Here is a 57,671-nt window from a genome sequence, read left to right on the forward strand (position 1 = left end):
TTTCTCGCTGATGCAGAATAACCAGATTGAGACGCTGGCACGACAAATCCACACCTTACGCCGCCAGCGCGGAAGTGCGTTGAAAATCATCGTGCGCGAAAATAATACCAGCCTGCGCGCCACCGATGAGCGCCTGCTTCTGGGCTGCGGCGCCAATATGGTTATTCCCTGGAATGCGCCGTTGTCCCGTTGCCTGACGCTTATCGAAAGCGTTCAGGGCCAGCAGTTTAGCCGCCACGTACCGGAAGATATTTCCACGCTGCTCTCCATGACGCAGCCGATGAAGCTGCGTGGGTACCAAAAATGGGATACCTTCTGCGACGCCGTGGGCAACATGATGAACAACACGCTTCTTCCTGCAGACGGAAAAGGGGTCATGGTTGCCCTGCGTCCTGTACCGGGTATTCGCGTTGAACAGGCTCTCACCCTATGTCGCCCGAACCGTACAGGGGACATCATGACCATTGGCGACAATCGCCTGGTGTTGTTTTTGTCCTTCTGCCGGGTAAACGATCTCGATACGGCGCTTAACCACATCTTCCCTCTACCTACCGGGGATATTTTCTCGAACCGTATGATTTGGTTCGAAGATAATACGATTAGCGCGGAGCTGGTGCAGATGCGTGCGCTCCAGCCTGAACAATGGGCCAAACCGCTCGCTATCACGAGCGATGCCAAACCGATCCTCAATGCCAGACATGATGGACACGTCTGGCGTCGAATTCCGGAACCCCTTCGCTTATTAACAGACAACGCGGAGAACGCATCATCATGAATATCAGCGATATCATTCAACTGGTTATATTCTGTGCGCTGATCTTTTTCCCGCTTGGCTACTACGCGCGCCATTCCATACGCCGTATCCGTGATACGGCCAGAGTGCTGTTTATAAAACCTCGCTATGTAAAACCAGCCGGAACACTGACACGGGCATCACACGTCAAGGCAGACCGAAAACATGACTAATTCTACCTATACCGCTTCGTCACCCTCGCCGCTCTGGCAGTACTGGCGCGGCCTTTCCGGCTGGAACTTCTACTTTCTGGTGAAGTTTGGTCTGCTGTGGGCAGGCTATCTGAATTTCCATCCCCTTCTCAACCTCGTGTTTATGGCCTTCCTGCTGATGCCGCTGCCGAATATCAGGCTGCATCGCTTACGCCACTGGGTCGCTGTACCTGCCGGCTTTGCGCTGTTCTGGCATGATACCTGGCTACCGGGGCCGGACAGCATTATGAGCCAGGGGTCGCAGGTGGCGGGCTTCAGTGCAGACTATATCCTTGACCTGACCGAGCGCTTTATTAACTGGCAGATGATTGGCGCGGTATTTGTGCTGCTGGTTGCCTGGCTGTTCCTGTCACAGTGGATCCGCGTTACGGTGTTTGTCGTCGCGATTATGATCTGGCTTAACGTGCTGACGCTGGCTGGGCCCAACTTTTCGCTGTGGCCTGCAGGTCAACCGACCACCACGGTAACCACCACCGGGGGAAGCGCGGCGGCAACCGTCACAACGGCAGGCGATACACCTGTGGTGGGCGATATCCCAACCCAGACCGCGCCGCCGACCTCTACCAACCTGAACGCCTGGCTCTCCAGTTTCTATACCGCGGAAGACAAGCGACAAACTAAATTCCCGGATGCGCTGCCGGCAGATGCTCAGCCGTTTGAACTGCTGGTGATCAACATCTGCTCTCTCTCCTGGGCCGACGTGGACGCCGCCGGTTTGATGTCTCATCCGCTGTGGTCACACTTCGACATTCAGTTTAAAGATTTCAACTCTGCCACCTTGTACAGCGGCCCGGCGGCGATCCGCCTGCTGCGTGCAAGCTGCGGCCAGACATCGCATAAAAACCTGTATCAACCCGCCGGCAACCAGTGTTATCTGTTCGATAACCTCGCAAAACTGGGCTTTACGCAGCATCTGATGCTGGGGCATAACGGCCAGTTCGGTAACTTCCTGAAAGAGGTGCGCGAACAGGGCGGCATGCAGGCACCGCTGATGGATCAAACCGGTCTTCCCGTCTCTCTGCTGGGCTTCGACGGTTCGCCCGTTTATGACGATACCGCCGTCCTGCAGCGCTGGCTGCAGACCATCGAAAAAGACAGCAATCCGCGCAGCGCGACGTTCTTTAACACCCTGCCGCTCCACGACGGTAACCATTTCCCGGGCGTGAGCAAAACGGCTGATTATAAAGTGCGTGCGCAGAAGTTCTTCGACGAGCTGGACGCGTTCTTCACGGAGCTGGAAAAATCAGGCCGTAAAGTGATGGTGGTTGTGGTACCTGAGCACGGCGGCGCGCTGAAAGGCGACAGAATGCAGGTTTCGGGTCTGCGTGATATCCCAAGCCCGTCCATCACTAACGTGCCTGCAGGCATTAAATTCTTTGGGATGAAGGCACCGCATCAGGGCGCACCGATTGAGATTACACAGCCAACCAGCTACCTGGTGATTTCAGAACTGGTTGCCCGCGCCGTTGACGGGAAGCTGTTTGTGGAAGATAGCGTGAACTGGGATCAGCTCACCAGCAAACTGCCGCAAACGGCAGAAGTCTCAGAGAACGCTAACGCGGTCGTCATTCAGTATCAAAACAAACCTTACGTTCGCCTGAACGGCGGGGATTGGGTGCCGTATCCGCAGTAACACGGTATGACGTCCCTCTCCCCATCGGGGAGAGGGACAATCTCGACATTATTGCTGGGCGATCCACACCAGCATTTTCAGACTTGCCGAATAGTAGTCGTCTTTAGAGGTAATTTCGGGTTCACCGGAAGACTGCCCCATCGTAAAATCGCGTACAGCCAGCAAGCCGCCTTCCATCATGTAGGGCACATATTCGTTGGTCGTGACGTTAACCCAGGCGGGAGTTTGTTCCCGGGGAAACTGTCCGAACCAGGCCTTCCACGGCGTCAGCAGCGGGCTTTGCTTATCAGACCAGGCAACGTACAGCGGAACACGAATCGCGTCATAGCTCATTCGCGGCGGCCAGCCTTTAGCAGGAGCCAGCTTGCCACCTGATGCCAGTGAAACCCAGTCAGTGGGCAGATTCGCTTTACCCGAGCCCATTTTCCCCAGCAGGCGTTTCCCGTCCTTAATCAAATCACGCCAGATCGGCAAATGACTGCGTCTGGAGAAGGCCTGCCAGGCCGGAAACACGAAATAGGAAGGATTGAGGACCACGTCACCCTCAAGCTTAAACCCCTGGACGCCGGGCAGCATCACGCGGTAACCGGCATAGCGGATCACGCTGTGGTCAATCAGTGCTTTTGTAATTGCATCCGATGCGGCGCTGTAGCGTTTGTCATGCCAGCGTGCGTCGGCTTTCAGCAACGCCCAGGCAATCAGCACGTCGCCATCTGCAGCGTTGTTTTTGTCGGCGACCGGGTTGGACTCTGCGGGATTATAGCGCCAGTAAAACAGACCATTTTCTTTGTTCTTCAGCTGACTGTCTGTCCATTGCCAGAGCTTATCGAACGTGGCTTTATCGTCGTTGGCCACCGCCATCAGCATGGCAAAACCCTGACCTTCCGTATGCGATACGCCGCCATTGCCGGTATCAACAATACGGCCTTCCGGTTTGAAAAAGCGGGCCTTGTAACTCTCCCAGGCCCGATCCGCATGAGAGAGAGGCGAGAACAGCAGACTCATCATGACGGCCAGCGTCGCGCACACGGGTTTTCGCATAATTAACTCGATCCGGTTATTCGGCACTTCTCAGTGAAATCTCACCGCCCATCCAGGGTTTGATCACGCCATCCTGCTCCAGGAGCAGCGCGCCCTGTGCGTCAATACCGCGGGAAATTCCGTAGATCTCTTTATCACCAATCAGCAGTTTCACCGGGCGGTTGATAAAGTTATCCAGCTTTTCCCAACGAGACAGGAACGATGCCAGTCCTTCCTGCTCAAAAAGCGTGAGTGAACTGCGCAACTCTTTAATCATACGCACGGCAAGGGTGTTACGATCGATGACGATCCCCGCCTCCTGGAGGTTAGTCCAGGCCTGATTCACCACATCATTTTGTACATTGCGCATCACCATGTTGAGGCCTGCGCCGATGACGATTTGCGCCGCATCGCCCGTTTTTCCCGTCAGTTCGACCAGAATACCGGCAAGTTTACGATCGTTGAGGTAAAGGTCATTAGGCCACTTAACACGTACTTTATCCGCCCCCAAATCGTGCAGCACTTCCGCCATGACGATGCCGATGACCAGACTCAGGCCAATAGCAGCGGCCGGGCCCTGATCGAGTCGCCAGTACATGGACAAATAGAGGTTAGCGCCAAATGGCGAAAACCATTTGCGACCGCGACGGCCGCGACCGGCCTGTTGATATTCAGCAACGCAGGCATCGCCGGATGTCAGCTCAGGCAGACGATCCAGAAGATACTGGTTCGTCGAATCAATCACCGGCAGCACCGCAACATTGCCGTGTCCGATCTGGCTGCGGATCGCTTCTTCATTCAGCAATTGAATCGGCTCCGGCAGGCTGTAGCCTTTTCCGGGAACCGTGAACACATCAACACCCCAGTCGCGAAGCGTCTGGATATGTTTATTGATAGCAGCACGGCTCATGCCAAGCTGTTCACCCAGCTGCTCGCCAGAATGAAACTCGCCGTCAGCAAGGATGCTAATCAGGGTTAAGGGAATGGTATTGTCCTTCACGCGATAGCCTCCACGGCATTAACTTCACCTGTGCAGCCAATGAAGCGAACTTCTGGCTCCAGCCAGACGTTAAATTTTTCGCCCACACGCTGACGAACATAATGAGCCAGCTGTACAACATCATCGCTGGTCGCATCGCATTGATTAATCAGCACCAGAGCCTGCTGCTGGTGAACGGCAGCACCGCCTACTGAAATGCCTTTTAGCTGGCATTGATCGATAAGCCATCCCGCGGCAAGCTTCACGCTGCCATCCGCCTGAGGGTAATGTGGCGCGGCTGGCCATCCTTCAAGAAAGACTTTTGCATTTTCGCTGCTGATAACCGGGTTTTTGAAGAAACTGCCTGCGTTTCCATTTACTTTTGGATCGGGAAGTTTGGTCATCCGCATATGGCAAACGGAATCAAAAACGTCACGGGCGGTTACGGTAGCCGGATCGAGACGCGTTAAATCCCCGTAGGTCAACACCGGCTGCCAGTTCTTCGACAGGCGCAGACCCACGGCGACAATCACGTAGCGATCCTGATATTCATGCTTGAAGATACTGTCACGATAGCCAAACCGGCACTGTTCCGCCGTTAAACGCTTTGCCGTTCCGGTCGCCAGTTCGATGCAGTCGACATATTCGCAGACATGTTTCAGTTCGAGGCCGTAGGCACCGATGTTTTGAATAGGTGACGATCCGGCGCAGCCTGGAATAAGCGCAAGGTTTTCCAGGCCCGGCATCCCTTTTTCGAGGGTAAATTGCACCAGCTGATGCCAGTTTTCTCCGGCACCCACGTGCAGGTGCCAGCTATCGGCACGCTCTTCCACATCAATTCCCATGATGCGGTTAACGATCACCGTTCCCGCAAAATCATCGAGAAACAGGACATTACTTCCTTCGCCCAGAATCAGTACGGGTTCGTTATTTTCAGTTGCGCTTTGCCATGCATCCAGCAGTTGCTGTGCAGTATCGGCACGTACAATTTGATTGGCATTGCGTTGAATGCCAAAGGTATTCCAGGGCTTAAGGGAGTGGTTCATAGACGCTATCCTGATGCAAAAACGCAGGTAGTTTACCGTATAAGCAGGGCGTTGGGGGATTAGTTTGTGCAGCGTATAAACGCAAAAAGGCCATCCTTTCGGATGGCCTCTTCACTTAATTGATGCCTGGCAGTTCCCTACTCTCACATGGGGAGACCCCACACTACCATCGGCGCTACGGCGTTTCACTTCTGAGTTCGGCATGGGGTCAGGTGGGACCACCGCGCTAAAGCCGCCAGGCAAATTCTGTTAATCTGTATCAGGCTGAAAATCGTGTCTCTCTTCGCCAAAACACCTTCGGCGTTGTAAGGTTAAGCCTCACGGTTCATTAGTATCGGTTAGCTCAACGCATCGCTGCGCTTACACACCCGACCTATCAACGTCGTAGTCTTCAACGTTCCTTCAGGACCCTTAAAGGGTCAGGGAGAACTCATCTCGGGGCAAGTTTCGTGCTTAGATGCTTTCAGCACTTATCTTTTCCGCATTTAGCTACCGGGCAGTGCCATTGGCATGACAACCCGAACACCAGTGATGCGTCCACTCCGGTCCTCTCGTACTAGGAGCAGCCCCCCTCAATTCTCCAGCGCCCACGGCAGATAGGGACCGAACTGTCTCACGACGTTCTAAACCCAGCTCGCGTACCACTTTAAATGGCGAACAGCCATACCCTTGGGACCTACTTCAGCCCCAGGATGTGATGAGCCGACATCGAGGTGCCAAACACCGCCGTCGATATGAACTCTTGGGCGGTATCAGCCTGTTATCCCCGGAGTACCTTTTATCCGTTGAGCGATGGCCCTTCCATTCAGAACCACCGGATCACTATGACCTGCTTTCGCACCTGCTCGAGCCGTCACTCTCGCAGTCAAGCTAGCTTATGCCATTGCACTAACCTCCTGATGTCCGACCAGGATTAGCTAACCTTCGTGCTCCTCCGTTACTCTTTGGGAGGAGACCGCCCCAGTCAAACTACCCACCAGACACTGTCCGCAACCCGGATTACGGGTCTACGTTAGAACACCAGCCATTAAAGGGTGGTATTTCAAGGGCGGCTCCACGCAGACTGGCGTCCACGCTTCAAAGCCTCCCACCTATCCTACACATCAAGGACCAGTGTTCAGTGTCAAGCTATAGTAAAGGTTCACGGGGTCTTTCCGTCTTGCCGCGGGTACACTGCATCTTCACAGCGAGTTCAATTTCACTGAGTCTCGGGTGGAGACAGCCTGGCCATCATTACGCCATTCGTGCAGGTCGGAACTTACCCGACAAGGAATTTCGCTACCTTAGGACCGTTATAGTTACGGCCGCCGTTTACCGGGGCTTCGATCAAGAGCTTCGCGTTACCGCTAACCCCATCAATTAACCTTCCGGCACCGGGCAGGCGTCACACCGTATACGTCCACTTTCGTGTTTGCACAGTGCTGTGTTTTTAATAAACAGTTGCAGCCAGCTGGTATCTTCGACTGATTTCAGCTCCACCCGCAGGGGCTTCACCTACATATCAGCGTGCCTTCTCCCGAAGTTACGGCACCATTTTGCCTAGTTCCTTCACCCGAGTTCTCTCAAGCGCCTTGGTATTCTCTACCTGACCACCTGTGTCGGTTTGGGGTACGATTTCGTGTTACCTGATGCTTAGAGGCTTTTCCTGGAAGCAGGGCATTTGTTACTTCAGCACCGTAGTGCCTCGTCATCACACCTCAGCGTTAAAAAGGTACCGGATTTACCTGGAACCTCCGCCTACATGCTTAAACCGGGACAACCGTCGCCCGGCTAACATAGCCTTCTCCGTCCCCCCTTCGCAGTAACACCAAGTACAGGAATATTAACCTGTTTCCCATCGACTACGCCTTTCGGCCTCGCCTTAGGGGTCGACTCACCCTGCCCCGATTAACGTTGGACAGGAACCCTTGGTCTTCCGGCGAGCGGGCTTTTCACCCGCTTTATCGTTACTTATGTCAGCATTCGCACTTCTGATACCTCCAGCAACCCTCACAGGCCACCTTCAACGGCTTACAGAACGCTCCCCTACCCAACAACGCATAAGCGTCGCTGCCGCAGCTTCGGTGCATGGTTTAGCCCCGTTACATCTTCCGCGCAGGCCGACTCGACCAGTGAGCTATTACGCTTTCTTTAAATGATGGCTGCTTCTAAGCCAACATCCTGGCTGTCTGTGCCTTCCCACATCGTTTCCCACTTAACCATGACTTTGGGACCTTAGCTGGCGGTCTGGGTTGTTTCCCTCTTCACGACGGACGTTAGCACCCGCCGTGTGTCTCCCGTGATAACATTCTTCGGTATTCGTAGTTTGCATCGGGTTGGTAAGCCGGGATGGCCCCCTAGCCGAAACAGTGCTCTACCCCCGAAGATGAGTTCACGAGGCGCTACCTAAATAGCTTTCGGGGAGAACCAGCTATCTCCCGGTTTGATTGGCCTTTCACCCCCAGCCACAAGTCATCCGCTAATTTTTCAACATTAGTCGGTTCGGTCCTCCAGTTAGTGTTACCCAACCTTCAACCTGCCCATGGCTAGATCACCGGGTTTCGGGTCTATACCCTGCAACTTAACGCCCAGTTAAGACTCGGTTTCCCTTCGGCTCCCCTATACGGTTAACCTTGCTACAGAATATAAGTCGCTGACCCATTATACAAAAGGTACGCAGTCACACCACGAAGGTGCTCCCACTGCTTGTACGTACACGGTTTCAGGTTCTTTTTCACTCCCCTCGCCGGGGTTCTTTTCGCCTTTCCCTCACGGTACTGGTTCACTATCGGTCAGTCAGGAGTATTTAGCCTTGGAGGATGGTCCCCCCATATTCAGACAGGATACCACGTGTCCCGCCCTACTCTTCGAGTTCACAGCCTGTGTGCTTTCGTGTACGGGACTGTCACCCTGTACCGTGCGACTTTCCAGACGCTTCCACTAACACACAAGCTGATTCAGACTCTGGGCTGCTCCCCGTTCGCTCGCCGCTACTGGGGGAATCTCGGTTGATTTCTTTTCCTCGGGGTACTTAGATGTTTCAGTTCCCCCGGTTCGCCTCGTTAACCTATGTATTCAGTTAACGATAGTGCAACGAATTGCACTGGGTTTCCCCATTCGGACATCGCCGGGTCAAAGGTTCATATCACCTCGCCGGCGCTTTTCGCAGATTAGCACGTCCTTCATCGCCTCTGACTGCCAGGGCATCCACCGTGTACGCTTAGTCGCTTAACCTCACAACCCGAAGATGTTTCACTTCTGATTGCGAAAATTTGAGAGACTCGAACACACATAACATGTGTGTCGTTTCAATTTTCAGCTTGATCCAGATTTTTAAAGAGCAAAACTTCGCAGTGCACCTTTTCAGGTTCACTCTGAAGTTTTCTTGGGTTCGCAGTAAAAGATGGTGGAGCTATGCGGGATCGAACCGCAGACCTCCTGCGTGCAAAGCAGGCGCTCTCCCAGCTGAGCTATAGCCCCATCGTTTGCAATCTCTGTACCGCTCATCCTTTAAAAGGAGTCTGGTAGGCCTGAGTGGACTTGAACCACCGACCTCACCCTTATCAGGGGTGCGCTCTAACCACCTGAGCTACAAGCCTGCAGAGATTTTTACTGCTGTTTTTCATCAGACAATCTGTGTGAGCACTACAAAGGCAGGTTCTTTAAGGTAAGGAGGTGATCCAACCGCAGGTTCCCCTACGGTTACCTTGTTACGACTTCACCCCAGTCATGAATCACAAAGTGGTAAGCGCCCTCCCGAAGGTTAAGCTACCTACTTCTTTTGCAACCCACTCCCATGGTGTGACGGGCGGTGTGTACAAGGCCCGGGAACGTATTCACCGTAGCATTCTGATCTACGATTACTAGCGATTCCGACTTCATGGAGTCGAGTTGCAGACTCCAATCCGGACTACGACGCACTTTATGAGGTCCGCTTGCTCTCGCGAGGTCGCTTCTCTTTGTATGCGCCATTGTAGCACGTGTGTAGCCCTACTCGTAAGGGCCATGATGACTTGACGTCATCCCCACCTTCCTCCAGTTTATCACTGGCAGTCTCCTTTGAGTTCCCGGCCGGACCGCTGGCAACAAAGGATAAGGGTTGCGCTCGTTGCGGGACTTAACCCAACATTTCACAACACGAGCTGACGACAGCCATGCAGCACCTGTCTCAGAGTTCCCGAAGGCACCAAAGCATCTCTGCTAAGTTCTCTGGATGTCAAGAGTAGGTAAGGTTCTTCGCGTTGCATCGAATTAAACCACATGCTCCACCGCTTGTGCGGGCCCCCGTCAATTCATTTGAGTTTTAACCTTGCGGCCGTACTCCCCAGGCGGTCGACTTAACGCGTTAGCTCCGGAAGCCACGCCTCAAGGGCACAACCTCCAAGTCGACATCGTTTACGGCGTGGACTACCAGGGTATCTAATCCTGTTTGCTCCCCACGCTTTCGCACCTGAGCGTCAGTCTTTGTCCAGGGGGCCGCCTTCGCCACCGGTATTCCTCCAGATCTCTACGCATTTCACCGCTACACCTGGAATTCTACCCCCCTCTACAAGACTCTAGCCTGCCAGTTTCGAATGCAGTTCCCAGGTTGAGCCCGGGGATTTCACATCCGACTTGACAGACCGCCTGCGTGCGCTTTACGCCCAGTAATTCCGATTAACGCTTGCACCCTCCGTATTACCGCGGCTGCTGGCACGGAGTTAGCCGGTGCTTCTTCTGCGGGTAACGTCAATCGACAAGGTTATTAACCTTATCGCCTTCCTCCCCGCTGAAAGTACTTTACAACCCGAAGGCCTTCTTCATACACGCGGCATGGCTGCATCAGGCTTGCGCCCATTGTGCAATATTCCCCACTGCTGCCTCCCGTAGGAGTCTGGACCGTGTCTCAGTTCCAGTGTGGCTGGTCATCCTCTCAGACCAGCTAGGGATCGTCGCCTAGGTGAGCCGTTACCCCACCTACTAGCTAATCCCATCTGGGCACATCTGATGGCAAGAGGCCCGAAGGTCCCCCTCTTTGGTCTTGCGACGTTATGCGGTATTAGCTACCGTTTCCAGTAGTTATCCCCCTCCATCAGGCAGTTTCCCAGACATTACTCACCCGTCCGCCGCTCGTCACCCGGGAGCAAGCTCCCTGTGTTACCGCTCGACTTGCATGTGTTAGGCCTGCCGCCAGCGTTCAATCTGAGCCATGATCAAACTCTTCAATTTAAGTTTGATGCTCGTGAATTAAACTTCGTAATGAATTACGCATGTTCACTCAGAGACTTGGTATTCATTTTTCGTCCGAGGACGTTAAGAATCCATGTCACTTTGAGTGCCCACACAGATTGTCTGATAAATTGTTAAAGAGCAGTGCCGCTTCGCTTTTCGCTGCGGCGCGGGGTGTGCATATTACGCTTTCCCGCTTCAGAGTCAAGCGTTTATTTTCGCTTTTCTCTCCTGACCCGGCGGCGTGTGTGCCGTTGTTCCGTGTCAGTGGAGGCGCATTATAGGGAGTTATTCCGACGTGACAAGCATAAAATACAAAAAACTTTTCGTTCGCTCACTTTTCAAACTTAACGCTTATTTATGTCGCGAATCGCCCGTTAAATGTGCGATTTCCCGCGCAAAACTGGCCACCTGCGACCAGTCGGTATAAACCACTTCTTTACGCGTATCGGTTTCACCCCCGGTCATCTTCATAATCAGGCGGATCATAAAGCGGTCATACCAGCGGTAGCGAGGATAGCGCAGCGCGCCGGCAAAGACGGCGCACAGGTCTGGCTGCCACGGCGAGCCGAGTAAAAACTTGCGCGTGTAGCTGTTCGTTTGTGGCGTACGCTTCTCGGCTTTACGTGCGACCAGGTTGACCGAGTAAAACGCACCGGGCAATTTGTTGAGTACCGCCGTGTGCTTTTTCACAAAGCGATCCAGCGCCGGATGGAAATGCCCGTAACGAATTGACGCGCCAATTACCACGCGATCGTACTCCTGCCAGGCTATCTGCTCCGCACGGTTCAGGTTCACCACATCAGAGTAAATACCCAGCTCTTTTAATTCCGACGCCAGATAAGCGGCAATCTCACGCGTTTGCCCGTCTCGCGTAGAGAAAAGAATCAATGTTTTCATCAACGGCTCCTTACTCGCGCCAGAATGTAGGGGTGAACAGCACCAGCAGCGTAAAGACCTCAAGACGACCAAACAGCATATTGGCGATGAGGATCCATTTCGCGACCGGGTTCATGCTGGCAAAGTTATCCGCCACAACGCCCAGGCCGGGCCCGAGGTTATTCAATGTTGCTACGACGGACGCAAAGGCGGAGAAATCATCCACCCCCGTCGCGATAATCGCCAGCATGCTGACGATAAAGACCAGCGCATACGCCGAGAAGAATCCCCACACCGCTTCGAGGATACGTTCCGGCAGCGCGCGGTTCCCCAGCTTAATGCTGTAAACCGCGTTAGGGTGGACCAGGCGCTTCAGCTCACGGTTCCCCTGCTTAAACAGCAGCAGAATACGAATCACCTTCAGACCGCCGCCCGTAGACCCCGCACAGCCCCCGATAAATGCCGAGCATAACAGCAGCACCGGCAGGAACAGCGGCCAGCGCGCGATGCTATCCGTGGTAAACCCGGCGGTCGTCGCCATCGATACCACCTGGAAGAACGCCTGATTTAGCGTAGTCAGCGCGGAGTTGTAAACATTATGGAACCACAGCACCAGGGTACAGATGATCACCAGCGTCAGCTGGACGCCAATGAACATGCGGAACTCTGGGTCACGCCAGTACACCTTCAGGCTGCGCCCGCTCAGTAAAGAGAAGTGCAGACCGTAGTTACAGCCTGAAATCAGCAGGAAAATGGCAATGATGGTGTTAATCGTTGGGCTGTCGAAGTATCCGACGCTGGCATCGTGGGTGGAAAACCCGCCGATAGCAATCGTCGCAAAGCTGTGTCCGATGGCGTCGAAAGCCGGCATCCCGGCAAACCATAGCGCCAGCGCACAGGCCACCGTCAGTAATACATAGATAAGCCAGAGGGTTTTCGCCGTCTCGGCAATACGCGGACGCATCTTGTTATCTTTCAGCGGCCCGGGCATTTCGGCGCGATAAAGCTGCATGCCGCCAACGCCCAGAATAGGAAGAATAGCCACTGCCAGGACGATGATCCCCATCCCCCCGAACCACTGCAGCATCTGACGATAAAAGAGAATGGCGTGCGGGAGTGAATCCAGCCCCACCAGCGTCGTCGCCCCGGTGGTTGTTAAACCGGAGAACGATTCAAAAAAGGCATCCGTGATGCTCAGGTTAGGCTGTTCAGAGAAGATGAAGGGCAGCGAACCAACGCTTCCCAGCACCGTCCAGAACAGGACCACAATCAGAAATCCTTCGCGAGATTTCAGCTCACCTTTCTGACGACGGTTTGGCCACCACAGCAGCGAGCCGATCGCCAGCGCGACAAAGAAGGTCTGGGTAAATGCCCGTCCCGCGCCGTCCCGATAGATAAGCGCCACCAGTCCTGGGAGAATCATCGTCCCGGAAAAGAGTATGACCAGCAGTCCAACGATTCGGGTTATGGCACGAAAATGCATCTCTGCCGCTTCCTTTGGTATTCATAAAAGTGAGGTGGGGATTATTCTTCAATCGGCAGCAATTGCAACGAACCACGACTAAAATCAGCCAGTTTTGCTGAAAAAGCAGCCAGCTCCGCCTGCGGAAGCGCCACGCGTAATTGCACCATTGCCTGATATTCACTGTGCGCGATGACGCCGTTAAACTGTTTGAGCAGCGTTTCAATGCCCGATAGCTGAGCGTAATCGCACAACAAAGTATATTCGGTGAGCGGCGTTTTGCGGATAGTTGTGAGCATATTCAGTGCCTGCTGAACTCCGCCGCCATAGGCTTTTACCAGCCCACCCGTGCCCAACAGGATGCCGCCGTAGTAGCGCACCACCACGGCGGTAATTTCACCCACGCCGCTGCCCATCAGCTGCGAAAGCATGGGTTTACCGGCCGTGCCCGCCGGTTCACCGTCGTCGGAAAACCCCAGCTGTTGTGAATCGTCCGGCGGCCCTGCCACCCACGCCACACAGTGGTGACGCGCGTCAGGATGCTCAGCCCGAACGGATTCGACAAACGCCTTTGCCGCCTCTACGCCGTCGGTATGCGCCAGCAGCGTAATAAAGCGGCTTTTCTTGATTTCCTCAACAAAGGTGACCGGTTCAGCCGGTATCAGCCAGCTTTCCATCAGGCCAGCTTCAGGTCTCGCGTCATATTCTCAATACCGTTTTCGTGAACCACCACGTTATCTTCGATGCGAATACCGCCAAACGGCTTCAGCGCGTCAATTTTTTCCCAGTTGAAGTGCTTGCTGAACTGCCCTTCACGCCACGGCGCCAGCAGGGATTCGATAAAGTAGATCCCCGGTTCAATCGTCAGCACCATACGCGGCTCCAGAATACGGGTGCAGCGCAGGTAAGGATATTTAGACGGTGCCGCCAGGTGCGTGCCGGTGTCATCCTGCATAAAGCCCGCAACGTCGTGAACCTGCAGGCCCAGCGGGTGGCCGATACCGTGCGGCATAAATGGCCCGGTCAGATCGTTTTCGACCATCGCCTCTTCGCTCATGTCTTTCACAATCTGATGCTTACGCAGCAGTTTAGCGATGCGCTGATGGAACTGGATGTGATAATCCACATAGCTGGTTCCCGCCTTCATGGTGGCAATCAGCGCCAGCTGTTCATCGTTCACGTCTTTAATCAGCTGCGCGAAATCGGTATCCGCATTCGCCGCCCAGGTACGGGTCAGGTCGGCCGCGTAACCGTTGTACTCGGCGCCTGCGTCAAGCAGGAAGCTGCGCATCTCCGACGGAACGTGGTGATCCAGTTTGGTGTAGTGAAGCACGGACGCGTGCTCGTTCAGCGCGACGATATTGCTGTACGGCACGTCGGTATCACGGTGGCCCGTCGCGGTCAGATAGGCCTGATTGATGTCGAACTCGCTCATCCCCGACTGGAACGCTTCATGCGCGGCACGGTGACCGTTCACCGCCGTTTTTTGCGCTTCACGCATGCAGTAAAGTTCGTAGTCGGTTTTATACGCGCGATAATAGTGCAGGTAATCCAGCACGCCTTTCGGATTGAGTTTGTCTGCCGGAATATCCAGACCCAGCGCGCGCTCCGGAACAGGGCCAATATAGGCGATGTTGCCCCGCGCGGCAGGCAGCTGGCTGCCAATGCCGTCCGCTTTCGGCAGTGCAATCACATCAATCTCTTCCGTCCAGAAAGAGGTCGGCAGCGGCTCTACGTTGTGCCAGTAATCGACCGGCAGGTAGAACCACAGCTTCGGCTTGTTCACGCCATCCACCAGCAGCCAGCAATTTGGAACCTGAGTCACCGGCACCCAGGCTTTAAACTGCGGGTTCACCTTAAACGGATAAGCGTGGTCATCCAGAAAGGTATTCATCAGCTCGCCGGAGTGGATCAGCAGCGCATCCAGCTTAAAGCGGGCCAGTACATCGCGGGTACGTTCCTGTAGGGTAACGATATGATTTTTATAAAGCGAAGCCAGTGAGTCCATCATTCTTCCTTTCGTTTTTTTGACCTCAAGTCATCGCATCTTAGCACACCTCACTCCGGCTGCGTGATTTCCACCGACCGTGATCAATGCAGCAATTTCTTAATGAGTAATTTGCATTTTATTAACATAAATCCCACACTCCGATTCATCTGGTATGACCAGATCCAATTGCTGGATTCAGGAGACTGACATGCTCTACAAAGGCGACACCCTGTACCTCAACTGGCTGGAAGATGGCATTGCCGAACTGGTGTTCGATGCCCCCGGCTCAGTGAACAAGCTTGATACCGCGACGGTGGCCAGTCTTGGCCAGGCGCTGGATGTTCTTGAAAAACAACCTGAATTAAAAGGGCTGCTGCTGCGTTCGAACAAAGCGGCCTTTATCGTCGGTGCCGATATCACCGAGTTTCTTTCGCTGTTCCTGGTCCCGGAAGAACAGCTGAGCCAGTGGCTGCACTTTGCCAACAGCGTCTTTAATCGTCTGGAAGATCTGCCTGTCCCGACCATTTCCGCCGTTAACGGCTACGCGCTGGGCGGCGGCTGCGAATGCGTACTCGCGACCGACTACCGTCTGGCGACACCGGACCTGCGCATCGGCCTGCCGGAAACCAGGCTGGGCATCATGCCGGGCTTTGGCGGCTCCGTCCGTATGCCGCGCATGCTCGGTGCCGACAGCGCGCTGGAAATCATTGCGGCAGGTAAAGATGTTGGTGCAGAACAGGCTCAGAAAATCGGCCTGGTCGACGGCGTCGTGAAGCCTGAGAAACTGGTTGAAGGCGCACTCGCCATTCTGCGTCAGGCCATTAACGGCGATCTCGACTGGAAAGCCAAACGCCAGCCGAAGCTGGAGCCGTTAAAACTCAGCAAGATTGAAGCCACCATGAGCTTCACCATCGCCAAAGGCATGGTGATGCAGACGGCGGGTAAACACTACCCGGCGCCGATCACGGCGGTGAAAACCATTGAAGCGGCTGCTCGTCTCGGACGCGATGAAGCGCTGAAGCTCGAAAATCAAAGCTTTGTCCCGCTGGCGCACACCAATGAAGCTCGCGCGCTGGTCGGTATCTTCCTCAACGATCAGTTTGTGAAGGGTAAAGCCAAGCAGCTGACCAAAAACGTTGAGACGCCAAAACATGCGGCGGTACTCGGCGCGGGCATTATGGGTGGCGGCATCGCTTACCAGTCGGCCTGGAAAGGCGTGCCGGTAGTGATGAAAGACATCAGCGAGAAATCCCTGACGCTGGGCATGACCGAAGCGGCCAAGCTGCTGAATAAACAGCTGGAGCGCGGAAAAATTGACGGGCTGAAGCTTGCAGGTGTGATCTCCACCATTCAGCCCGTGCTGGAATACAGCGGTTTCGACCGTGTGGACGTAGTAGTCGAAGCCGTCGTCGAGAACCCGAAAGTCAAAAAAGCGGTGCTGGCAGAAACGGAAGATAAAGTTCGTCCTGAGACCGTGCTGGCCTCTAACACCTCCACCATTCCAATCAGCGAACTGGCGAGCGTGCTGAAGCGTCCGGAAAACTTCTGCGGGATGCACTTCTTCAACCCGGTACACCGTATGCCGCTGGTCGAAGTGATCCGCGGGGAAAAAACCTCTGACGAAACCATCGCTAAAGTGGTGGCATGGGCGAGCAAGATGGGCAAAACGCCGATCGTTGTTAACGACTGCCCGGGCTTCTTCGTCAACCGCGTGCTGTTCCCTTACTTCGCCGGCTTCAGCCAGCTGCTGCGCGACGGTGCGGACTTCCGCAAAATCGACAAAGTAATGGAGAAACAGTTCGGCTGGCCGATGGGCCCGGCGTATCTGCTGGATGTGGTCGGCATTGATACCGCCCACCATGCTCAGGCGGTGATGGCGGCAGGCTTCCCGCAGCGTATGCAGAAAGATTATCGCGACGCCATTGACGCTTTGTTCGATGCTAACCGCTTCGGCCAGAAAAACGGCCTGGGCTTCTGGCGCTATAAAGAAGACAGCAAAGGCAAACCGAAGAAAGAAGAAGATGCCGCGGTGGATGGCCTGCTGGCCGACGTCAGCCAGCCAAAACGTGACTTCACCGACGATGAAATCATCGCCCGCATGATGATCCCGATGATCAACGAAGTGGTGCGTTGCCTTGAAGAAGGCATCATCGCCAGCCCGGCAGAGGCCGACATGGCGCTGGTGTACGGCCTGGGCTTCCCTCCGTTCCACGGCGGCGCGTTCCGCTGGCTGGACACGCTCGGCAGCGCCCGCTATCTCGATATGGCTCAGCAGTATCAGCACCTCGGCCCGCTTTATGAGGTGCCGGAAGGGCTGCGTAACAAAGCGCGCCATAACGAACCCTACTATCCAGCAGTTGAGCCAGCCCGTCCGGTTGGCGAGCTGAAAACGGCTTAAGGAGTCACAATGGAAAAGGTTGTCATTGTTGATGCGATTCGCACCCCGATGGGCCGTTCAAAAGGCGGTGCATTCCGTAACGTGCGTGCGGAAGACCTCTCCGCGCATCTGATGCGTAGCCTGCTGGCGCGTAACCCGGCGCTGGATCCTGCTGCGCTGGACGATATCTACTGGGGCTGCGTGCAGCAGACCCTGGAGCAAGGTTTCAACATCGCCCGTAACGCGTCGCTGCTGGCGGAGATCCCGCATTCGGTTCCGGCCGTCACCGTCAACCGCCTGTGCGGTTCGTCAATGCAGGCTCTGCACGACGCGGCGCGGATGATCATGACCGGTGATGCGCAGGCCTGCCTGGTGGGCGGCGTTGAGCACATGGGTCACGTGCCGATGAGCCACGGGGTCGATTTTCATCCTGGCATGAGCCGTAACGTGGCGAAAGCCGCGGGGATGATGGGCCTGACCGCCGAGATGCTCTCTCGTCTGCACGGCATCAGCCGTGAAATGCAGGATGCCTTTGCCGCACGCTCTCACGCTCGCGCATGGGCGGCGACGCAGTCCGGTGCCTTTAAGAATGAGATCATCCCGACCGGCGGCCACGACGCTGACGGCGTACTGAAGCAGTTCAGCTACGACGAAGTCATCCGCCCGGAAACCACCGTAGAAGCACTTTCTACCCTGCGCCCTGCGTTTGATCCGGTCACCGGTACGGTAACGGCAGGTACTTCGTCGGCGCTGTCCGACGGTGCCGCCGCGATGCTGGTGATGAGCGAAAGTCGTGCCCGCGATCTGGGCTTAACGCCTCGCGCTCGGGTACGTTCGATGGCGGTCGTGGGCTGCGATCCTTCAATCATGGGTTACGGCCCGGTTCCGGCCTCGAAGCTGGCGCTGAAAAAAGCGGGATTAGCCGCCAGCGACATCGACCTGTTTGAAATGAACGAAGCGTTCGCCGCGCAGATCCTGCCGTGTATTAAGGATCTGGGGCTAATGGAGCAGATCGACGAGAAGATTAACCTCAACGGCGGCGCGATCGCCCTCGGTCACCCGCTGGGCTGCTCCGGGGCGCGTATCAGCACGACGCTTATCAACCTGATGGAACGCAAAGATGCCCAGTTTGGCCTGGCAACGATGTGCATCGGGCTGGGTCAGGGTATCGCGACGGTGTTTGAGAGAGTGTAAATCAGGAAAAGTATCTCAAAGCCAATGACGTCAGAACGAACGCAGCCAACGCAGTTATGGCGTCATTGGCGAAGAGAAAGAGTTTAGTTGCCGTTCTTCCCGCCTGTCAGGGGCGGGTTTTTTATTTAGATAAACGCAAAAGCATCGCCGAACAGGCGGTCTTCACGCGCGTCACGTTCGTTACAGAACAGGTCGCGGGCAATTTTCGCCATCTCGAAACGGCCAGCGATATAGATATCGTGCCCTGCCAGCGTGCCATGATCCTGCAGCACCGCCGTCAGCACCGTCCCGCTACGACCACGCCAGCCCTCTTCCGGCTGCTCAACCACCGGCTCAATGCGCAGGTTAGGATGGGTTACGCTCAGCGCTTCCAGTTCAGACAGGTCGTACAGATGTTTCTCTTCGCGGCCACCCCAGTAGATCGTGATATCACGGTCCGGGTTACGCGCCAGGGCGGTCAACAGAATAGAGCGCACATAAGAGAAGCCCGTACCGCCAGCGATCAGGATCAGCGGACGGTCTTCGTCATCGCGCAGCCACGCATCGCCGTGCGGAATATCCACCACGATTTCACGTTCCTTCAGGATCCGATCCATCACCGCCATCGCATACAGGTTAAGCTCTGACGCACCAATATGAAGCTCAATAAATTCCTGCTCCGCTGGCGTGGAGGCCATGGAGAAAGGACGCTTATCACGCTCATCCATCACGACCATCAGGTACTGACCCGCGCGGAAAGAGAATGGCGCTTCTGGCACTAAACGGACGCGATATACGGTGTCGGTGATGGCATCTACCGAGGTCACTTTACAGCTTAAGGTTGTCATTCGCTCTCTCTGTCGGGAAGTCTATAGGGCTTAACGGTCAGCTCAGGGTTTACCGTTATTCATTATGGCCAGCTCGTCCCAGATCGCGTCAATGCGCGCGGTCACAGCAGGATCTTTTTTGATCGGGCGACCCCATTCACGGTCGGTTTCGCCAGGCCATTTATTTGTGGCATCCAGTCCCATCTTTGAGCCAAGACCGGAAACCGGCGAGGCAAAATCCAGGTAATCTATCGGCGTGTTTTCGACTAACACCGTATCGCGCGCCGGATCCATTCGCGTGGTGATGGCCCAGATTACGTCATTCCAGTCGCGGGCGTTAACGTCATCATCGCAGACAATAACAAATTTGGTATACATAAACTGGCGCAGGAAAGACCATACGCCCATCATCACGCGTTTAGCATGACCAGGATACTGCTTCTTCATCGTGACCACCGCCATGCGATACGAGCATCCTTCAGGCGGCAGATAAAAATCAACAATTTCCGGGAACTGCTTTTGCAGGATCGGCACAAACACTTCATTCAGCGCCACGCCCAGCACCGCCGGTTCATCCGGTGGACGTCCGGTATACGTGGAGTGATAAATCGCATCTTCACGCTGCGTAATATGCGTCACGGTAAACACCGGGAAGTTATCCACTTCGTTGTAATAGCCGGTGTGGTCGCCGTAGGGGCCTTCTGGCGCCATTTCACCCTGCTCGAGGTAACCTTCCAGCACAATTTCCGCACTGGCCGGAACTTCGAGATCGTTAGAGATACACTTCACGACTTCGGTTTTCGTTCCGCGCAGCAGGCCTGCAAATGCATATTCAGAGAGTGTATCCGGCACGGGTGTGACGGCTCCCAGAATGGTGGCCGGATCGGCGCCTAAGGCGACAGACACCGGGAAGCGTTCCCCCGGATGCGCAGCGCACCACTCCTGGAAATCCAGCGCGCCGCCGCGATGCGACAGCCAGCGCATGATGAGTTTATTCTTGCCAATCAACTGCTGGCGGTAAATACCGAGGTTTTGCCGCTCTTTGTGCGGGCCGCGCGTAACGGTCAGCCCCCAGGTAATCAGCGGCGCGGCATCTTCAGGCCAGCACTGCATAATAGGGATTTTAGTCAGATCTACCGCATCGCCTTCCAGCACTTTCTGCTGACACGCCGCGCCGCGCAGGCGTTTGGTGGGCATATTCAGCACCTGCTTAAACTGCGGCAGTTTGTCGAACAGATCGCGAAAGCCCTTCGGTGGCTCCGGCTCTTTCAGAAACGCCAGCAGTTTACCGACTTCACGCAGCGCAGAGACGTCTTCCTGCCCCATTCCCAGTGCAACACGACGCGGGGTGCCAAACAGGTTGCACAGCACCGGCATGGAGTAACCTTTCGGATTTTCAAACAGTAATGCGGGGCCACCGGCACGCAGGGTGCGGTCAGCAATTTCTGTCATTTCCAGATAAGGATCGACAGGAAATGTAATACGTTTGAGTTCACCCTGCTTTTCCAGCAGCGTCAGGAAGTCGCGGAGATCGTGGTATTTCATGCAGTTAATCATGGCCTCTCTGTAAGCGCTTCATTATACGGCGTAAGCCTGCTTGATGCTGTAATTTTGTTAAATAAGCGTGAACTTATGCGTTCTGTTCCATTTTCCCCCATTATAATCAACTTAGCGATCCCGCCAGGGTTTTGATATGCTTGCGCCCCGAACTAAGGGAAAGAGTGATTATGCAGGCCTGGTATTTACTGTATTGCAAACGCGGGCAACTTCAGCGCGCGCAGGAACATCTTGAACGTCAGTCTGTAAATTGCCTGACACCCGTGATCACGCTTGAAAAAATGCAGCGCGGGAAGCGCACAACCGTCAGTGAGCCGTTGTTCCCGAACTACCTCTTCGTGGAGTTCGACCCGGAAGTCATCCACACCACCACCATCAGCGCAACGCGCGGCGTCAGCCACTTCGTTCGTTTTGGTGCCCACCCGGCAACGGTTCCGTCAACGGTCATTCATCAGCTGTCGATTTATCAACAGCCTGAAGGGATCACCGACCCCGAAACTCCTTACTCGGGCGATAGCGTCGTCATTACCGAAGGCGCTTTCGAAGGCCTGCAGGCGATTTTTGCCGAGCCGGACGGGGAAGCGCGCTCTATGCTGTTGCTCAATCTGCTGAACAAGCAGGTGCTGCAGAGCGTTAAAAACACCGACTTCCGCAAGCTTTAAACGTTTATCCCGAACAGATTACGCACGTTGTCATCCGTCTGCGCCGAAAGCCAGTGCGGATCCTCTCCGCGCCACTTCGCAACGCTCTCCACAATGTGCCCCAGATACGCGGGCTCATTGCGCCGCGATGCCGGTTTGGGTTTCATATCGCGCGGTAGCAGATAAGGCGCATCGGTTTCAAGAAGCAGCCGGTCAGCCGGGATTACCGGCAACAGCTCACGAAGTTCAAGCCCGCGGCGCCCATCGCACACCCAGCCGGTAATACCCAGATAAAGCCCTCGCGCCAGGCAATCCAGCGCTTCCTGCCGTGAACCGGTGAAGCAGTGCAGTACCGCGCCGGGCAGTTTCTCCAGCCACGGATCCAGAAGCGCCAGGAAACGCTCATGCGCGTCGCGGCAGTGCATAAACACGGGCATTCCAAGCTCTGCCGCCAGCGCAAGCTGGGCAGTAAACGCCTTTTCCTGCTCTTCAGGCGTGGAAAAGTTACGGTTGAAATCGAGACCGCATTCGCCGATCGCTACAACGTCTGGCGTCTTCGCCAGCCTGTACAGGGTGTCGCCACTTTCCGCGGTCCACTGGCTGCTGTCGTGAGGATGCACGCCAGCGGTAGACCAACAGCGATCGTAACGTTGCGCCAGCTGCTGCGCCTGCTCGCTCTCATGCAGGTTGGTGCCCGTCAGCAGCAGTCCTTTCACCCCGGCGGCAAACGCACGCGCAACCACCTCATCACGATCTTTCGCAAACTGCGAGCTGGTCAGGTTGAGTCCGATATCAAACATGCAAATCCCCATATAACAACCGCCCTGACGGGCGGCTGGTTTTACTCTTCAGTGGTCTTGTCGGACGTATCGTCTTCGTCATCCGCTCGACGTCCTTTACCCACGTAGAAACGCGAGAAGAAAACGCCGACCTCAAACAGACAGTACATCGGTATGGCCAGCAGCGTCTGCGAGAACACATCCGGCGGTGTCAGCAGCATGCCGACAACAAATGCGCCCACAAGGATATACGGACGCTTCTTACGCAGGTCATCCGGGGTCGTTACTCCTACCCAGCAGAGCAGCACAATGGCCACCGGCACTTCGAATGCCACGCCAAACGCCATAAACAGCGCCATCACAAAGCTGAGGTAGCTGGCGATATCCGTCGACACCTGCACCCCTTCCGGCGCGGTATGCGTCAGGAAGCCGAAGGCCAGCGGGAAGACAACGAAATAGGCAAACGCCATGCCGATATAGAACAGCAGCGAGCTGGACACCAGAAGCGGGATCACCAGCTTGCGTTCATGCTTATATAGCGCGGGCGCCACAAACGCCCACACCTGGTAAAGAATGACCGGCGCAGAGGCAATCAACGACACCCAGAAGGTCAGCTTGATGGGGGTAAAGAACGGAGAAGCAACGTCTGTTGCAATCATCGTTGCGCCCAGCGGCATCTGCTTGATCAGCGGCGCAGAGACCACCTGATAGATATCGTTGGCAAAATAGACCAGGCACAGGAATATGAGTAAAACCGCAATAATGCAGTTTAACAGGCGCTTACGCAGCTCAATGAGGTGCGTAATCAGCGGTTGAGTATCATCTACTGCCATGTTTACGCTTTATCACTCGACGAGGGGGATGATTCGGAAACGGACGCAACGGGCTTCACTTCCGCCGCTTTTGCCACCGGCTCTTCCGGCTGCGCCTGTTTTTTCAGTTCGGTTTCCTGCGGCGTCTGTTCCGGCGCGGCAGCCTGATGTTCAGCACTGGCAGGCGTAACGCCCTCGCGCTGCTCCTCGCTGCCCTTCACCACCGGGTTATGAATGGTGTTCGCTTCATCGCTCGCTTTTTCAGGATCGTTAACGCTGTAAGAGCGCTTCATGGATTCCGCCGCTTCGCGCAGCTCATCCATTGACGCTTTCAGTTCCGGCGTCAGGTTATCCATGCTCGCCTTCTCGACCTTTTTCAGGCTTTCCTGAAATTCCTGCAGCTTAAGCTCCTGCGCCAGTTCATTCTGAACGGTAGATGCCAGCGATCTCAGCGCACGAACCCAGCCCGCAACGGTTTTCACTGCCACCGGCAGACGCTGCGGCCCCAGCACAATCAGGCCAATCACAAAGACCAGCAGGAGCTCACTAAAACCAATGTCGAACACGACTTACACCTGCTCTTTATCGTGGCGTTTAGCGTCTTCCTTTTTGGCTTCTTCTTGCTTGTCGGCGATGGATTTAGCAGTAAAGTCAGCGTCCTGGCTGGTTTTATCCTGCTTGCTCTCATCATCGCTCATCGCTTTCTTGAAGCCTTTGATAGACGCGCCCAGATCGGAACCAATAGAACCGAGCTTTTTGGTGCCAAACAGCAGCACGACGATGACGGCAATGATCAACAATTGCCAGATACTGATACCACCCATACATGTTCCTCAGGGATAGATGATTAATGAGTCAGGTCGCATTATACGTGTGCGACCCGTCGATAGCGACGCACGCTCAGCGCGTTTTTCGCCAGCCGGCTAGCCAGACTACCACCCCGCCAGCCATCAGCCAGGCGGGCATCATCTGCCAGTCCGGACGGTTGATCAGCAGCAGCGTACCGCTCAGCAGCAGCGTTGCGCCAATCCCAAAGAGATAGCGTGACTGCCCCTGGCGAACACGGCTGGACTGAAGTTCGCGGGCGATTTTATCCATGCTGTGCTGAAGGTTCTTGCTCTGACGCAAACTGTCATAAACCAGTTCAGGAATTTCAGGCATTTTTTCTATCCAGAACGGGCCTTTCTCTTTCAGCGAGCGCACCAGCGCCGGAATGCCAACCTGATCCTTAATCCAGGATTCAAGGAAAGGTTTCGCGGTCTTCCACAAGTCTAACTGAGGATAGAGCTGTCGGCCTACACCCTCAACGTAAAGTAATGTTTTCTGAAGTAAAACTAGCTGCGGCTGAACTTCCATATTAAAGCGGCGAGCCGTGTTGAACAGGTTCAACAGCACGTGCCCAAAGGAAATTTCCGCCAGCGGTTTTTCAAAAATCGGTTCACAAACGGTCCGGATCGCGAACTCGAACTCTTCGACGTTGGTATCCGGCGGCACCCAGCCGGAATCGACGTGCAGCTCGGCCACCTTACGGTAGTCGCGGTTGAAGAACGCGATGAAGTTCTCAGCCAGATACCGTTTATCTTCCTTGTTCAGTGAACCCACAATTCCGCAGTCGATACCGATATACTTCGGATCCTCAGGATGCTCGTAGCTTACGAAGATATTGCCCGGATGCATGTCCGCATGGAAAAAGCTGTCGCGGAACACCTGTGTAAAGAAGACCTGTACGCCACGCTCGGCCAGGAGCTTCATGTTCGTTCCCTGTTTCTCCAGAGCGACCACATCCGAAACCGGAATACCGTAGATACGCTCCATCACCATCATGCTCTGGCTGCAGTAGTCAGAATAGACTTCAGGCACATAGAGCATCGGGCTGTTTTCAAAGTTGCGACGCAGCTGAATGGCATTCGCCGATTCGCGCAGCAGGTTTAGCTCATCAATCAGCGTTTTTTCATATTCCCGCACCACTTCAAGTGGACGAAGACGACGCCCGTCCGGCAGCAGGCGTGGCACCCAGCGCGCCAGACGATAAATCAGCTTCATGTCCGCTTTGATGACTGGCAGGATGTCCGGACGAATGACTTTAATAACGACTTCTTTGCCGTTTTCTTTCAAACGTGCGGTGTGCACCTGCGCAATAGAGGCCGATGCCAGTGGCTTAATGTCGAAATCGTCAAACCAGGTCTCGACGGGGACATTTCCCATCGCCTCTTCAATTTGCTTTTTCGCGCGCGCGCCGTCAAACGGTGCGACGCGATCCTGCAGCATCGCAAGCTCATCGGCAATCAGAGGCGGGAAGAGATCGCGGCGGGTAGACAGCATCTGCCCGAATTTAATCCATACCGGGCCGAGCTCCTGCAGCGCGAGGCGCAGACGCTCACCCAGCGGTTGACCTTTATGGCGATTGGGCATCCAGAAGAGCATCCGCCGCCAGATACGAAGCGGCAGCGTGATACGCATTTTGGGGATAAGCTCGTCGAGCCCGTAGCTCAAAAAGGTGCGAATAATAAAATAGAGGCGCCGAATTTCACCAGGCGTCATTTGCCCTCCAGTTTTTCCAGCCGTTTGGTTAACGCATCAACCGCACGTTCAATAGCAGCGGTTTCTTCCGCAAACCATGCAACTTCCAGTGGCCCGGGCGCCATTCGCCACTCCTCAGTCAGCACTTCCGTCGCATAGCGTTGCTGGCGCTGGAGGCTTTTACGCGCAAAGGAGGCGCCACCATGAAGGACTTTCCCGATGCCTTCGGCGGCAATGTCGCCGATAAAAGGCGCGAGCAGCTCTGCCGGATCGAACTCAGCCAGATCGGTGAGCGCAACGAAGTTCTGCACAACCTGAATGTCGCCTTCCACTTCCAGCTCACCGCTGCGGATAAGCGCCGTTAACTGCTGGCGATCGCGCAGTTTTGGCAGCGCGCTCATATGCGTGATGACCGAGCAGTCTGCTTCACCTTCCCACGCCCCCAGAACGTCAAGCTGGCGTTCGCTGAATACCAGCACAAGCGGCGTCGAGAACTCTTTTAAAACAATGCGTAATACCTTTCCGTTAAGCCGCTGACGTGCAGCTTTCAGCGCAGGGGCGCGATACAGAAAAGCGTTCAGTACATTCTCGATGCCTGCGGAGACTAAGGGTTTAAAGGGCACGGGACACCTCCACTCAGAATTTGTAACCGCGATGCAGCGCGACGACACCGGCCGTCAGGTTGAAATATTCAACGTTCTCAAATTCCGCGTCCTGCATCATGGCTTTTAATGTGTCCTGATCCGGGTGCATACGGATAGATTCCGCCAGATAGCGGTAGCTTTCAGCGTCGTTAGCCACCAGCTCACCAATTCGCGGCAGCACGTGGAAGGAATAGGCGTCGTAGGCTTTGCTCAGCGGCTCAATGATCGGTTTAGAGAACTCGAGCACCAGCAGACGTCCCCCCGGCTTCAGCACGCGGTACATGGAGCGCAGCGCTTTTTCTTTATCGGTCACGTTACGCAGACCAAAAGAGATCGTGATGCAGTCAAAGGTGTTATCCGGGAATGGCAGCGCTTCGGCGTTTGCCTGCACATATTCCACATTCCCCACCACGCCGATGTTACGCAGCTTTTCGCGTCCCATTTTCAGCATGGAGTCATTAATATCGGCGAGAACAACGCGACCGGTTTCGCCCACCAGACGGGAGAATTTCGCGGTTAAATCGCCCGTGCCGCCGGCTAAGTCCAGCACCGTTTGTCCACGACGTACGCCGCTACAGTCAATGGTGAAGCGCTTCCACAAGCGATGAATGCCGAACGACATCAGGTCATTCATCACATCGTACTTCGCCGCCACGGAATGAAATACGTGGGCCACCATGTCAGCTTTCTGCGCTTTGGCAACAGTCTGAAAGCCAAAGTGCGTTGTGTCTTGTGAATCGTCAGCCATCTCAGAGCCTGCTTATCAGTAAAATGTTCGTGAAGTGTAACAGATTGGGCGCGTTTGCCCTACGTTTCAACCACCGCGAAAGAAACGCGCTGGGGTCTCATCTGGTGATGAATCCATCGCTAACGTGTTGTCTTCACTGTTTGTATTTTGTTCGTCCGCGCCTTCTCGCAGGCGAAACTCGTCGTCCTGGGCGGTGGCCTGTTCGACCAATTCCGGATTAATCTCGCGTTTAACCTCAACCCCCAGGCTACGGAATGATTCGGCCTGTGCCAGCAGATTGCCGCGTCCGGAGGCGAGTTTTTTCATCGCCTGGCGGTAGTTTTCCTGCGCACGATCCAGGCTCTGCCCGACTGAAGACATATCATCCACGAAGAGGCGCATTTTGTCGTACAGCTTGCTGGCACGATCGGCAATCTGCTGCGCGTTGCGGCTCTGATGCTCATAGCGCCACAGGTTCGCAATGGTGCGTAACGCCACCAGCAGCGTGGTGGGGCTGACCAGCATAATGTTATTTTTGAGCGCTTCGGTGATAAGTTCAGGCTGTCTGTCGAGTGCCAGCAGGAACGCGGGTTCTACCGGGATGAACATCAGGACATAGTCCAGCGAGCGCAGACCCGGCAACTGCTGGTAGTCTTTTCTGCCGAGCAGGCGAATATGATTACGCACGGAGGCAATGTGCTCCTGCAGCGCAGACTCGCGGGTGTAGTCATCGTCCGCATTAAAGTAGCGTTCATACGCCACCAGCGTCATTTTGGCGTCAATCACCACATCTTTGCCCTGCGGCAGCCGCACGATCACATCCGGCTGCATGCGTGAGCGGGCGTCGTTTTCGATACTCACCTGCGTTTCGTATTCGTACCCTTCCCGCAGGCCAGAAGCTTCCAGGACGCGGGTCAGCACCACTTCTCCCCAGTTGCCCTGGGTTTTGTTATCCCCTTTAAGCGCGCGGGTCAGGTTGACCGCTTCCTGCGCCATCTGGGCATTGAGCTGCTGGAGATTGCGAATCTCATGCGCCAGGGTGTGACGCTCGCGGGCTTCCTGACCAAAGCTGTCCTGCACCTGACGGCGAAAACCGTCAAGCTGTTCGCGCAGGGGCGTCAGCAGGCTGTTCAGGCTCTGGCGGTTCTGTTCGTCAACGCGGCGGTTGCTGTGCTCAAAAATTCGGTTGGCGAGGTTCTCAAACTGTTCGCTGAGGCGCTGCTCGCTGTTGATCATCTGGCGGATTTTGTCTTCCGCATGCAGCTGGGTGGATTCAAGGCGGGTGGTCACTTCGCGGAGATCGGCTTCCAGTGACGTGTTGATATCACGCAGGTTGCGCAGCTCGTTATTAAGCAATTCACACTCGTCGCGCCAGTGTTCGCTCAGCGCAAGCTGCTGTTTTGTCGCGCTTAAATCGGCGACCATCTCTTCTCGCTCGGCCAGCTGGTCGGCCTTCTGCTGCGCATGCTGGTAGCTGGAAATCAGCCAGCCAATCCCTAAGCCCACCAGCGCAATCACCGCGTAAATCAGGATTGAGATATCCACAATGCCCCCTGCATCAACGTATTACCCGCACAAAATAGAATTGTGCTGTATAAACGTCCAGTTTGAAAGGGTTTTCCTGCGAGGCGCTACGCAAAAAATAAAGGCCGAACGCGTCGGCCTTTGATTTCGGAAGAGAGGATTAGATCAGGCGACGCGCTGCTTCCACCACGATTTTCACTGCATGACTTTCGGTCTGCTTCATGGTTTCGGCGTTCGGGATCTCCTGCTGGGTGCGGTTAACGATCACGCCCGCCACCATACCGGCACGCAGACCCTGGCTTGCACACATGGTCAGCAGCGTTGCGGATTCCATTTCGTAGTTCATCACGCCCATGGACTGCCACTCTTCCATTGAGCCTTTGAAACGGCTTACCACGCGGCCTGAGAAGGTGTCGTAACGCTCCTGGCCCGGGTAGAAGGTGTCGGAAGAGGCGGTGACGCCCACGTGGGTAGTTGCGCCTACGGATTTCGCGGCTTCAACCAGCGCGGTGGTGCATTCGAAATCAGCCACTGCCGGGAATTCCATCGGTGCAAAGTGCAGGCTTGCGCCGTCCAGACGAACGGACGCGGTCGTGACCAGCACGTCACCGACGTTGATGTGCGGCTGGATAGCGCCGGTGGTACCGATACGCAGGAAGGTACGGATGCCCAGCTGTGCCAGCTCTTCAACAGCAATAGACGTAGACGGACCACCGATACCGGTAGAACACACGATCACCGCTTTGCCATCCAGCTCTGCGCGCCAGGTGGTGAACTCACGATGGGCAGCCAGCTTGACCGGCTTATCCATCAGCGCGGCGATCTTTTCCACACGCTCAGGATCGCCAGGGACGATAGCGAGCGTAGCCCCTTGTAAATCGTTTTTGGTGAGGCCGAGATGAAAAACATCAGACTTAGACATAGGTGACTCCTCTGTGGGTCGGTTAGTCAGAAGAAGTAAAACGGTACTTTACAGAAGCAGTAAGCATATTTTCGTGACACACCTCACCATGAATGAAAATGATTACATTGAATTTCCATAAAAAAGTGATTTACATCACATTAACAAGTTATATCGCCAGGTGCTGCACAAAAGATAGACCGTTTAAGGCACTGTGAGTTGTTAACCTGGTGTCTATATTTACCTTTGCGCTAACTCATTGGTACGGAGAATGCCATGACTGAAAAAACCGGTTTTGCACCTGCTGCGGCCCCCCATGCTTCAACCATCGTGTCGACGCCAGAAGCGGCAATTACCGCGGGCGAGACCTCCATTCCCTCGCAGGGGGAGAATATGCCTGCATATCACGCACGGCCAAAATCGGCAGACGGTCCGCTGCCCATCGTGATTGTGATTCAGGAGATATTTGGTGTTCACGAACACATTCGCGACCTCTGCCGTCGGCTGGCGCTGGAAGGGTATCTGGCCGTTGCGCCAGAGCTCTACTTCCGTCAGGGCGATCCGAACGACTACAGCGATATTCCAACACTGCTCAGCAACCTGGTCAGCAAAGTCCCGGACGCGCAGGTGCTGGCCGATCTCGATCACGTCGCCAGCTGGGCGGCGCGCAACGGCGGCGATCCGCATCGTCTTCTGGTCACCGGTTTCTGCTGGGGCGGACGCATTAGCTGGCTGTATGCCGCGCATAACCCGCAGCTCAAAGCCGCTGTCGCCTGGTACGGCAAGCTGGTGGGTGAAAAAACGCTGAATTCACCGAAACATCCGGTCGATATCGCCACGGAGTTGAACGCCCCCGTGTTAGGGCTTTACGGCGGCCAGGACACCGGTATTTCGCTTGATTCGGTAGAGACCATGCGCCATGCGCTCCGCGCGGCAAATGCGAAGGCGGAGATTGTGGTGTATCCGGATGCCGGGCACGCGTTTAACGCCGATTATCGTCCGAGCTATCACGCAGAATCAGCCAAAGATGGCTGGCAGAGAATGCTGGCGTGGTTTAGCCAGTACGGCGGTAAGAAAGCGTAATAAAAAAAGCCCGGTGGCGGCTATGCCTTACCGGGCCAACAATTCATCACGCCTGGCGCAAATTCTGTGCCGCCTTCACCATGTTCGCCAGCGCCGCGCGCGTCTCCGGCCAGCCGCGGGTTTTCAGTCCGCAGTCCGGGTTCACCCACAGGCGCTCCGCCGGGATGCGCTGGGCCGCTTTTTTCAGCAGAGCTTCAATCCACTCCACGCTCGGCACGTTCGGGGAGTGAATGTCGTACACGCCCGGCCCGATTTCATTCGGGTAGTCGAACTCTTCAAACGACTCCAGCAGCTCCATGTCTGAACGCGAGGTCTCGATGGTAATCACGTCGGCGTCCAGCGCGGCAATCGAATCCATGATGTCGTTAAATTCGCAGTAGCACATGTGGGTGTGGATCTGGGTGTCGTCCTTCGCCACCGCGGCGTTGATGCGGAACGCCTCCACGCCCCACTGCAGGTAGGCATCCCAGTCGCTGCGGCGCAGCGGCAACCCTTCGCGCAGGGCGGGCTCGTCAATCTGGATAATACCAATGCCTGCCGCTTCCAGATCCGCCACCTCATCACGCAGCGCCAGGGCGATCTGTTTGGCGATGGTTTCACGGGTCACGTCTTCACGCGGGAACGACCAGCAGAGAATAGTCACCGGACCGGTCAGCATCCCTTTTACCGGCTTGTCGGTCAGGGACTGGGCATACTTCGCCCACTCAACCGTGATCGCTTCCGGACGGCTGACGTCACCGATGACCACCGGCGGCTTGACGCAGCGGGAGCCGTAGCTCTGCACCCAGCCGTTCTGGGTAAAGACAAAGCCGTCCAGGTGCTCACCGAAGTATTCCACCATGTCGTTACGCTCGGCTTCACCGTGCACCAGCACGTCCAGCCCCAGGCGTTCCTGCTCGATAATCGCCTGCTTGATGTGTTCCGCGATGCCGGTGCGGTAGTGATTCGCATCCAGATTGCCCTTTTTAAAGTCCAGGCGCAGGCCGCGGATTTCCGTAGTCTGCGGGAAAGAACCAATTGTGGTGGTCGGCCACGCAGGCAGATTAAAGCGGGCGCGCTGTGCTTCGGCGCGCACCTCGTACGGACTCTGGCGCTGGCTGTCCTGGGCGGTGATGGCCGCCAGGCGTTTCTCCACCGCCGGGTTGTGCACGCGCGCCGAGTGACGACGCGCCTGGATCGGGGCGCTCCATTCGGTAATCGCCGCCGTGTCGCCGCTGTTCAGCGCGTCGCGCAGCAGCGTCAGCTCTTCACATTTTTGCAGGGCGAAGGCAAACCAGCTTTTCACCTCAGCATCCAGACGGGTCTCTACGCTCAGATCGATCGGGCTGTGCAGCAGCGAACAGGACGAGGCCACCCACAGCTCGCGTTTGCCGACGATGTCTTTAATTTGCGCGTATTTCTCGGTGAGATCGGCGCGCCAGACGTTACGGCCGTTGATCAGCCCGGCGGAGAGCAGCCAGTCCGCTGGCAAACGCTTATGCAGTTCCGCGACATCGTCTTTACCGTGTACGAGGTCAACGTGCAGGCCCTGCACCGGCAGCGCGGTAATGGTCTTCAGGTTCGGCGTCACGCCTTCAAAATAGGTTGTCAGAAGGAGTTTTACCTGACCGGTGAGCGCGTCATACGCCGGTTTGAAGGCATCGAGCCAATCCTGCGGCAGCTCAAGCACCAGCGCCGGTTCGTCGATTTGCACCCACTGAATGCCGCGTTTGCCCAGCTCACTCAGCACCTGTTTGTAGACCGGCTGAATATCCTTCAGCAGGCTGAGTCGGTCAAACGGCTCGCCCTTTACTTTGCCCAGCCACAGGTACGTTACCGGCCCGAGCAGCACCGGCTTCACCTGGTGGCCCAGCGCCAGCGCTTCATCCACTTCGTCCAGAAGCTGCGTCCAGGTCAGCCTGAACTGCTGGCCTTTGACGAACTCCGGCACCATATAGTGATAGTTGGTGTTAAACCACTTGGTCATTTCCGCCGCTGCCGCTGGCTCCCCCGTTGGCGCGCGGCCACGGCCGATGCGGAACAGAGTATCGATATCTACCGATCCATCTTTGTTCTGATGACGAGCCGGCACGTTGCCAAGCAGCAGGCTGGTCGTCAGAACATGGTCGTACCAGGCGAAATCGCCCACCGGCAGCAGGTCAATACCCGCCTGTTTTTGCTGATCCCAGTGGCGGGCGCGCAGCTCGCGTCCTGCCGCCAGCAATTCTTCGCGGGTGGCATTACCCGCCCAGTAGCTTTCTTGCGCTTTTTTCAGCTCGCGACGCAGGCCGACGCGAGGGAAACCGAGAGTGTGATTGCGGATTGTCATGGTGTGCCCCTTGTGAAATTCGTTATTTAGACGTCCAGATGTTTACACATCTATAATTGGCAGGTACTGTATATTCCTCAAGCGCAATATGTTCATGGCGAAGTGAAGGACTTTCATGATCGAGATTAAACACCTGAAAACGCTACAAGCGTTGCGGAACTGCGGTTCGCTCGCGGCGGCTGCGGCCACGCTGCACCAGACCCAGTCTGCCCTTTCTCACCAGTTCAGCGATCTGGAACAACGCCTCGGCTTCCGTCTTTTTGTGCGTAAGAGCCAGCCGCTACGCTTTACGCCGCAGGGTGAAATTCTTCTTCAGCTGGCGAATCAGGTACTGCCGCAAATCGCCAGCGCGCTGCAGGCGTGTAACGAACCGCAGCAGACCAAACTGCGCATCGCCATTGAGTGCCACAGCTGTATTCAGTGGCTGACCCCCGCGCTTGAGAACTTCCGCCAGAAGTGGCCGCAGGTGGAGATGGACTTCAAATCCGGCGTGACCTTTGACCCGCAGCCGTCGCTGCAGCAGGGCGAGCTGGATCTGGTCATGACCTCTGACATCCTGCCGCGCAGCGGCCTGCACTATTCGCCGATGTTTGATTATGAAGTGCGCCTGGTGCTGGCGCCGGACCATCCGCTGGCGGCCAAAACGCGCATCACGCCGGAAGACCTGGCGACAGAGACGCTGCTGATTTATCCGGTGCAGCGCAGTCGTCTGGATATCTGGCGCCACTTCCTGCAGCCAGCAGGCATTAGCCCGCAGCTGAAAAGCGTGGATAACACCCTGCTGCTGATTCAGATGGTGGCGGCCAGAATGGGTATCGCGGCGCTGCCGCACTGGGTGGTGGAGAGTTTTGAACGCCAGGGTCTGGTGCAGACCAAAACCCTGGGTGAAGGACTGTGGAGCCGACTGTACGCCGCCGTGCGCGATGGCGAGCAGCGTCAGCCGATTACGGAGGCGTTTATTCGCTCAGCGCGGAACCACGCGTGCGACCATCTTCCGTTTGTGCGGAGCGCGGAGCGACCCATCGGCGATGGACCCACAGCGAAGCCAGGATCACCGCTCCCCCAATAATAAAGCTCGGCCAGTGCGGCTGTTGCTGCCAGATGGCGAGGTTGACCAGCAGCCCTGCCGGGACATGCACGTTGTTCATGATCCCCAGCGTACCGGCGTCTACCTGCGTAGCGCCGTAGTTCCACATGAAGTACCCCAGCCCTGACGCCACCACGCCCAGCCAGACCAGAACACCCCACTGCACGGTGGTGGTCGGCAGTTTTTGCGGGTTACCGAGCATAAACCACGCCGCCACCGCGACAATCGCGGCGCCCATATAGAACCAGGCGAACGCGTTATGCTGCGGCATCGGACGGGTTTCCATCAGGCGTTTGTAGCCCACCATGCCGATGGCAAAACTGATGTTGGCGAGCTGGACGAACATCAGCCCGGTCCAGAAGTGATCGCTGACTTTGTCATAGCGAATAATCGCCGCGCCGATCACCGCCAGCGCGGCGCTCAGCAGGTATCCCCAGCGCAGGCGGCGCCTGCTGAGCAGGTCGTAAATCAGCGTGATATAGAGCGGCGTCAGCACGGTAAAGAGCAGGAATTCGGAGACGGACAGGTAGACGTAAGCCCGGAAGCTGAACAGATACATGATGCCGAGCTGCATCGCCCCCACCAGCATGTACAGCACAATCGTTTTCAGCGATTGCCCGCGCGTGCACAGAAACGGCAGGAACACCAGCGCCGCCAGCCCCACGCGCATCAGCACCGAGAAGTAGCTGTCGACCGAACCGGCAAGGTATTCGCCAATCAGGCTAAAGGAGAAGGCCCACAGGATAGTGGTGATAATGAGTAGCGCCACAATGCTTGTCTCTCAGAAAGAAGGAGAGGCATTGTAGCGAACTCTTTAGTTGACAACTGAGCAATAAATAATCGAATGAAGATTATTCAAGGAACAGTTTGCGCAGATACTTCGGTACCGCGTTGTCAGCGTTAGAGCCAATCACTTCCAGCTCAGGGTGCAGATCCTTCAGACGCTGGTGCGCGTTCTGCATGATGCAGCCCTTGCCCGCCATCGAAAGCATCTCGGCGTCGTTCATGCCGTCACCGAAGGCGATACAGTCTTTCAGCCCGAAGCCCAGACGTTTCGCAACCGCTTCCAGCGCGTGACCTTTGGAGACGCCACCCGCCATTACTTCCAGACAGGTCAGGGTTGAGAAGCTCACGTTAACGCGATCGCCCCAGCGGGCGTTGATCGCCTGTTCCAGCGGGAGCAGCTCTTCGTGACTGTCGCAGGTGAAGAACACCTTGCTGATCCCTTCCGGCTCCAGCAGGCCAGGTTCGTAAAGGGAGTAGTTGAATACCGCTTCCTTGAAGAAACGCATTTCATCCGGGCGGTGGCGGTTCATAAACCAGTCGTCGTCGCGGTAAACATTAGTGACGATAGCCGGGTTGCTATGCACCACGCCGAACAGATCGGCGGCAATATCGCGATCCAGGTTATGGGTAAAGATCAGGTTGCCGTCGGTATCATGCACGCGCGCACCGTTGGAGGTGATCATGTACGATTTGATCTCAAGATTATCGCGGATCTGCCCCACGTCCACGTGGTGGCGGCCGGTGGCGAACACAAAGTTCACGCCACGGGCAGTCAGGAGTTTTAAGGTCTCTTTCGCGTAAGGCGACAGGGTGTGGTCGGGGGAAAGCAGCGTGCCATCTAAATCAGATGCAACAACCTGGTACATAGGGATTTCAACCTCTGGTGGAAAACAAGAATCAATTATGCCTGTTGAAAAATTCAACAATGGCGTTAAGCGCGACTGAGCGCATAGCGTCCTTTTCAAAAAGGATCTCATGGAACGCGCCGTTAATGACCAGCGGTTTACCCCCTTCACAAGGGTGACCGGCGGCAGCGCGCAGTTCACAATAGCGGTCATGCATGCGGTTATCGACCACACGCTCTTCTTCCGCCTGGATCAGAAGCGTCGGCGTGTCATCATCGCCTACGCCCGCCAGCACCTGCTCACCGGCCAGAATACCCTCCCGCACCCAGTGCCAGGTCGGGCCGCCGACGCGCAAGCGCGGTTCATCGGCATAAAAGCGCAGGTTGCGGCGATAACGCTGCCGGCTGTGGGTTAAGACGTTGATGGCGAACGGCAGCGCGCGCCAGCGTCCTGTGCCAATGGCGTAACCTTCACGAATGCGCTGATGGCCCTCAGCCCAGTCAAGAAGATGGCGCACCATCCAGTCAGGAAAACGAATGACGATACCGTACATCGGCGCGGTGAGCGCAATGGCGTCGCACTGGTGCGCATAACGCTGCAAAAACAGCGTCGATATTGCGCCGCCCATGGAGTGCGCAAGAATATACCGCTTGCGCCAGGGGCCGGGCTGAACGTCCTGCTGCCAGAACGCGGCAAAATCGTCGACGTAATCGCTGAAGCGATCGACGTGCCCGCGGTGCGTGTCCGGCAGCATACGTCCGGACAGCCCCTGTCCACGATGGTCGATGATCAGGGCATCGAACCCCATATGGACCAGGTCATAGGCCAGCTCGGCGTATTTAACGTAGCTTTCAATACGCCCGGGGCAGACCACAATCACCCGGTCATTTTTTTCATTTCGGAAACGAACGAAACGCACCGGGACGCCCCCGACGCCCGTAAACTCATCTTCCTCACGCTGCCGCCAGAAATCGGTCAGCGGCCCCATAGAGAAAGCAGCAAAAGCGTTTTCTCGTGTTTCCCAGTCCTTTTTCTGCTGAAACATTGGGTTTCCACTCACGTAATCCAGGGAATATCGTTTTTTTCGTCACCGGTCACAAAATGACTCAATAATAGCGTATTGTGGCATAAAAATAGACGGTTCGGGAGTTTCAAATGACCTTCGAATGGTGGTTCGCCTACCTGCTGACATCCATTATCCTCAGCCTTTCTCCGGGTTCGGGTGCTATTAACACCATGACCACCTCCATCAACCACGGCTACCGCGGCGCGGCGGCGTCGATTGCCGGTTTGCAGACCGGGCTGGGCATTCATATTGTGCTGGTCGGGATCGGTCTGGGAACCCTGTTCTCCCGCTCCGTGCTGGCCTTTGAGGTGCTGAAATGGGCCGGGGCGGCGTATCTCATTTGGCTCGGCATTCAGCAATGGCGCGCGGCAGGCTCCATCAACCTGAATACGCTGGCTCAGACGCAAAACCGCGGCCATCTGTTTAAGCGCGCGGTGTTCGTCAACCTGACCAACCCGAAGAGCATCGTTTTCCTCGCCGCGCTGTTCCCGCAGTTTATCGTTCCGCATCAGCCCCAGGTGATGCAGTACGTGGTGCTGGGCGCGACCACCATTATCGTCGATATCATCGTGATGATTGGTTACGCGACGCTGGCGCAGCGAATTGCGGCGTGGATTAAAGGGCCTAAGCAGATGAAGGCCCTGAATAAAGTCTTTGGCTCGCTGTTTATGCTGGTTGGCGCGCTGCTTGCGTCAGCGCGTCATGCTTAGCGAGAAATGATGAGATGAATGCCGAAGCCGGCGAACAGCGCGCCGGCGAAGCCGTCAATCCACTTCGCGATACGCTGATAGCCGCGACGCATCGCCGGTAAGGCAAACAGGCTGGCCACGATAGTAAACCAGGCAAAGGTTTCAACGACGATCAGCAGGAAGATGCCCCAGCGCGCGCCCGCGCCGACGCTATCGCCGACAAACAGCGAGAACACCGAGCCGAAATAGATAATGGCTTTCGGGTTCGCCAGATTGGTCAGCAGCCCTTTTACAAAGCTGCGGCCGCCCGTAGCCAGCTCCACCTTTGGCTCTTCCGGTTTTTTCTCTTCTTTCTTCAGCGCCCCGCGCAGCATCTGGTAGCCCATCCAGCACAGATACAGACCGCCGCCGACCATAATGATGTTATGCAGCCAGGCCATCTTCGCCAGGATAAGGTTCAGACCGAGCAGCGCAACGGCCGCCCAGACCATAACGCCCATGGTGATACCGAGCACGCCCATCATCGCCTCTTTACGGGAGCGGCTGACGGCCGTTTGTGATACGAAGAAAAAGTCCGGGCCGGGGCTCATCAGCGCAACGATGTGCACTAACGCCACGGTGAGAAATAGCATTAACATAATTAGCTCGCGAGGAAATAATTCAGTGAGTCATCATCCTGGCACTTTTTCGCCCGGCTGACTACTCCTCATCATCACCATCGGCGTGAGAGCGGATGAGCGCCATAAACTCTTTACCGAAGCGCTCCAGCTTGCGCGTTCCCACGCCGTTGACGCTGAGCATTTCGCTGGCGCTGAGCGGCATCTGTTCGGCCATCTCGATCAGCGTCGCGTCGTTGAACACCACGTAAGGCGGGATATTTTCTTCGTCGGCGATGGCTTTACGCAGCTTGCGCAGTTTGGCGAACAGCTTGCGGTCGTAGTTGCCGCCGTAGGATTTCTGCATCACGCGTGGCTTCAGGGCGATGACGCGCGGCACGGCGAGCTTAAGCTCAACGTCACCGCGGAGGACCGGACGCGCCGCCTCGGTCAGCTGCAGGGCGGAGTGATGGGCAATGTTCTGCGTGGCGAAGCCGAGGTGGATCAGCTGGCGAATGATGCTCACCCAGTGCTCGTGGCTCTGCTCCTTGCCAATACCGTAGACCGGCAGCTTGTCGTGACCCATATCGCGAATACGCTGGTTGTTGGCGCCGCGCAGCACCTCCACCACGTAGCCCATCCCGAAGCGTTGATTCACACGGTAAATGGTCGAGAGCGCCTTACGCGCGTCCATCAGGCCATCGTACTGCTTTGGCGGATCGAGGCAGATATCGCAGTTGCCGCACGGCTCCTGGCGCCCTTCACCAAAGTAGTTGAGCAACACCAGACGACGGCAGGTTTGCGCTTCGGCAAACGCGCCCATCGCGTTGAGCTTGTGGCGCTCGATATCCTGCAGCTGTCCCTGCGGCTTCTCTTCCAGACAGCGGCGCAGCCACGCCATATCGGCCGGATCGTAAAACAGCATCGCTTCCGCAGGCAGCCCGTCACGCCCGGCGCGGCCGGTTTCCTGATAGTAGGATTCGATATTGCGCGGGATGTCGAAGTGCACCACAAAGCGCACGTTGGGCTTGTTGATCCCCATTCCGAACGCCACTGTCGCGACGACGATTTGCAGGTCATCGCGCTGGAATTTTTCCTGCACGTCGGCGCGGATGTGGTTCTCTAATCCGGCGTGATAGGCGGCGGCGCTAAAGCCACGGTTTTGCAGGCGCGCGGCGGTGTCTTCCACCTTCGCACGGCTGTTACAGTAGATGATGCCGGACTTGCCGCGCTGCTCCTGGACGTAGCGCAGGAGCTGATCCAGCGGCTTGAACTTTTCCATCAGCATATAGCGGATGTTGGGGCGGTCAAAGCTGCTGACCTGAATATAGGGGTCGTTCAGCCCGAGCAGACGAACGATATCCAGCCGCGTGGTGTCATCCGCCGTGGCGGTAAGCGCCATAAACGGCAGCTCGGGGAAGCGCTGACGCAGCTGGCCGAGGGCAGCGTATTCCGGGCGGAAATCGTGTCCCCATTGCGAAATACAGTGCGCTTCGTCCACCGCCAGCAGGACCGGGTTCCAGTGCGCCAGGTGATCGAGGAAGTTATCCAGCATCAGGCGTTCCGGGGCGATATACAGCAGGCGGATCTGTCCGGTACGACAACCGGCCATCACCTCTTGCTGCTGCTCCCGGGTTTGGGTCGAGTTGAGACAGGCCGCCGCCACGCCGTTGGCAAGCAGCTGGTCAACCTGGTCTTTCATCAGAGAAATGAGGGGGGATACCACGACCGTCAGGCCGTTAAGCACCAGCGCAGGCACCTGATAACAGAGGGACTTGCCGCCACCGGTCGGCATTACCACCAGGCAATCACGACCTTCCAGCACCGTTTCAATGATGGTTTCCTGGCCAGGGCGGAACTGCTGGTAGCCAAAGGTTTCATGCAAAACCTGTTTAGCCAGCGACTCCTGATTCAATACTTCCGCCTGCGCCACGTTAACCCCATATGCCAGAAATGAAACAGGCGCTATTTTCAGCGCCTGAGAGAGAAACTTCAACGTTTAACGCAAAAACATTCGAACAGCCTAGAGAATATCGTTCAGCATCACGCCCACGCCGATGCGGGTCTGGTTGAAGTTGTAATCGATAAGCGACTCGCCGTAACCGCTGTACACCTGAGTATAGATGCGGACATGCTTAGTCATTGGATAACTTAAGCCCACTTCCGCACCGCCGTAGCCGGTGTTCCAGTTGTACTGGCCTTTGGCGCTGAGCACGGCATCGCCTAACTGATAGCCGACTTTAAGCTGGTAGTAGCCCATATATTTGGTGATATCCGGGTTGTCATCCGTACTGCCGACCACATACCACGGCTTCACTTCCACCATCCAGTTACCGTTCTGCGCCATCAGACGCGTATAGGCACGGTTCCAGCTGCGGGATGTCGGGTCAGAGCGACCGTTGGAATCGTGGTTAAAGCCCACTTCGACATCGCGCAGCGTCCAGCCCGCAAACTCATAATCCGTTGCAAAACCGAGGAACAGCTGCGGCTCATAGTTGGTTTCACGGAACGGCGAGGACTCTCCGCTGTTAGAGAGCTGCCACCAGGATTTCTGCGTGTAAGACGCCCCGAGCACCGAGTTCGGCCCCAGAATACCGCGCCAGAACGGGAACGCGAGGCTGAGCTGGAACTTCACCTCATCTTTACGCGCATTATCAGACCAGTTATAGGAGCTTATCGCCTCTTTGTTGAGATCGCTGGTCTGGGTGTAAATCACATAGTTGGTGTCATACGGATAGAGCGTGAACGGATTGTCATGCTCCTGAAGAAGGTTCGCGATAATGCTACCGTGAACGGCAGGTTTATCATGCACCTCTTTGATCGTCGCTTCCTGCGCATATGCTGTGAGGGGCAGCGCAACCGCCGCCAGTAACCAGGCCAGATACGTCCGCATCGGGGGTGTTCTCCTGCAAAAGAGTAAAATTAGCTGAATAGTTATGTGGCGAACATTCTACAGACTTCTGCGACAACTGCTGCATCCTCGTTTCTGAAAGTGGAATTCCTTGTTGCCGAGGCATAAAATCAACATTTCGTTAACAATAAGGATGTGATGCCTCATGTCAGCCATGCTTACCGCCGAAGAAGTGTTAAAACTCGTGGGCGAGATTTTTGTCTACCATATGCCGTTTAACCGCGCGCTGGGACTGGAGCTGGAGCGTTACGAGAAAGACTTTGCCCAGCTGAGCTTCAACAACCAGCCGATGATGGTGGGCAACTGGGCGCAAAGTATTTTACACGGCGGCGTGATTGCCTCCGCGCTGGACGTGGCGGCAGGTCTGGTCTGCGTGGGCAGTACGCTGACCCGCCATGACACCATCAACGAAGACGAACTCCGGCAGCGTCTGGCGCGCATGGGCACCATTGATTTACGCGTCGACTATCTTCGCCCGGGGCGCGGAAATCGCTTTACCTGTACCAGCAGCCTGCTGCGCGCGGGGAATAAAGTTGCCGTGGCGCGCGTTGAATTACACAATGAAGAACAGGTGTATATCGCCAGCGCAACCGCCACTTATATGGTGGGTTGAGGCGGCAAAATCGGGTAAAATTAATTCACTTTTTTGTAACGGATTTTCCCGATGGATGCTAAACAGACGCGGCAGGGCGTTTTACTCGCCCTTGCCGCTTATTTTATTTGGGGTATCGCCCCGGCGTATTTCAAGCTTATTGCCTACGTTCCGGCCGATGAGATCCTGACTCACCGCGTTATCTGGTCATTCTTCTTTATGATTGCGCTGATGAGCCTCAGCCGTCAGTGGTCGGGCGTCAAAACGCTGCTGCAAACCCCGAAAAAGATTTTCCTGCTGGCGCTCTCCGCGGTGCTGATTGGCGGCAACTGGCTGCTGTTTATCTGGGCGGTGAATAATCATCACATGCTTGAAGCGAGCCTGGGGTACTTCATTAACCCGCTGGTGAACATCGTGCTGGGGATGATTTTCCTCGGGGAGCGCTTCCGCCGGATGCAGTGGGTGGCGGTGATTCTGGCCTTCTGCGGCGTACTGGTGCAGCTCTGGACCTTCGGCTCGCTGCCGATTATTGCCCTCGGCCTGGCGTTCAGCTTTGCGTTCTACGGCCTGGTGCGTAAGAAGATTGCGGTTGAAGCACAGACGGGGATGCTGTTTGAAACCCTGTGGCTGCTGCCGGTAGCGGCGATTTATCTCTTCGGCATTGCCGACAGCCCAACCAGCCACATGGGCAGCAACCCGTGGTCGCTGAACCTGATGCTGATGGCGGCGGGCGTGGTAACCACCATTCCACTGCTGTGCTTCACCGGTGCAGCGACGCGCCTGCGTCTCTCTACGCTGGGCTTCTTCCAGTACATTGGCCCGACGCTGATGTTCCTGCTGGCGGTGGTGTTTTACGGCGAAGTGCCGGGGGCGGATAAGATGGTGACGTTCGCCTTTATCTGGGTGGCGCTGGCGATTTTCGTCGCCGATGCGATTTATACCCAACGCAGGGTGCGTAAAGGGCTGTAAAGTTGCCCTCACCCTAACCCTCTCCCACAGGGAGAGGGAATTCGCCTCGCTCTTACAGCCAGTTCCGGCGCTTGAAATAGAGATACGGCGCCAGCCCCGCGAGGATCATAAAGATAATCGCCCCCGGATAGCCAAAGCTCCACTTCAGCTCCGGCATAAACTCGAAGTTCATCCCGTAGCTGGAGGCTACCAGCGTCGGCGGCAGGAACACCACGGAAACCACCGAGAAGATCTTGATGATGCGGTTCTGCTCGATGTTGATAAAGCCCATCGCCGCCTGCATCAGGAAGTTCACCTTCTGGAACAGGGATTCGTTGTGCGGCAGCAGGGATTCGATATCTCGTAAGATCTCACGCGCCTGCTCCAACTGACCGCCCGGCAGACGCGCCTTGCGCACCAGGAAGTTCAGCGCGCGCTGGGTATCCATCAGACACAAGCGCACCTTCCAGCCGATATCTTCCAGCTCCGCCAGCGTGGAGAGCGCTTCGTCGTACTCATCGCCCTGATGGCCTTCCATGATCACGCGGCTCAGCTTTTCCAGATCGCTGTAGATGTTTTCAATTTCGTCCGCCAGCTGTTCAATTTTGGTCTCGAACAGATCGAGCAGCAGTTCGTAAGCGTTACCGTCCACCATTGCCTGGCTGCGGGCGCGCATGCGGTAGAGGCGGAATGCCGGCAGCTCACGCTCGCGCAGGGTAAACAGACGGCCGTCGCGAATGGTAAACGCCACGGTGGAGTTACCCGCGTGGTCTTCCGCATCTTCAAAGAAGAAGAAGGAGTGAATATGCAGACCGTCTTCGTCTTCAAAAAAACGCGCGGATGCTTCGATGTCTTCCAGTTCCGGGCGGGTTGCCAGGCTTTGCCCCAGTTCAGATTGTACGCGAAGGCGTTCATCGTCGTCCGGCTCGACCAGATCCACCCATACGGCATCAATGAGGGGCTGTGACTCTTCGGCTTCAAGCCGAGTCAGTCGGTTATTTTCGAGTTGAAATGCGCTCAACATGACCGGGACTCCCAATGCAAAAAATATCGGACAGTTCGGTGGGCACACAGAAACAAATTGGGTTTCAGACCATTAAACAGCCTGACTCAGCGCGACGGGAATAATGCAGGTCGCTGACAACCACTAAGGCCATCAGCAAGAGGAGATAGCCTTAGGAGTTGTTCCTGGATGACAGGGAATTGAGCCAGTATCTACTGGGTGTGTCCAAGGCGAATGTCCTCTTAGCGTAATCGTGCGCGCATGTTACGCCAGCTATAACTGTGGCGTCAACACGCAACGGAACGCTGAAGGGCATTAATTGACCTTCACTGTATAAGGCTAGCAGATTATTACAAAATAATGATATTTTTCTGAATGTTAGACCGTTTCCAGCTTCGCGTAGGCCGCCACCAGCCATTTGATCCCCTGCCCCTGGAACGCCACCTGCAGGCGGCTGTGCTCGCCGCTGCCTTCCAGATTCACAATGGTGCCTTCGCCAAACTTCGAATGGCGCACGCGCTGGCCCAGCTTGTAGCCAGTGTCCGTTTCCGCAATCGGCGAGCCCATACGCTGATGGCTGACCGGACGGCTGATGCTCGCCCGCAGACGCACCTCTTCCACGCACTCCTCCGGCAGTTCGCCGATAAAGCGCGACGGACGGTGATAAACCTCTTTACCGTACAGACGGCGGGTTTCGGCGTAGGTTAGCGTCAGCTTTTGCATCGCGCGCGTTACGCCCACGTAGGCCAGACGACGCTCCTCTTCCAGACGGCCGCCTTCATCCAGCGACATCTGGCTCGGGAACATCCCCTCTTCCATCCCGACGATGAACACCTGCGGGAACTCCAGGCCTTTCGCGGAGTGCAGGGTCATCAGCTGAACCGCATCCTGCCAGGTGTCCGCCTGCCCTTCACCCGCTTCCAGCGCGGCGTGGGAGAGGAACGCCTGCAGCGGCATCAGGTCTTCGTCTTCTTCGTTGTAGCTGAACTGGCGCGTTGCCGTGACCAGTTCCTCTAAGTTCTCAATACGGGTCTGGCCCTTTTCGCCTTTCTCCTGCTCGTACATGGTGCGCAGACCGGAATCTTTAATCACCCGGTCGGTCTGCACGTGCAGCGGCATGTCGGCCGTTTCCTGCGCCAGAGCGTCAATCAGCTCAAGGAAGCGCTGTAATGCGCTGGCGGCGCGTCCAGCGAGGGCTTTTTCCTGCAGCAGCTCGCGGCACGCCTGCCACAGCGTCAGTTGGCGATCGCGCGAGGCCTGACGCACGACGTCCAGCGTGCGGTCGCCAATCCCGCGGGTCGGCGTATTGACCACGCGTTCAAACGCCGCGTCGTCGTTACGGTTCGCAATGAGGCGCAGATACGACAGCGCATCTTTGATTTCCTGACGTTCGAAGAAGCGCATACCGCCGTAAATGCGGTACGGCATGCTCACCTGCAGGAGCGCCTCTTCCAGCACGCGCGACTGGGCGTTGCTGCGGTAGAGAATGGCGCACTGCTCCAGCGCGCCGCCGTTATCCTGCCAGGTTTTGATGCGGTTCACCACGAAGCGGGCTTCGTCGAGTTCGTTGAAGGCGCAGTAGATCGAAATCGGTTCGCCGTCGACGCCGTCGGTCCACAGCTTTTTACCCAGACGCCCGTTGTTGTTTTCAATGAGGGCGTTGGCCGCGCTCAGGATGTTGCTGGTTGAACGGTAGTTCTGCTCCAGACGGATAGTTTCCGCGCCGGGAAAGTCGTTGAGGAAGCGCTGGATGTTCTCCACCTGCGCCCCGCGCCAGCCGTAGATCGACTGGTCATCATCGCCCACGATCATCACCTTGCCGGTATCACCGGCCAGCAGGCGGATCCACGCGTACTGAATGTTGTTGGTATCCTGGAATTCGTCCACCAGAATATTGGTGAAGCGTTCGCGGTAGTGCTGCAGGATGTGCGGTTTGTTGAGCCATAGCTCGTGAGCGCGCAGCAGCAGCTCGGCAAAATCCACCAGACCGGCGCGATCGCACGCTTCCTGATAGGCCTTGTAGACGTTCTGCCAGGTCTGCTCGACCGGGTTGCCGAAGCTCTGAATATGGTGCGGGCGCAGCCCCTCGTCCTTCTGGCCGTTGATGTACCACATCGCCTGACGCGGCGGCCACTGCTTCTCGTCGAGGTTCATCGCCTTGATCAGGCGCTTCAGCAAGCGGAGCTGGTCTTCGCTGTCGAGGATCTGGAAATCCTGCGGCAGATTGGCGTCCATATGGTGCGCGCGCAGCAGGCGGTGCGCCAGGCCGTGGAAGGTGCCAACCCACATGCCGCCCTGGCTGGTGCCCATCAGCTGGGCGATACGGTGGCGCATCTCTGCCGCCGCCTTGTTGGTGAACGTCACCGCCATGATGGAGTACGGGGAGCAGTTCTCCACGCTCTGCAGCCAGGCGATACGGTGAACCAGCACGCGCGTCTTACCACTGCCCGCTCCAGCCAGCACCAGCAGGTTGGTGCGCGAGGCGGCAACCGCGTCACGCTGTTTGTCATTAAGGCTGTCGAGCAGGTAAGAAACGTCCATTGGCACCGTCACGTCATGTCGGGCAGGCGAATGTTTCAACTCGCCAAAACCCTGTTAATTTATACAGAACAATTGATGATTATATCAGCGTCGTGAGGGATGCCAACCGCGAAATTTCCACGTGCGGCAGAAGACGGCTATCGGAGGCGATCATCAGGTCAGCGTTTTCCGGCTTGATCCAGCAGGCCTGCATCCCGCAGCGGATAGCACCGGCCACGTCCGTGGTCAGGTCATCTCCCACGTGCAGAATGTTACCCAGCGGCAGGTTAAGCTTATCTGCCGCCAGATGGTACATATCATTAAATGGCTTCGCGCGCCCGTGCGGGCCCGCGCGCAGCACAAATTCAAAGTAATCGCTCAGGCCAAACAGCTCGGGCTGGGCATTGCCGTTGGTGATGGCCACCAGCGGCCACTTTTCGGCAAGCTTCGCCAGCGTGTCGTGGGTTTCCTGCGGCACGTCGATACGGCTGCGCCATTTGGCAAAGTTTTCCATGGCTGCTTCCGCCCCGATGGCCGCGTCCTGCGCGCTCAGGCCGGCATTGAGCATCGCCTGTTCAACCGCACGACGACGCCATTCGGTCACGTCGTGGTAAATGTCCGGCTCGGTTTCCCGCAGGGACTGGCGCAGCTTCTGGAAGTCCTTGTTCTGTATCGCCTTCAGCGCAGGATGGTAGTTCTGCACAAACGCCAGCGACTCCTGCTCGGTACGCAGGATCACCTCGCGGTTGTCATAAAGAGTGTCATCAAGGTCAAACGTCAGGGCTGAGATCTGACCGAGTGGGCGGTAAAAACGCATTATTTCCCCCGTTTGGCGCGTGGATGCGCCGCGTCATACACCGAGGCAAGGTGCTGGAAGTCTAAGTGGGTATAGATTTGTGTGGTCGACAGGTTCGCGTGGCCAAGCAGTTCCTGCACGCCGCGCAGATCGCCGCTCGACTCAAGCATGTGTGTCGCAAAGGAGTGGCGCAGCTTGTGCGGGTGAACGTGGCTGTTCAGCCCCTGCTTAATGCCCCACTCCGCAAAGCGCTTCTGCACGTTACGCGCCGAGATCCGTTTGCCGAGCTTCGACAGGAACAGCGCATCTTCGTCGGAGCCAAACAGCCCGCGCAGGTCAAGCCAGTGCTCAATCCAGGAAACCGCATTGCGGCCAATCGGCAGGCGGCGCTCTTTGCTGCCCTTACCCATTACCCACACTTCGCCCGATTCCAGATCGAGATGCTTGAGGTCAAGGTTGACGAGTTCAGACAGACGCAGCCCGGCACCGTACATCACCTCCAGCATCGCGCGGTCGCGCACGGCGAGCGGGTCGTTAAGGTCGATATCCAGCAGGCGATTTACGTCGTCAACGTCGATATTTTTAGGCAGATGGCGCGGCGCTTTCGGCGTGGCGATCCCCTTTGCCGGGTTGGCTTTTAAGCCCCCCTGGCTGACCAGCCAGTCGAAGAAACTGCGCAGCGCTGAGAGCCTGAGCGCCAGGCTTGCCGGGCTGAGATTTTTTTTACGGCTACGCACGACGAACCCGCGCACCGTCGCAGCGTCACATTGTTGCCAGCTTTTCAGGCCGATTTCGTCGGCGATCTGCATGATGGCATCAAGCTGACGCTGGTAGTTGAGCAGGGTAATGGGGCTAAGCTGACGCTCCACGCCCAGATAGCGCAGAAAGCGCGAGACGTCATTGGCGAGCAGTCCGTCCGTCATACGCGCTCAATCCAGCGCTCCAGCAGCTCGGGCAGCATCAGGGCAATCTCCTGCAGCAGGTGCGTGGCCTGCCCCTGCTCATAGTGATGCGCGTCGCGGCTGGTAAATAATATGACGCCCAGATCGCCATCGCGCCCCATCAGCGACATCGCCACCGAGCCAATCGCTTTGGCTTCCGGTAACACCACCAGTAGCTCAGGTCCGTTAAGCGGCCCCAGATAGTGGTGCTCATGGCCCAGACGCTGAATGCGCAACGGTTCAAACGCCTGACGGCTCAGCGCCAGATGGGTGAACCCCGACGGCGCGCCGATGCGCCAGCGGTCAGGGAAAAGACGAATCGTTGCGCCCGCCAGCCCCAGCTCCCGGGCCCAGCGGTGGAAGCGGCTGAGGAACTCGTCAAGGCTGTGCGCCGACGCCAGACGCGCCTGCAGATGCAGCAGACGATAGAACAGGCTTTCGTTGGTGCTGGCCTGCTCCATCAGCAGCGTCATATTCTCTTCAAGCTGATTGATGTGGTTGCGCGAGCGCGCCATGTGCCATTCGACCAGCGACACGGTCCCGCGAACCGGATGCGGCACGCGCATCTCTTCGACGACGCGTGCATTGCGAATAAAAAACTCAGGATTGCGCAGCAGATAATCAACAACAGCTCTGTCGTCCAGTTCCGTCACTGTTTCCTGCAGTTCTTCCCCTGGTTGTTTCATAGATGGATAAACCCGTCATAGACATGTGCCGCCGGGCCAGTCATATACAGTGGATGACCCGGTCCTTTCCAGGCGATATCAAGCCGACCGCCCGGTAATTCCACGCGAACCTCTTCAGCCAGTAACCCCTGGGCGATGCCCACGGCCACCGCTGCACAGGCACCGCTTCCGCAGGCCTGCGTCTCGCCCGCGCCGCGCTCGTAAACCCGCAGGCGAATGTGTTCGCGCTTCACCACCTGCATAAAGCCGATGTTCGCGCGCTCCGGGAAACGTTCGTGGCTTTCCAGCACCGGGCCGAGCGTTTCGACCGCGGCGGTTTCCACATCATCAACCTGAATCACGCAGTGTGGGTTACCCATTGAGACGACGCCGCACAATACTGTCTGCTCGGCTGCACGCATAATATAGGTCTTTTCCGCTTTGTTTGCGCGAAACGGCACGACGGAGGGCTCGAAATTAGGCTCGCCCATGTTCACGCGCACCAGCTCATCATCGGTGACGCTGAGCACCATGCGACCATTGGCCGTGCTGACGCGAATATCACGCTTGTTGGTCAGCCCTTTCAGGCGGACAAAGCGGGCAAAACAGCGCGCGCCGTTGCCGCACTGGTTAACTTCGCTGCCGTCCGCGTTAAAAATACGGTAGTGAAAATCGAGGTCGGGATCGTACGGTGGCTCGACCACCAGCAGCTGATCGAACCCCACGCCCAGATGCCGATCCGCCAGGCGACGGATCAGTTCCGGGGAGAAAAACACATTCTGCGTTACCGCGTCGACGACCATAAAATCGTTGCCAAGGCCATGCATTTTAGAGAACTGCATCATTTGCTCCATTGCGCGGGTACAGAACGTTGTCGTCAGAGATTAACCTGAGTCGGGCCACCGTTGTCGCCACGGTCGTTAGTATTTGGCGTGGTAGACTCAATGCCGCTGTTAACCGGTTTCGTCGGCGGCGGCGCGGTTTTATCCGCAGGAGGGAAGTACAGTGGTCCCTTCAGTCCGCAGCCAGTCAGGCTAAACAGCGTGATGAGAACGGCAAGCGTTCGGAAAGCGTTTTTCATTATAAAGTTGCCCGTAAGTTCAAATCTGTTTCTATCATCGCAGGAGAAGACACAAAAGCAAGAGTTTGCCGCTTTCCTGCAACGGGAATTATTTAGGGTTATACTGCCGGCATCACGAAAAACAGGAACAAAACCATGAACGACAGTGAATTCCATCGCCTTGCCGACAACCTGTGGATGACCATCGAAGAGCGTCTTGACGACTGGGACGGCGACAGCGATATCGATTGCGAAATCAACGGCGGCATTCTGACCCTGAGCTTCGAAAATGGCAGCAAAATTATTATTAACCGCCAGGAGCCGCTCCACCAGGTCTGGTTGGCCGCGAAACAGGGCGGCTATCATTTCGATCTGAAAGACGGAGAATGGGTTTGCGACCGCAGCGGCGTCACGTTCTGGGATCTGCTGGAACAGGCAGCGACCGCGCAGGCCGGTGAGGAAGTGAGTTTCAGGTAGTTTTGTTGCCGGGTGGCGCTGCGCTATCCGGCGAAAAGACTCAGGAGAAGTACTGCTGCAACAGCGGCGCGGTGTCCTGATTGGCAGGCGCGGCAGGCGTGACGGCCTGTGTCCGGAACGGGATCACCTGCGTACGACCGTCGACGTTCACAATCTGGTAGAACTGCGGCAGGTTAAAGTTGATAAAGCTTGAGCCGTAGGTGAAACGGTCATGCGAAGAGGAGTAGAAGCGGCTGACGTCGCGCACCAGCTCCTCTTTACTGCCTTCACAATGGTGATACACCTCGGCGCGGTTGGTCTCATCCAGAATGTAGATGTTGAACCCGGCATCGTCGCCCGACTCTTCAAAGAAGAACTGAATAATCCCTTCGCTGGCGAATCCGTCCACTACCTGCGGGAGCTTAACGTGGTTGGTTTCCACCTGCACCGACAGGCCATGCAGCTTGTTGTGTGAAATCGCGCCGTAGAACTCGATGGCGTTTTCCAGCTTCTGTACCGACACGTTCAGGCGTTCGAAGAACAGGCCCCAGGTCTGACCGGAGACGCGCAGCGCCTTAAAGCGCCCGGTTTCCTGGCGAGTACTGGAGAGACGCAGTTCGATACACTCAGAGACCAGCTGCTGCACGCGGGTACGAATTAAACCGCGCAGGTGCTGGCTGTAGCAGAACACCTCAACGCTGTCCGGCGGTGCGGCATCCTGGTGCATCTTGCCGAGAATCGTTTTCAGCGCTTCGATCATTGCCTGCTCACCGTTGAAATGCAGGGTACGCACTTCGTTCCAGGAGTTGCGGTACAGCAGATCCACACTGCCTACCAGGCAGTTTTGCTGCTCGCCAAAGCTAAAGACGTCCAGCTTGCGGAAGTCAAAGTGAACCACCTGATTGCGGAAGGCCGCCGTCGGGTCGTATTCCAGGTTGACGATAATTGCCAGATGGCGAATTTCGCACGGGCTGTAGAGCGCTTTCGGCGTTGGGGCAGGCAGACGCAGCGGGAAATGGTGCGACACATCCGCGACCATCTCCTGCAGCTTAGCGAGATCGACCACCTCGTTGCCTTTGATAAACAGGCGCGTGCGCGAGGTCAGCAGGCCGTTAAACCAGGCCCAGGCCACCAGCTTGTTCAGGTAGCGGTTATACTCCAGCGGCTGATGGCTGATGATGGAATCCATGCTTGGCGCACGGTTGTACAGATACCACCCGGTGCGGTTCGCGCGGCCCGGCGGCACGTAGATAAAGGTCAGGTTCGGTTCTGACAGGTCAGGCGAAATCTGCGGGTTAACCAGGGTGACTTTACCCGGCAGCGCTTCAAACGCGGCGTACAGCTTACGGGTTAATACCCCGATGTCCTGCGGGCTGGCGGAAACGCTGAGGTTGTTACGGCGCGCAAAGCGGATCAGGTTACGGTAGCTTTGCATCATCGCATCGAGCAGTTCGTTGTGCGCTTCACGCACCTGATCGATTTTCCAGTTGGCCCGGTTGTCGAGCATGGACAGACGCGCTTCGTCCCATCCCCACTCTTTCACTAACTGACTGACCACTTCACGACGCCAGCCCACGCAGGCGCGCTCGCGGCTCAATTTCTCACAAACTTTGAGATAGAAACATCGACGCACCAGGTCAAGACGCGTGGTGTCATCAATGGCTTTCAGGTATTCGGTCACGCGCTCCAGCATCATGCAGTAGGCGTCCAGCCCGAAGGAGACGATCTCCCCGTCGTGCAGACGCTGCTTGATATCTTTCGCCAGCAGGCGCGGCGTGGGGTATTCCCAGGAATAGGCTTCCAGCAGCAGCGTTTTCAGCACCGCTTTGTACGGCGAGTCGATACTCTTATAGAGCTGCCAGAGGCTTGCGCCAAAGTACTCTTCGGCTGACAGAGAGCTGAGGCCGCCGAGGTCCAGCCATTCGTTTGGCGTCAGTACACCCTGCGCGTAAAGCGACATGACGTAGTCATCGTAATGCTCTTCTTCTTCGCACGGGACCATATTCCACAGAATACGCTTCCCGGCCAGACGCACAGCAGTACGGTAAAATTCATCCAGCAGTAAGATGTGCTGAGTCGAGCCGCAGTCCTCACCACCCAGACTGCCGCTTTCGTTATGGCGGAAACGGTTTTCATCAATCAGGAAGAAGCTTACTTCCACGCCGAGCGAGGCCGCCCAGCTCTCCAGCAGGCTGCACTTGCGTTGCAGCAGCTGACGCTCGTCGTTATCGAGCCAGGACTGATGGCAGACCCAGATGTCCAGGTCCGAAGAACAGCTTTGCCCTACCGATGAGGTGCTCCCCATAGAGTAAACGCCGGTAATCGGCAGTTCACCTTTTGGAGACTCCTGTGGCGGCATGCCGCGGTAGAGTTCCAGTTCGTTGAGGTAATGCTGTTGGGTTTCATCAGGCGTGAAAAGGCAAATGCCCTGGGGAACGTTACCGTCAAGGTAGCCAGGCATTAGCGGATGGTGATAGTGCAATAATGTCGGCAGCAGACTGTATACCTGCTGGAAAGCAGGGCCCATGGCAGCAAGCGCGCGATCCACACGCAGTTGATTAATGGCATCCAGTCTCTGTTTCAGAGTCTCAATATAGAGGTACAAGACGTATCGCCTGATGTTTCCGGGTGTCGCAAGCTATTCAAAACACGAATAACAGCGGACCCGCAGTATTTCAAAAAGATAACCGTTACCCTTTTTCGCCCTTATCATTTTTGGTGGTAGCGACGAAAAAATGGTCTAAAACGTGATCAATTTAACACCTTGCCGGTTGACCGTAAAGAAAGATGCGCTACATACAAGTGTAGCACCGTTCTGTACGTGTAAATTCCTGAATACGGCTATGGCTGACGAATACGCCGCCTTGTCCCTCTCACGCTTCATCAACCGTAAAACTGCCATCCCAGAGTCAACAATGTTAGGATGGTTAGCGATTGATAATGACGGTAACAAGCATGTTAGACAATGTTTTGAGAATTGCCACACGCCAAAGCCCCCTCGCGCTCTGGCAGGCACATTATGTGAAGCAGCGCCTTGAAGCCTGCCACAGTGGATTGCGCGTCGAGCTGGTGCCGATGGTCACGCGCGGTGACGTGATCCTCGATACGCCTCTGGCGAAAGTGGGCGGCAAAGGCCTGTTTGTCAAAGAACTGGAACTGGCATTGCTTGAGAACCGCGCCGATATCGCCGTACATTCAATGAAAGACGTGCCCGTCGAGTTCCCGGAAGGGCTGGGGCTGGTGACCATCTGCGAGCGCGAAGATCCGCGCGATGCGTTTGTCTCCAACCGCTATGACTCGCTCGACGCGCTGCCGGAGGGTAGCGTGGTTGGCACGTCCAGTTTACGCCGTCAGTGTCAGCTGGCAGAGCGCCGTCCTGACCTGATCATTCGCTCGCTGCGCGGTAACGTCGGCACGCGTCTGGGCAAGCTGGATAACGGCGATTACGATGCCATTATCCTCGCCGTTGCCGGCCTGAAGCGTTTGGGGCTGGAGTCGCGCATTCGCGTGGCGATGCCGCCAGAACTGTCGCTGCCGGCCGTGGGCCAGGGCGCCGTCGGCATCGAGTGCCGTCTGGACGATGCGCGTACCCGCGAACTGCTCGCACCGCTGAACCATGACGAGACCGCTATTCGCGTAAAAGCCGAGCGTGCGATGAATACCCGCCTCGAAGGGGGATGTCAGGTACCGATTGGCAGCTATGCTGAATTAACAGATGGCGAACTGTGGCTGCGTGCGCTGGTGGGCGCTCCGGACGGTTCGCAGATGGTACGCGGCGAACGTCGCGGTAAAGCGCAAGATGCCGAGCAGCTTGGCGTGTCGCTGGCGGAAGAGCTGCTGGATAACGGCGCCCGCGAGATTCTGGCTGACGTTTATAATGGAGAGCCCCCTGCATGAGTATTCTTGTCACCCGCCCTTCTCCCGCAGGAGAGCAGTTAGTGAGCCGTCTGCGCACACTGGGGCAGGTGGCCTGGAGTTTTCCGCTCATTGAATTCTCCCCCGGTCGGGAGCTCTCCGCGCTCGCCGACCAGATGAATACCCTTCAGGAAGGCGACCTGCTGTTTGCGCTGTCGCAACATGCCGTGGAATTTGCCCACGCACAGCTGCAACAGCAGGGTTTGACCTGGCCAGCCGCTCCCCGCTATTTCGCGATTGGCCGCACAACGGCACTGGCGCTGCATACCGTAAGCAGCGCGGACGTTCGTTACCCGTTAGATCGGGAAATCAGCGAAGTCTTGCTACAATTACCTGAATTACAAACTATTGCCGGAAAGCGTGCGCTCATTTTGCGCGGCAACGGTGGTCGCGAGCTGCTGGGCGAAACGCTGCGTGAACGCGGTGCAGACGTTACGTTCATTGAGTGCTATCAGCGCTGTGCAAAACACTATGATGGCGCGGAAGAGGCGATGCGCTGGCACGCGCGCGGCATTAATACGCTGGTGGTCACCAGCGGTGAAATGTTACAACAGATTTGGTCGCTGATACCGCTCTGGTATCGCGAAAACTGGTTACTCCGCTGTCGGCTTCTGGTCGTCAGTGAGCGTCTGGCGAACCAGGCCCGGGAACTGGGCTGGCAGGATATTCGGATCGCTGATAACGCCGACAACGATGCGCTGCTGCGCGCATTACAATAACTCTCAAATGGGAAGCCATAATGACGGAACACGACAAATCCTCCGCCGTGGTTGAAGAGACCAGGGAGACTGTGGAAACGACGCCACAGCCAGAGACGACAGAGAAAACCGCTGAGAAGAAAAACGGCAGCAACAAAACGAGCCTCGCGCTGAGCGCGATTGCCATCGCCATTGCGCTGGCAGCAGGGGTTGGCCTGTACGGTCTGGTGAAGCAACAGGGCGCTAACCAGACGTCCACCAGCGATGCGCTGGTGAATCAGCTTACTGCCCTGCAAAAAGCGCAGGAGACGCAGAAAACCGAGCTGGAAACGGTGATTAAGCAGCAGGCCGCCGCGCTTGCCGAGGCGAACAGCAAACAGGAAGAGCTGACTAAACAGCTGGGCGAAGTGCAGCAGAAAGTCGCCACGATTTCCGGCACCGATGCCAAAACCTGGCTGCTCTCGCAGGCTGACTTCCTGGTGAAGCTCGCCGGACGTAAGCTCTGGAGCGATCAGGACGTCACCACTGCCGCCGCGCTGCTGAAAAGCGCCGATGCGAGCCTGGCAGACATGAACGACCCGAGCCTTATCACCGCGCGTCGCGCGATCACCGAAGACATCGCCAGTCTCTCCGCCGTCTCGCAGGTGGATTACGACGGCATTATCCTCAAGGTGAACCAGCTGTCGAATCAGATTGATAACCTGCAGCTGGCGGATAACAACGACGACGACTCCCCGATGGATTCCGACGGTACCGAGCTTTCCAGCTCCCTGAGCGAATGGCGCATAAACCTGCAGAAAAGCTGGCAGAACTTTATGGACAGCTTCATCACTATCCGCCGTCGCGACGAAACCGCCGTGCCGCTGCTGGCACCGAACCAGGATATCTATCTACGCGAGAACATTCGTTCCCGCCTGCTGGTGGCGGCTCAGGCCGTGCCGCGTCATCAGGAAGAGACCTACAAACAGGCGCTGGATAACGTCTCGACGTGGGTACGCGCCTACTACAACACCGATGATGCGACGACCACCGCCTTCCTCGAAGACATTGATAAGCTGAGCCAGCAGAACATCACCATGAACGTTCCGGATAAGCTGGCCAGCCAGCCGATTCTGGAGAAGCTGATGCAGACGCGCGTGCGTAACCTGCTGGCGCAGCCGGGCGTGCCGGCAGAGCCGTCGGGCGGAGCGGCACCAGCTCCGGCTCCGGCGCCTGAAAGCGCACCACAAGGAGAGTAATGATGCTAAAAGTTCTCTTACTCTTCATCCTGCTGATCGCCGGGATCGTGCTGGGACCCATGCTTGCGGGTCATCAGGGTTACGTCCTGATCCAGACGGATAACTACAACATTGAAACCAGCGTAACCGGCCTGACGATCATTCTGATCCTCGGCGTGGTGGTGCTGTTTGCGATCGAGTGGATCCTGCGCCGCATTTTCCGCACCGGTGCCCACACGCGCGGCTGGTTCGTTGGCCGTAAACGCCGCCGCGCCCGCAAGCAGACCGAACAGGCGCTGCTTAAGCTTGCCGAGGGTGACTATCAGCAGGTTGAAAAGCTGATGTCGAAAAACGCCGACCATGCCGAACAGCCGGTGGTGAATTATCTGCTCGCTGCCGAAGCGGCGCAGCAGCGCGGTGACGAAGCCCGCGCCAATCAGCATCTGGAGCGGGCGGCAGAGCTGGCTCACGGCGACCCGATTCCGGTAGAAATCACGCGCGTTCGCCTGCAGCTGGCGCGCAATGAAAATCACGCGGCGCGTCACGGTATCGATCGCCTGCTGGAAGTTGCGCCACGTCATCCGGAAGTGCTGCGTCTTGCCGAGCAGGCGTATATTCGTACCGGCGCCTGGGGTTCGCTGCTGGACATCATTCCGTCGATGGCGAAGGCCGAGGTGGGCGACGATGAACATCGTGATGAGCTTCAGCGTCTGGCATGGATTGGCCTGATGGATCAGGCGCGCGCCGACCTGGGCAGCGACGGTCTGAAAACGTGGTGGAAGAATCAGAGCCGTAAAACGCGTCAGCAGGTTCCTCTGCAGGTTGCCATGGCGGAACATCTTATTGAATGTGACGATCATGACACGGCTCAGGAGATCCTCCTCGACGGCCTGAAGCGCCAGTATGACGATCGTCTGGTGATGGTGATCCCGCGCCTGAAAACCAATAATCCTGAGCAAATCGAAAAAGTGCTGCGACAGCAGATTAAAGCCGTTGGGGATCGCCCGCTGCTGTGGAGCACGCTCGGTCAATCGCTGATGAAGCACGGCGAATGGCAGGAGGCGAGCCTCGCCTTCCGCGCGGCGCTGAAGCAGCGTCCGGACGCGTTTGACTACGCGTGGCTTGCCGATGCGCTGGAAAAACAGCATAAGCCGGAAGAGGCAGCCGCCATGCGTCGTGATGGGTTGCTGTTAACGCTGCAAAATAACGGTACGCAGCAGTAAATAAAAAGGAGGCCAGAGGGCCTCCTTTTTTTATCGCCTTTCTCCTGCTACATTCTTTTCACCCACATCCGCAAACGAATCCGCCAATGTAACGATGTCTTTTCATTAACCTTTTTTCACACACGCGCACATTTTGCAGCGTGGACTAAATCGTTTTTGAAAGGAAATCTCCATGAACTCGCTTTTGTATGCGCTTATTCAGGCGCTGCGCTGCCACCGCTGGCTGCGCCTGCTTGCCTGCGCTTTTATCTTTTCTTCACTGGGGAATGGTTTAACCCAGGTTGTAGTCTTCGGTTTGCTGCTAGCGTGGTCAGCCCCGCCCGCTCTGCTCACTCTCGCTTTTCTTTTCGCTACGGTACCAGGATTCATCGGCAGTATCTTCGGCGAAAAGCTGTGCTCGCGCTTTTCACCGATATCCCTGCTGATACTGACCGAGGGGCTGGGTCTGCTCGCCCTGCTCTTTCCCCTGCTTGGCGTGGGTTACCACAGCGTTGCCGCATTGCTCGCCGTGCAATCCACCGAAGCCCTGCTCAGCGGGATGAGCTGGCCCGCGCTGACATTGCTCTTTAAGCGCGGACTTAGC

At 56.5% G+C, this 57,671-nt stretch carries 51 protein-coding genes, 2 tRNA genes and 3 rRNA genes (2 of these 56 only partly in view); 17 read left to right on the plus strand and 39 right to left on the minus strand.

Translation table 11 applies throughout. The features are described from left to right. The 3 genes in view from bcsE to bcsG are tightly spaced (each overlapping or abutting the next) and all read left to right on the plus strand, a layout consistent with a single transcriptional unit that may run on beyond the window. Positions 1-775: the end of a cellulose biosynthesis c-di-GMP-binding protein BcsE gene (bcsE, locus tag F0320_RS20540; RefSeq protein ID WP_126330559.1), read on the plus strand. The gene continues 788 nt to the left of window position 1, outside the view; the window shows 775 of its 1,563 coding nt (coding positions 789-1,563); its start codon lies off the left edge, out of view; it ends in the stop codon at positions 773-775. Beyond that, complete coding sequence (bcsF, locus tag F0320_RS20545) at positions 769-966, plus strand: cellulose biosynthesis protein BcsF (protein ID WP_024908822.1); 198 nt, start codon at positions 769-771, stop codon at positions 964-966. Before bcsE ends, bcsF begins: the two co-directional genes overlap by 7 nt. Continuing rightward, entirely contained in the window at positions 959-2,638 is a 1,680-nt protein-coding gene (gene bcsG, locus F0320_RS20550; RefSeq protein WP_149323924.1) for a cellulose biosynthesis protein BcsG, read from the plus strand. Before bcsF ends, bcsG begins: the two co-directional genes overlap by 8 nt. Before the next feature lie 48 nt (positions 2,639-2,686). Here the strand turns inward: bcsG and F0320_RS20555 are convergent, their stop codons facing one another. From F0320_RS20555 to pepQ, 12 genes are all read right to left on the minus strand, one after another. Next, a complete protein-coding gene (locus F0320_RS20555; protein WP_149323923.1) occupies positions 2,687-3,679 on the minus strand; it encodes a glycosyl hydrolase family 8 in 993 nt (330 codons plus the stop codon). Between the two features lie 16 nt (positions 3,680-3,695). Next, the gene (gene birA, locus F0320_RS20560; RefSeq protein WP_126330554.1) at positions 3,696-4,658 is read right to left on the minus strand and encodes a bifunctional biotin--[acetyl-CoA-carboxylase] ligase/biotin operon repressor BirA; all 963 of its coding nucleotides are present in this window, start codon (positions 4,656-4,658) and stop codon (positions 3,696-3,698) included. Then, a complete protein-coding gene (gene murB, locus F0320_RS20565; RefSeq protein ID WP_126330552.1) occupies positions 4,655-5,683 on the minus strand; it encodes a UDP-N-acetylmuramate dehydrogenase in 1,029 nt (342 codons plus the stop codon). The genes birA and murB overlap by 4 nt, the downstream gene beginning before the upstream one ends. 124 nt (positions 5,684-5,807) lie before the next feature. Next, a 5S ribosomal RNA gene (rrf, locus tag F0320_RS20570) occupies positions 5,808-5,923 on the minus strand. 67 nt (positions 5,924-5,990) lie between these two features. After that, positions 5,991-8,896, minus strand: a 23S ribosomal RNA gene (locus tag F0320_RS20575). Between the two features lie 170 nt (positions 8,897-9,066). After that, positions 9,067-9,142: transfer RNA gene (locus tag F0320_RS20580), tRNA-Ala, on the minus strand. 42 nt (positions 9,143-9,184) lie between these two features. Next, positions 9,185-9,261 (minus strand) — tRNA-Ile (locus F0320_RS20585). Positions 9,262-9,330: 69 nt separating this feature from the next. Continuing rightward, positions 9,331-10,870 (minus strand): 16S ribosomal RNA (locus tag F0320_RS20590). The 16S, 23S and 5S rRNA genes sit together here with 2 tRNA genes alongside, the layout of an rRNA operon. A gap of 354 nt (positions 10,871-11,224) precedes the next feature. Next, positions 11,225-11,770, minus strand: coding sequence for a menaquinone-dependent protoporphyrinogen IX dehydrogenase (gene hemG / locus F0320_RS20595; protein WP_032662851.1), 546 nt, complete (start codon positions 11,768-11,770; stop codon positions 11,225-11,227). A gap of 10 nt (positions 11,771-11,780) precedes the next feature. Then, positions 11,781-13,232 carry a Trk system potassium transporter TrkH gene (trkH, locus tag F0320_RS20600; RefSeq protein WP_047652239.1) on the minus strand — a complete coding sequence of 484 codons (1,452 nt, stop codon included), beginning with the start codon at positions 13,230-13,232 and terminating at the stop codon, positions 11,781-11,783. A 41-nt stretch (positions 13,233-13,273) separates the two neighbouring features. Beyond that, entirely contained in the window at positions 13,274-13,888 is a 615-nt protein-coding gene (locus F0320_RS20605; protein WP_063442062.1) for an IMPACT family protein, read from the minus strand. Continuing rightward, positions 13,888-15,219 (minus strand): Xaa-Pro dipeptidase, encoded by a 1,332-nt coding sequence (gene pepQ, locus F0320_RS20610; RefSeq protein ID WP_045888442.1) that lies wholly within the window; start codon positions 15,217-15,219, stop codon positions 13,888-13,890. Before pepQ ends, F0320_RS20605 begins: the two co-directional genes overlap by 1 nt. 190 nt (positions 15,220-15,409) lie before the next feature. Between pepQ and fadB the strand changes: the two genes are divergently transcribed. Together fadB and fadA are read left to right on the plus strand one after the other, a co-directional pair. Further along, the gene (fadB, locus tag F0320_RS20615) at positions 15,410-17,599 is read left to right on the plus strand and encodes a fatty acid oxidation complex subunit alpha FadB (protein ID WP_126331107.1); all 2,190 of its coding nucleotides are present in this window, start codon (positions 15,410-15,412) and stop codon (positions 17,597-17,599) included. A 9-nt stretch (positions 17,600-17,608) separates the two neighbouring features. After that, positions 17,609-18,772: an acetyl-CoA C-acyltransferase FadA gene (fadA, locus tag F0320_RS20620; RefSeq protein ID WP_126331105.1), complete on the plus strand. Its 1,164-nt coding sequence runs from the start codon at positions 17,609-17,611 to the stop codon at positions 18,770-18,772. Between the two features lie 125 nt (positions 18,773-18,897). Here the strand turns inward: fadA and fre are convergent, their stop codons facing one another. Continuing rightward, entirely contained in the window at positions 18,898-19,599 is a 702-nt protein-coding gene (fre, locus tag F0320_RS20625) for an NAD(P)H-flavin reductase (protein ID WP_008501516.1), read from the minus strand. A gap of 42 nt (positions 19,600-19,641) precedes the next feature. Continuing rightward, positions 19,642-21,132, minus strand: coding sequence for a 4-hydroxy-3-polyprenylbenzoate decarboxylase (gene ubiD / locus F0320_RS20630; RefSeq protein ID WP_161785596.1), 1,491 nt, complete (start codon positions 21,130-21,132; stop codon positions 19,642-19,644). Positions 21,133-21,305: 173 nt separating this feature from the next. Here ubiD and rfaH point away from each other — a divergent pair, with 173 nt between their 5' ends. Further along, positions 21,306-21,797, plus strand: coding sequence for a transcription/translation regulatory transformer protein RfaH (gene rfaH / locus F0320_RS20635; RefSeq protein WP_033146887.1), 492 nt, complete (start codon positions 21,306-21,308; stop codon positions 21,795-21,797). Here the strand turns inward: rfaH and tatD are convergent. The 9 genes from tatD to udp all read right to left on the minus strand — a co-directional run bounded on the left by tatD (position 21,794) and on the right by udp (position 29,704). Next, positions 21,794-22,576, minus strand: a complete 783-nt coding sequence (gene tatD, locus F0320_RS20640; protein WP_126331101.1) for a 3'-5' ssDNA/RNA exonuclease TatD — start codon at positions 22,574-22,576, stop codon at positions 21,794-21,796. The genes rfaH and tatD overlap by 4 nt on opposite strands. Before the next feature lie 41 nt (positions 22,577-22,617). Beyond that, positions 22,618-23,388, minus strand: a complete 771-nt coding sequence (tatC, locus tag F0320_RS20645; RefSeq protein ID WP_023309607.1) for a Sec-independent protein translocase subunit TatC — start codon at positions 23,386-23,388, stop codon at positions 22,618-22,620. 2 nt (positions 23,389-23,390) lie between these two features. Then, entirely contained in the window at positions 23,391-23,933 is a 543-nt protein-coding gene (tatB, locus tag F0320_RS20650) for a Sec-independent protein translocase protein TatB (RefSeq protein WP_029741824.1), read from the minus strand. A 3-nt stretch (positions 23,934-23,936) separates the two neighbouring features. Beyond that, complete coding sequence (tatA, locus tag F0320_RS20655; RefSeq protein WP_024908000.1) at positions 23,937-24,191, minus strand: Sec-independent protein translocase subunit TatA; 255 nt, start codon at positions 24,189-24,191, stop codon at positions 23,937-23,939. A 76-nt stretch (positions 24,192-24,267) separates the two neighbouring features. Continuing rightward, positions 24,268-25,908 (minus strand): ubiquinone biosynthesis regulatory protein kinase UbiB, encoded by a 1,641-nt coding sequence (gene ubiB, locus F0320_RS20660; RefSeq protein ID WP_126331099.1) that lies wholly within the window; start codon positions 25,906-25,908, stop codon positions 24,268-24,270. Then, a complete protein-coding gene (ubiJ, locus tag F0320_RS20665; RefSeq protein WP_126331097.1) occupies positions 25,905-26,510 on the minus strand; it encodes a ubiquinone biosynthesis protein UbiJ in 606 nt (201 codons plus the stop codon). The genes ubiB and ubiJ overlap by 4 nt, the downstream gene beginning before the upstream one ends. A 13-nt stretch (positions 26,511-26,523) precedes the next feature. Next, complete coding sequence (gene ubiE / locus F0320_RS20670) at positions 26,524-27,279, minus strand: bifunctional demethylmenaquinone methyltransferase/2-methoxy-6-polyprenyl-1,4-benzoquinol methylase UbiE (RefSeq protein WP_023309612.1); 756 nt, start codon at positions 27,277-27,279, stop codon at positions 26,524-26,526. 66 nt (positions 27,280-27,345) lie between these two features. Continuing rightward, entirely contained in the window at positions 27,346-28,803 is a 1,458-nt protein-coding gene (gene rmuC, locus F0320_RS20675; protein ID WP_126331095.1) for a DNA recombination protein RmuC, read from the minus strand. A gap of 139 nt (positions 28,804-28,942) precedes the next feature. Continuing rightward, positions 28,943-29,704: a uridine phosphorylase gene (gene udp / locus F0320_RS20680; RefSeq protein ID WP_003860792.1), complete on the minus strand. Its 762-nt coding sequence runs from the start codon at positions 29,702-29,704 to the stop codon at positions 28,943-28,945. Positions 29,705-29,959: 255 nt separating this feature from the next. Here udp and F0320_RS20685 point away from each other — a divergent pair, with 255 nt between their 5' ends. Continuing rightward, positions 29,960-30,766, plus strand: coding sequence for a dienelactone hydrolase family protein (locus F0320_RS20685; protein WP_023333795.1), 807 nt, complete (start codon positions 29,960-29,962; stop codon positions 30,764-30,766). A gap of 46 nt (positions 30,767-30,812) precedes the next feature. Here the strand turns inward: F0320_RS20685 and metE are convergent, their stop codons facing one another. Continuing rightward, the gene (metE, locus tag F0320_RS20690) at positions 30,813-33,074 is read right to left on the minus strand and encodes a 5-methyltetrahydropteroyltriglutamate--homocysteine S-methyltransferase (RefSeq protein WP_126331093.1); all 2,262 of its coding nucleotides are present in this window, start codon (positions 33,072-33,074) and stop codon (positions 30,813-30,815) included. A gap of 115 nt (positions 33,075-33,189) precedes the next feature. Here metE and metR point away from each other — a divergent pair, with 115 nt between their 5' ends. Continuing rightward, on the plus strand, positions 33,190-34,143 hold the full coding sequence (gene metR, locus F0320_RS20695; RefSeq protein WP_023309616.1) for an HTH-type transcriptional regulator MetR: 954 nt from the start codon (positions 33,190-33,192) through the stop codon (positions 34,141-34,143). On the opposite strand, the gene F0320_RS20700 is transcribed toward metR, so the two are convergent. The 3 genes from F0320_RS20700 to pldB form a co-directional block, all read right to left on the minus strand. Beyond that, positions 34,031-34,930 carry a carboxylate/amino acid/amine transporter gene (locus F0320_RS20700; RefSeq protein ID WP_126331091.1) on the minus strand — a complete coding sequence of 300 codons (900 nt, stop codon included), beginning with the start codon at positions 34,928-34,930 and terminating at the stop codon, positions 34,031-34,033. The genes metR and F0320_RS20700 overlap by 113 nt on opposite strands. Positions 34,931-35,012: 82 nt before the next feature. Continuing rightward, a complete protein-coding gene (yigL, locus tag F0320_RS20705) occupies positions 35,013-35,813 on the minus strand; it encodes a sugar/pyridoxal phosphate phosphatase YigL (RefSeq protein WP_047652228.1) in 801 nt (266 codons plus the stop codon). Between the two features lie 31 nt (positions 35,814-35,844). Beyond that, the gene (pldB, locus tag F0320_RS20710) at positions 35,845-36,837 is read right to left on the minus strand and encodes a lysophospholipase L2 (RefSeq protein ID WP_126331089.1); all 993 of its coding nucleotides are present in this window, start codon (positions 36,835-36,837) and stop codon (positions 35,845-35,847) included. A gap of 110 nt (positions 36,838-36,947) precedes the next feature. Between pldB and rhtB the strand changes: the two genes are divergently transcribed. Next, on the plus strand, positions 36,948-37,568 hold the full coding sequence (rhtB, locus tag F0320_RS20715; protein WP_008501533.1) for a homoserine/homoserine lactone efflux protein: 621 nt from the start codon (positions 36,948-36,950) through the stop codon (positions 37,566-37,568). On the opposite strand, the gene rhtC is transcribed toward rhtB, so the two are convergent. From rhtC to pldA, 3 genes are all read right to left on the minus strand, one after another. Continuing rightward, positions 37,565-38,185, minus strand: a complete 621-nt coding sequence (gene rhtC / locus F0320_RS20720; protein WP_010426287.1) for a threonine export protein RhtC — start codon at positions 38,183-38,185, stop codon at positions 37,565-37,567. The genes rhtB and rhtC overlap by 4 nt on opposite strands. Positions 38,186-38,246: 61 nt before the next feature. Beyond that, a complete protein-coding gene (gene recQ / locus F0320_RS20725) occupies positions 38,247-40,076 on the minus strand; it encodes an ATP-dependent DNA helicase RecQ (protein WP_126331087.1) in 1,830 nt (609 codons plus the stop codon). A gap of 90 nt (positions 40,077-40,166) precedes the next feature. Further along, positions 40,167-41,036 carry a phospholipase A gene (pldA, locus tag F0320_RS20730; RefSeq protein ID WP_126331085.1) on the minus strand — a complete coding sequence of 290 codons (870 nt, stop codon included), beginning with the start codon at positions 41,034-41,036 and terminating at the stop codon, positions 40,167-40,169. 163 nt (positions 41,037-41,199) lie between these two features. Here pldA and yigI point away from each other — a divergent pair, with 163 nt between their 5' ends. Beyond that, entirely contained in the window at positions 41,200-41,667 is a 468-nt protein-coding gene (gene yigI, locus F0320_RS20735; protein WP_008501538.1) for an acyl-CoA thioesterase YigI, read from the plus strand. 51 nt (positions 41,668-41,718) lie between these two features. Beyond that, positions 41,719-42,615 carry an EamA family transporter RarD gene (rarD, locus tag F0320_RS20740; protein WP_023615555.1) on the plus strand — a complete coding sequence of 299 codons (897 nt, stop codon included), beginning with the start codon at positions 41,719-41,721 and terminating at the stop codon, positions 42,613-42,615. Between the two features lie 52 nt (positions 42,616-42,667). Here the strand turns inward: rarD and corA are convergent, their stop codons facing one another. The 8 genes from corA to lptM all read right to left on the minus strand — a co-directional run bounded on the left by corA (position 42,668) and on the right by lptM (position 49,600). Next, the gene (gene corA / locus F0320_RS20745; protein ID WP_008501540.1) at positions 42,668-43,618 is read right to left on the minus strand and encodes a magnesium/cobalt transporter CorA; all 951 of its coding nucleotides are present in this window, start codon (positions 43,616-43,618) and stop codon (positions 42,668-42,670) included. A gap of 151 nt (positions 43,619-43,769) precedes the next feature. Then, the gene (gene ysgD, locus F0320_RS20750) at positions 43,770-43,826 is read right to left on the minus strand and encodes a YsgD/CorL family protein (protein ID WP_212743980.1); all 57 of its coding nucleotides are present in this window, start codon (positions 43,824-43,826) and stop codon (positions 43,770-43,772) included. A gap of 149 nt (positions 43,827-43,975) precedes the next feature. After that, positions 43,976-46,138 carry a DNA helicase II gene (gene uvrD / locus F0320_RS20755; RefSeq protein ID WP_032646073.1) on the minus strand — a complete coding sequence of 721 codons (2,163 nt, stop codon included), beginning with the start codon at positions 46,136-46,138 and terminating at the stop codon, positions 43,976-43,978. Positions 46,139-46,217: 79 nt separating this feature from the next. Continuing rightward, on the minus strand, positions 46,218-46,934 hold the full coding sequence (gene yigB, locus F0320_RS20760; protein ID WP_126331083.1) for a 5-amino-6-(5-phospho-D-ribitylamino)uracil phosphatase YigB: 717 nt from the start codon (positions 46,932-46,934) through the stop codon (positions 46,218-46,220). Beyond that, complete coding sequence (xerC, locus tag F0320_RS20765) at positions 46,934-47,836, minus strand: tyrosine recombinase XerC (RefSeq protein WP_126331081.1); 903 nt, start codon at positions 47,834-47,836, stop codon at positions 46,934-46,936. Before xerC ends, yigB begins: the two co-directional genes overlap by 1 nt. After that, positions 47,833-48,540, minus strand: coding sequence for a DUF484 domain-containing protein (locus F0320_RS20770; protein ID WP_126331078.1), 708 nt, complete (start codon positions 48,538-48,540; stop codon positions 47,833-47,835). Before F0320_RS20770 ends, xerC begins: the two co-directional genes overlap by 4 nt. Continuing rightward, positions 48,537-49,361: a diaminopimelate epimerase gene (gene dapF, locus F0320_RS20775; RefSeq protein ID WP_047652220.1), complete on the minus strand. Its 825-nt coding sequence runs from the start codon at positions 49,359-49,361 to the stop codon at positions 48,537-48,539. Before dapF ends, F0320_RS20770 begins: the two co-directional genes overlap by 4 nt. 35 nt (positions 49,362-49,396) lie before the next feature. Beyond that, positions 49,397-49,600 (minus strand): LPS translocon maturation chaperone LptM, encoded by a 204-nt coding sequence (gene lptM / locus F0320_RS20780; protein WP_024907980.1) that lies wholly within the window; start codon positions 49,598-49,600, stop codon positions 49,397-49,399. 135 nt (positions 49,601-49,735) lie between these two features. On the opposite strand from lptM, the gene cyaY reads away from it, so the two are divergent. Beyond that, the gene (gene cyaY / locus F0320_RS20785) at positions 49,736-50,056 is read left to right on the plus strand and encodes an iron donor protein CyaY (RefSeq protein ID WP_047345459.1); all 321 of its coding nucleotides are present in this window, start codon (positions 49,736-49,738) and stop codon (positions 50,054-50,056) included. A 40-nt stretch (positions 50,057-50,096) separates the two neighbouring features. On the opposite strand, the gene cyaA is transcribed toward cyaY, so the two are convergent. Continuing rightward, entirely contained in the window at positions 50,097-52,640 is a 2,544-nt protein-coding gene (cyaA, locus tag F0320_RS20790; protein WP_023309629.1) for a class I adenylate cyclase, read from the minus strand. Positions 52,641-52,990: 350 nt separating this feature from the next. On the opposite strand from cyaA, the gene hemC reads away from it, so the two are divergent. The 5 genes from hemC to F0320_RS20815 form a co-directional block, all read left to right on the plus strand. Continuing rightward, entirely contained in the window at positions 52,991-53,932 is a 942-nt protein-coding gene (hemC, locus tag F0320_RS20795; RefSeq protein WP_148103335.1) for a hydroxymethylbilane synthase, read from the plus strand. Further along, the gene (hemD, locus tag F0320_RS20800) at positions 53,929-54,669 is read left to right on the plus strand and encodes a uroporphyrinogen-III synthase (protein ID WP_126331074.1); all 741 of its coding nucleotides are present in this window, start codon (positions 53,929-53,931) and stop codon (positions 54,667-54,669) included. The genes hemC and hemD overlap by 4 nt, the downstream gene beginning before the upstream one ends. Before the next feature lie 20 nt (positions 54,670-54,689). After that, positions 54,690-55,886 (plus strand): uroporphyrinogen-III C-methyltransferase, encoded by a 1,197-nt coding sequence (gene hemX, locus F0320_RS20805; protein WP_126331072.1) that lies wholly within the window; start codon positions 54,690-54,692, stop codon positions 55,884-55,886. Between the two features lie 2 nt (positions 55,887-55,888). Next, positions 55,889-57,088 carry a protoheme IX biogenesis protein HemY gene (gene hemY, locus F0320_RS20810; RefSeq protein ID WP_126331109.1) on the plus strand — a complete coding sequence of 400 codons (1,200 nt, stop codon included), beginning with the start codon at positions 55,889-55,891 and terminating at the stop codon, positions 57,086-57,088. Between the two features lie 172 nt (positions 57,089-57,260). After that, positions 57,261-57,671 carry the start of an MFS transporter gene (locus tag F0320_RS20815; protein ID WP_126331070.1) on the plus strand. 801 nt of this gene lie beyond the right edge of the window, so only the first 411 of its 1,212 coding nucleotides appear in the window; it begins with the start codon at positions 57,261-57,263; the stop codon falls past the right edge of the window.

The sequence above is a fragment of the Enterobacter dykesii genome (genome assembly GCF_008364625.2).
GTDB classification, from domain to species: Bacteria; Pseudomonadota; Gammaproteobacteria; order Enterobacterales; family Enterobacteriaceae; genus Enterobacter; species Enterobacter dykesii.

Coding starts and splice junctions, on each gene's coding strand:
- tatC (WP_023309607.1), bottom strand. CDS start 23,388: ATGGCAGTAGATGATACTCAACCGCTGATTACGCACCTCATTGAGCTG.
- F0320_RS20770 (WP_126331078.1), bottom strand. CDS start 48,540: ATGAAACAACCAGGGGAAGAACTGCAGGAAACAGTGACGGAACTGGAC.
- bcsG (WP_149323924.1), top strand. CDS start 959: ATGACTAATTCTACCTATACCGCTTCGTCACCCTCGCCGCTCTGGCAG.
- fadB (WP_126331107.1), top strand. CDS start 15,410: ATGCTCTACAAAGGCGACACCCTGTACCTCAACTGGCTGGAAGATGGC.
- pldA (WP_126331085.1), bottom strand. CDS start 41,036: ATGCGGACGTATCTGGCCTGGTTACTGGCGGCGGTTGCGCTGCCCCTC.
- hemG (WP_032662851.1), bottom strand. CDS start 11,770: ATGAAAACATTGATTCTTTTCTCTACGCGAGACGGGCAAACGCGTGAG.
- uvrD (WP_032646073.1), bottom strand. CDS start 46,138: ATGGACGTTTCTTACCTGCTCGACAGCCTTAATGACAAACAGCGTGAC.
- ubiE (WP_023309612.1), bottom strand. CDS start 27,279: ATGGCTGACGATTCACAAGACACAACGCACTTTGGCTTTCAGACTGTT.
- F0320_RS20685 (WP_023333795.1), top strand. CDS start 29,960: ATGACTGAAAAAACCGGTTTTGCACCTGCTGCGGCCCCCCATGCTTCA.
- rhtB (WP_008501533.1), top strand. CDS start 36,948: ATGACCTTCGAATGGTGGTTCGCCTACCTGCTGACATCCATTATCCTC.
- cyaY (WP_047345459.1), top strand. CDS start 49,736: ATGAACGACAGTGAATTCCATCGCCTTGCCGACAACCTGTGGATGACC.
- hemX (WP_126331072.1), top strand. CDS start 54,690: ATGACGGAACACGACAAATCCTCCGCCGTGGTTGAAGAGACCAGGGAG.
- lptM (WP_024907980.1), bottom strand. CDS start 49,600: ATGAAAAACGCTTTCCGAACGCTTGCCGTTCTCATCACGCTGTTTAGC.
- pldB (WP_126331089.1), bottom strand. CDS start 36,837: ATGTTTCAGCAGAAAAAGGACTGGGAAACACGAGAAAACGCTTTTGCT.
- murB (WP_126330552.1), bottom strand. CDS start 5,683: ATGAACCACTCCCTTAAGCCCTGGAATACCTTTGGCATTCAACGCAAT.
- rfaH (WP_033146887.1), top strand. CDS start 21,306: ATGCAGGCCTGGTATTTACTGTATTGCAAACGCGGGCAACTTCAGCGC.
- tatA (WP_024908000.1), bottom strand. CDS start 24,191: ATGGGTGGTATCAGTATCTGGCAATTGTTGATCATTGCCGTCATCGTC.
- hemC (WP_148103335.1), top strand. CDS start 52,991: ATGTTAGACAATGTTTTGAGAATTGCCACACGCCAAAGCCCCCTCGCG.
- trkH (WP_047652239.1), bottom strand. CDS start 13,232: ATGCATTTTCGTGCCATAACCCGAATCGTTGGACTGCTGGTCATACTC.
- ubiB (WP_126331099.1), bottom strand. CDS start 25,908: ATGACGCCTGGTGAAATTCGGCGCCTCTATTTTATTATTCGCACCTTT.
- pepQ (WP_045888442.1), bottom strand. CDS start 15,219: ATGGACTCACTGGCTTCGCTTTATAAAAATCATATCGTTACCCTACAG.
- hemD (WP_126331074.1), top strand. CDS start 53,929: ATGAGTATTCTTGTCACCCGCCCTTCTCCCGCAGGAGAGCAGTTAGTG.
- hemY (WP_126331109.1), top strand. CDS start 55,889: ATGCTAAAAGTTCTCTTACTCTTCATCCTGCTGATCGCCGGGATCGTG.
- yigL (WP_047652228.1), bottom strand. CDS start 35,813: ATGTACCAGGTTGTTGCATCTGATTTAGATGGCACGCTGCTTTCCCCC.
- yigB (WP_126331083.1), bottom strand. CDS start 46,934: ATGCGTTTTTACCGCCCACTCGGTCAGATCTCAGCCCTGACGTTTGAC.
- tatD (WP_126331101.1), bottom strand. CDS start 22,576: ATGTTTGATATCGGACTCAACCTGACCAGCTCGCAGTTTGCGAAAGAT.
- F0320_RS20555 (WP_149323923.1), bottom strand. CDS start 3,679: ATGCGAAAACCCGTGTGCGCGACGCTGGCCGTCATGATGAGTCTGCTG.
- rarD (WP_023615555.1), top strand. CDS start 41,719: ATGGATGCTAAACAGACGCGGCAGGGCGTTTTACTCGCCCTTGCCGCT.
- yigI (WP_008501538.1), top strand. CDS start 41,200: ATGTCAGCCATGCTTACCGCCGAAGAAGTGTTAAAACTCGTGGGCGAG.
- xerC (WP_126331081.1), bottom strand. CDS start 47,836: ATGACGGACGGACTGCTCGCCAATGACGTCTCGCGCTTTCTGCGCTAT.
- fre (WP_008501516.1), bottom strand. CDS start 19,599: ATGACAACCTTAAGCTGTAAAGTGACCTCGGTAGATGCCATCACCGAC.
- metE (WP_126331093.1), bottom strand. CDS start 33,074: ATGACAATCCGCAATCACACTCTCGGTTTCCCTCGCGTCGGCCTGCGT.
- fadA (WP_126331105.1), top strand. CDS start 17,609: ATGGAAAAGGTTGTCATTGTTGATGCGATTCGCACCCCGATGGGCCGT.
- metR (WP_023309616.1), top strand. CDS start 33,190: ATGATCGAGATTAAACACCTGAAAACGCTACAAGCGTTGCGGAACTGC.
- udp (WP_003860792.1), bottom strand. CDS start 29,704: ATGTCTAAGTCTGATGTTTTTCATCTCGGCCTCACCAAAAACGATTTA.
- dapF (WP_047652220.1), bottom strand. CDS start 49,361: ATGCAGTTCTCTAAAATGCATGGCCTTGGCAACGATTTTATGGTCGTC.
- F0320_RS20605 (WP_063442062.1), bottom strand. CDS start 13,888: ATGGAAAGCTGGCTGATACCGGCTGAACCGGTCACCTTTGTTGAGGAA.
- corA (WP_008501540.1), bottom strand. CDS start 43,618: ATGTTGAGCGCATTTCAACTCGAAAATAACCGACTGACTCGGCTTGAA.
- rhtC (WP_010426287.1), bottom strand. CDS start 38,185: ATGTTAATGCTATTTCTCACCGTGGCGTTAGTGCACATCGTTGCGCTG.